Origin of the sequence: Methanosarcina sp. UBA289 (assembly GCA_002496565.1) — an archaeon.
Lineage (GTDB): Archaea > Halobacteriota > Methanosarcinia > Methanosarcinales > Methanosarcinaceae > Methanosarcina.
The window spans coordinates 310182-367852 of record DAKJ01000017.1; the positions used below are offsets into that span (position 1 = coordinate 310182).

At 40.2% G+C, this 57671-nt stretch carries 49 protein-coding genes; 21 read left to right on the top strand and 28 right to left on the bottom strand.

Translation table 11 applies throughout. The features are described from left to right. Positions 1–365: 365 nt before the first annotated feature. The 3 genes from BP549_RS07550 to eno form a co-directional block, all read right to left on the bottom strand. Positions 366–1010: a hypothetical protein gene (locus BP549_RS07550; RefSeq protein ID WP_292374875.1), complete on the bottom strand. Its 645-nt coding sequence runs from the start codon at positions 1008–1010 to the stop codon at positions 366–368. Positions 1011–1502: 492 nt separating this feature from the next. After that, positions 1503–2672 (bottom strand): ABC transporter permease, encoded by a 1170-nt coding sequence (locus BP549_RS07555; protein WP_292379523.1) that lies wholly within the window; start codon positions 2670–2672, stop codon positions 1503–1505. A 341-nt stretch (positions 2673–3013) separates the two neighbouring features. Further along, entirely contained in the window at positions 3014–4300 is a 1287-nt protein-coding gene (gene eno, locus BP549_RS07560) for a phosphopyruvate hydratase (RefSeq protein ID WP_292374896.1), read from the bottom strand. A gap of 598 nt (positions 4301–4898) precedes the next feature. Here eno and BP549_RS07565 point away from each other — a divergent pair. Next, entirely contained in the window at positions 4899–5288 is a 390-nt protein-coding gene (locus BP549_RS07565) for a transcriptional regulator (protein ID WP_292374871.1), read from the top strand. 110 nt (positions 5289–5398) lie between these two features. On the opposite strand, the gene BP549_RS07570 is transcribed toward BP549_RS07565, so the two are convergent. The 8 genes from BP549_RS07570 to BP549_RS07605 all read right to left on the bottom strand — a co-directional run bounded on the left by BP549_RS07570 (position 5399) and on the right by BP549_RS07605 (position 12762). Further along, a complete protein-coding gene (locus tag BP549_RS07570) occupies positions 5399–5854 on the bottom strand; it encodes a PPC domain-containing DNA-binding protein (protein WP_292374869.1) in 456 nt (151 codons plus the stop codon). Between the two features lie 11 nt (positions 5855–5865). Next, positions 5866–6549: an ABC transporter ATP-binding protein gene (locus tag BP549_RS07575; protein ID WP_292379524.1), complete on the bottom strand. Its 684-nt coding sequence runs from the start codon at positions 6547–6549 to the stop codon at positions 5866–5868. Between the two features lie 162 nt (positions 6550–6711). Then, positions 6712–7584 (bottom strand): DMT family transporter, encoded by an 873-nt coding sequence (locus BP549_RS07580; RefSeq protein WP_292379527.1) that lies wholly within the window; start codon positions 7582–7584, stop codon positions 6712–6714. Positions 7585–7839: 255 nt separating this feature from the next. Next, complete coding sequence (locus tag BP549_RS07585; protein ID WP_292379529.1) at positions 7840–8805, bottom strand: DMT family transporter; 966 nt, start codon at positions 8803–8805, stop codon at positions 7840–7842. 142 nt (positions 8806–8947) lie between these two features. Continuing rightward, the gene (locus tag BP549_RS07590; protein ID WP_292379531.1) at positions 8948–10639 is read right to left on the bottom strand and encodes an adenosylcobalamin-dependent ribonucleoside-diphosphate reductase; all 1692 of its coding nucleotides are present in this window, start codon (positions 10637–10639) and stop codon (positions 8948–8950) included. Between the two features lie 267 nt (positions 10640–10906). Next, a complete protein-coding gene (locus tag BP549_RS07595) occupies positions 10907–11374 on the bottom strand; it encodes a peptidylprolyl isomerase (protein WP_292374894.1) in 468 nt (155 codons plus the stop codon). A 503-nt stretch (positions 11375–11877) separates the two neighbouring features. Further along, a complete protein-coding gene (locus tag BP549_RS07600) occupies positions 11878–12111 on the bottom strand; it encodes a hypothetical protein (protein WP_292379533.1) in 234 nt (77 codons plus the stop codon). Between the two features lie 141 nt (positions 12112–12252). Then, positions 12253–12762, bottom strand: a complete 510-nt coding sequence (locus BP549_RS07605; RefSeq protein ID WP_292379535.1) for a thioredoxin family protein — start codon at positions 12760–12762, stop codon at positions 12253–12255. Between the two features lie 815 nt (positions 12763–13577). Between BP549_RS07605 and BP549_RS07610 the strand changes: the two genes are divergently transcribed. Beyond that, positions 13578–14135, top strand: a complete 558-nt coding sequence (locus BP549_RS07610; RefSeq protein ID WP_292379538.1) for a hypothetical protein — start codon at positions 13578–13580, stop codon at positions 14133–14135. Positions 14136–14466: 331 nt separating this feature from the next. On the opposite strand, the gene BP549_RS07615 is transcribed toward BP549_RS07610, so the two are convergent. Beyond that, positions 14467–15102 (bottom strand): hypothetical protein, encoded by a 636-nt coding sequence (locus BP549_RS07615; RefSeq protein ID WP_292379540.1) that lies wholly within the window; start codon positions 15100–15102, stop codon positions 14467–14469. A 54-nt stretch (positions 15103–15156) separates the two neighbouring features. Here BP549_RS07615 and BP549_RS07620 point away from each other — a divergent pair, with 54 nt between their 5' ends. Continuing rightward, on the top strand, positions 15157–15528 hold the full coding sequence (locus tag BP549_RS07620; protein WP_292379544.1) for a hypothetical protein: 372 nt from the start codon (positions 15157–15159) through the stop codon (positions 15526–15528). 147 nt (positions 15529–15675) lie between these two features. Here the strand turns inward: BP549_RS07620 and BP549_RS07625 are convergent, their stop codons facing one another. Further along, the gene (locus BP549_RS07625) at positions 15676–16353 is read right to left on the bottom strand and encodes a hypothetical protein (RefSeq protein WP_292379547.1); all 678 of its coding nucleotides are present in this window, start codon (positions 16351–16353) and stop codon (positions 15676–15678) included. Beyond that, a complete protein-coding gene (locus BP549_RS07630; RefSeq protein WP_292379550.1) occupies positions 16354–17796 on the bottom strand; it encodes an AAA family ATPase in 1443 nt (480 codons plus the stop codon). Positions 17797–18166: 370 nt separating this feature from the next. Here BP549_RS07630 and BP549_RS07635 point away from each other — a divergent pair, with 370 nt between their 5' ends. The 8 genes from BP549_RS07635 to BP549_RS07670 all read left to right on the top strand — a co-directional run bounded on the left by BP549_RS07635 (position 18167) and on the right by BP549_RS07670 (position 25594). Beyond that, positions 18167–18970 (top strand): indole-3-glycerol-phosphate synthase, encoded by an 804-nt coding sequence (locus BP549_RS07635; RefSeq protein ID WP_292379553.1) that lies wholly within the window; start codon positions 18167–18169, stop codon positions 18968–18970. Positions 18971–19177: 207 nt separating this feature from the next. Then, positions 19178–20446, top strand: a complete 1269-nt coding sequence (gene trpB, locus BP549_RS07640) for a tryptophan synthase subunit beta (protein ID WP_413788525.1) — start codon at positions 19178–19180, stop codon at positions 20444–20446. Between the two features lies 1 nt (position 20447). After that, positions 20448–21239 carry a tryptophan synthase subunit alpha gene (gene trpA / locus BP549_RS07645; protein WP_292374855.1) on the top strand — a complete coding sequence of 264 codons (792 nt, stop codon included), beginning with the start codon at positions 20448–20450 and terminating at the stop codon, positions 21237–21239. A gap of 126 nt (positions 21240–21365) precedes the next feature. Next, the gene (gene trpD, locus BP549_RS07650) at positions 21366–22466 is read left to right on the top strand and encodes an anthranilate phosphoribosyltransferase (RefSeq protein WP_292379555.1); all 1101 of its coding nucleotides are present in this window, start codon (positions 21366–21368) and stop codon (positions 22464–22466) included. Further along, positions 22463–23179: a phosphoribosylanthranilate isomerase gene (locus BP549_RS07655; RefSeq protein WP_292379558.1), complete on the top strand. Its 717-nt coding sequence runs from the start codon at positions 22463–22465 to the stop codon at positions 23177–23179. Before trpD ends, BP549_RS07655 begins: the two co-directional genes overlap by 4 nt. Continuing rightward, the gene (gene trpE, locus BP549_RS07660; RefSeq protein WP_292379560.1) at positions 23166–24809 is read left to right on the top strand and encodes an anthranilate synthase component I; all 1644 of its coding nucleotides are present in this window, start codon (positions 23166–23168) and stop codon (positions 24807–24809) included. The genes BP549_RS07655 and trpE overlap by 14 nt, the downstream gene beginning before the upstream one ends. Before the next feature lie 33 nt (positions 24810–24842). Further along, the gene (locus BP549_RS07665) at positions 24843–24995 is read left to right on the top strand and encodes a hypothetical protein (protein WP_292374850.1); all 153 of its coding nucleotides are present in this window, start codon (positions 24843–24845) and stop codon (positions 24993–24995) included. Continuing rightward, positions 24992–25594 (top strand): aminodeoxychorismate/anthranilate synthase component II, encoded by a 603-nt coding sequence (locus BP549_RS07670; RefSeq protein WP_292374849.1) that lies wholly within the window; start codon positions 24992–24994, stop codon positions 25592–25594. Before BP549_RS07665 ends, BP549_RS07670 begins: the two co-directional genes overlap by 4 nt. 44 nt (positions 25595–25638) lie before the next feature. On the opposite strand, the gene BP549_RS07675 is transcribed toward BP549_RS07670, so the two are convergent. The 7 genes from BP549_RS07675 to BP549_RS07705 form a co-directional block, all read right to left on the bottom strand. Further along, positions 25639–26391 (bottom strand): hypothetical protein, encoded by a 753-nt coding sequence (locus BP549_RS07675; RefSeq protein WP_292374848.1) that lies wholly within the window; start codon positions 26389–26391, stop codon positions 25639–25641. A gap of 615 nt (positions 26392–27006) precedes the next feature. Beyond that, entirely contained in the window at positions 27007–27612 is a 606-nt protein-coding gene (locus BP549_RS07680; protein ID WP_292374847.1) for a hypothetical protein, read from the bottom strand. 293 nt (positions 27613–27905) lie between these two features. Continuing rightward, positions 27906–28790, bottom strand: coding sequence for a hypothetical protein (locus BP549_RS07685; protein ID WP_292379563.1), 885 nt, complete (start codon positions 28788–28790; stop codon positions 27906–27908). A 311-nt stretch (positions 28791–29101) separates the two neighbouring features. Beyond that, positions 29102–30604 carry a NosD domain-containing protein gene (locus tag BP549_RS07690; RefSeq protein ID WP_292379565.1) on the bottom strand — a complete coding sequence of 501 codons (1503 nt, stop codon included), beginning with the start codon at positions 30602–30604 and terminating at the stop codon, positions 29102–29104. 781 nt (positions 30605–31385) lie between these two features. Then, the gene (locus tag BP549_RS07695) at positions 31386–32147 is read right to left on the bottom strand and encodes a hypothetical protein (RefSeq protein ID WP_292374844.1); all 762 of its coding nucleotides are present in this window, start codon (positions 32145–32147) and stop codon (positions 31386–31388) included. Positions 32148–32360: 213 nt separating this feature from the next. Next, positions 32361–33077, bottom strand: a complete 717-nt coding sequence (locus tag BP549_RS07700; RefSeq protein WP_292374843.1) for a hypothetical protein — start codon at positions 33075–33077, stop codon at positions 32361–32363. Between the two features lie 500 nt (positions 33078–33577). Beyond that, positions 33578–35032, bottom strand: coding sequence for a phytoene desaturase family protein (locus BP549_RS07705; protein ID WP_292379567.1), 1455 nt, complete (start codon positions 35030–35032; stop codon positions 33578–33580). A gap of 1041 nt (positions 35033–36073) precedes the next feature. On the opposite strand from BP549_RS07705, the gene BP549_RS07710 reads away from it, so the two are divergent. The 4 genes from BP549_RS07710 to BP549_RS07725 all read left to right on the top strand — a co-directional run bounded on the left by BP549_RS07710 (position 36074) and on the right by BP549_RS07725 (position 40762). Then, entirely contained in the window at positions 36074–36865 is a 792-nt protein-coding gene (locus BP549_RS07710; protein ID WP_292374838.1) for a DUF169 domain-containing protein, read from the top strand. 479 nt (positions 36866–37344) lie between these two features. Further along, positions 37345–39072, top strand: a complete 1728-nt coding sequence (locus BP549_RS07715; protein ID WP_292374837.1) for a HEAT repeat domain-containing protein — start codon at positions 37345–37347, stop codon at positions 39070–39072. A gap of 272 nt (positions 39073–39344) precedes the next feature. Further along, on the top strand, positions 39345–40187 hold the full coding sequence (locus tag BP549_RS07720) for a fumarate hydratase (protein ID WP_292374835.1): 843 nt from the start codon (positions 39345–39347) through the stop codon (positions 40185–40187). Then, a complete protein-coding gene (locus BP549_RS07725; protein WP_292374834.1) occupies positions 40187–40762 on the top strand; it encodes a FumA C-terminus/TtdB family hydratase beta subunit in 576 nt (191 codons plus the stop codon). The genes BP549_RS07720 and BP549_RS07725 overlap by 1 nt, the downstream gene beginning before the upstream one ends. 274 nt (positions 40763–41036) lie before the next feature. Here the strand turns inward: BP549_RS07725 and BP549_RS07730 are convergent, their stop codons facing one another. The 4 genes from BP549_RS07730 to BP549_RS07745 all read right to left on the bottom strand — a co-directional run bounded on the left by BP549_RS07730 (position 41037) and on the right by BP549_RS07745 (position 44391). After that, positions 41037–41351 carry an ArsR family transcriptional regulator gene (locus BP549_RS07730; protein WP_292374831.1) on the bottom strand — a complete coding sequence of 105 codons (315 nt, stop codon included), beginning with the start codon at positions 41349–41351 and terminating at the stop codon, positions 41037–41039. Positions 41352–41566: 215 nt separating this feature from the next. After that, positions 41567–43174: an MFS transporter gene (locus BP549_RS07735; RefSeq protein ID WP_292379570.1), complete on the bottom strand. Its 1608-nt coding sequence runs from the start codon at positions 43172–43174 to the stop codon at positions 41567–41569. A 230-nt stretch (positions 43175–43404) separates the two neighbouring features. Continuing rightward, positions 43405–43785 (bottom strand): hypothetical protein, encoded by a 381-nt coding sequence (locus BP549_RS07740; protein ID WP_292374827.1) that lies wholly within the window; start codon positions 43783–43785, stop codon positions 43405–43407. A gap of 36 nt (positions 43786–43821) precedes the next feature. Beyond that, positions 43822–44391: an HdeD family acid-resistance protein gene (locus BP549_RS07745; RefSeq protein ID WP_292374825.1), complete on the bottom strand. Its 570-nt coding sequence runs from the start codon at positions 44389–44391 to the stop codon at positions 43822–43824. 630 nt (positions 44392–45021) lie between these two features. Between BP549_RS07745 and BP549_RS07750 the strand changes: the two genes are divergently transcribed. From BP549_RS07750 to BP549_RS07760, 3 genes are all read left to right on the top strand, one after another. Continuing rightward, positions 45022–45543 (top strand): DUF367 family protein, encoded by a 522-nt coding sequence (locus BP549_RS07750; RefSeq protein ID WP_292374823.1) that lies wholly within the window; start codon positions 45022–45024, stop codon positions 45541–45543. A 154-nt stretch (positions 45544–45697) separates the two neighbouring features. Continuing rightward, positions 45698–46189: a TIGR00725 family protein gene (locus BP549_RS07755; protein ID WP_394339070.1), complete on the top strand. Its 492-nt coding sequence runs from the start codon at positions 45698–45700 to the stop codon at positions 46187–46189. A 329-nt stretch (positions 46190–46518) separates the two neighbouring features. After that, positions 46519–48810, top strand: coding sequence for a DNA topoisomerase I (locus BP549_RS07760; RefSeq protein ID WP_292379571.1), 2292 nt, complete (start codon positions 46519–46521; stop codon positions 48808–48810). A 450-nt stretch (positions 48811–49260) separates the two neighbouring features. Here the strand turns inward: BP549_RS07760 and BP549_RS07765 are convergent, their stop codons facing one another. After that, positions 49261–49647: a hypothetical protein gene (locus BP549_RS07765; RefSeq protein WP_292379573.1), complete on the bottom strand. Its 387-nt coding sequence runs from the start codon at positions 49645–49647 to the stop codon at positions 49261–49263. A 466-nt stretch (positions 49648–50113) separates the two neighbouring features. Here BP549_RS07765 and BP549_RS07770 point away from each other — a divergent pair, with 466 nt between their 5' ends. Together BP549_RS07770 and BP549_RS07775 are read left to right on the top strand one after the other, a co-directional pair. Next, a complete protein-coding gene (locus BP549_RS07770; protein ID WP_292379632.1) occupies positions 50114–51355 on the top strand; it encodes an MBL fold metallo-hydrolase in 1242 nt (413 codons plus the stop codon). A gap of 74 nt (positions 51356–51429) precedes the next feature. Beyond that, complete coding sequence (locus BP549_RS07775; RefSeq protein WP_292379634.1) at positions 51430–51975, top strand: ferredoxin domain-containing protein; 546 nt, start codon at positions 51430–51432, stop codon at positions 51973–51975. 233 nt (positions 51976–52208) lie between these two features. Here the strand turns inward: BP549_RS07775 and BP549_RS07780 are convergent, their stop codons facing one another. Beyond that, entirely contained in the window at positions 52209–53366 is a 1158-nt protein-coding gene (locus tag BP549_RS07780; RefSeq protein WP_292379576.1) for an LL-diaminopimelate aminotransferase, read from the bottom strand. Between the two features lie 525 nt (positions 53367–53891). Between BP549_RS07780 and BP549_RS07785 the strand changes: the two genes are divergently transcribed. Then, on the top strand, positions 53892–56798 hold the full coding sequence (locus BP549_RS07785) for a tetratricopeptide repeat protein (protein WP_292379578.1): 2907 nt from the start codon (positions 53892–53894) through the stop codon (positions 56796–56798). Between the two features lie 189 nt (positions 56799–56987). Here BP549_RS07785 and BP549_RS07790 read toward each other — a convergent pair whose 3' ends face one another. Beyond that, entirely contained in the window at positions 56988–57455 is a 468-nt protein-coding gene (locus BP549_RS07790; RefSeq protein ID WP_292374813.1) for a hypothetical protein, read from the bottom strand. Positions 57456–57671: the final 216 nt, after the last annotated feature.

The following is a 57671-nucleotide window of genomic DNA, read 5'->3' on the forward strand; positions in this document are numbered from 1 at the left end:
TGCAGAACTTTTGGATGCAGAACCTCTGAGTTCAGAATTTTTATATTCATAAATCTTATTAATAAATATTAAGGTAATGCAAAAAAGCAATAGCAAGCACCACAAATCCGTAAAAAAGTTCTTAAAATCATGAGAATTAAATCAATTAACCAAATTAAAGCCCTTCACTGGTATTTAAGTAGCAAGAATCTGAAATATAAAACTGGAAAGGGCAAACTCTCAAATCTTTCAATTTAATTAAGGAAAAACCGGTCGTGCAGACACGACCGGTGAGAGCCTGGGGTTCTAAAATCAATATATTTCCAGAAGGGTTCTAAGATCAATCTATTTCCAACAGGTCTGTTAAAAAAAGATTATTTCTGGTTTTACTCTTTCTTTTCCAAGCAAATGAGCTCTTCGGCGTACGGAAGTGTCTCTTTCATCCAAGCGCAGAACTCCCTCCACTCATCAAGCTTATGGTAGCGGCGCTGGAAGTAAATATTGCGGAGTTCAGCATAATTGGTTATTACCGTCCTTTTCTGCATAAATGCGCTTGGTAGATCTTGGACGAGTTCCCTGAAAACCGCTTTCCGGTATGCGTTGTCCTCTTCACTGTCTCCCTCGCGGGATTTGTAGGCTTTGATAAGGTCATTCAGGTGCCGGATCTGGTCATTTCTGTAATCTGTTAGAGTATCAAAAGAAAAGTCATGAGGAGCAAGCTCCCTGCTGGTCAGCTTGTGCATCGTTGAAGTGGAGTTTTTTTCTACGAACTTGTAAGTATCAAATTCCTTCCACCAGTAGAGAGGAGCTATTAGGTCAAAACAGACTGTAATGAACCTTAAAAATTTGCCGTGCTCGTTCCCTGCAAGAGTCAGGCGCTGGGCCAGATTCAGGTCCTTTTCCCCAAGCGTACAGTCCCCTGCCTCGTCAGGCTCACTGCTGTCCATAAGGTGCCAGGAGTTCATAGGATTTCGCATGCCGAGAATTGCATAATAGATGTTGTATGTACCGTGTAACTTCATTTCAATCATAAAAGCGCCTCTTAAACCCATTACGAAAAGCAACTTATAAATCTGTTTGTTGCAAATGGTTCATAAACCGACATGACAAATAATTTATAAATTTGTCCATGGTAGATAAATTAACTCATATAAACGAACTTATATTAAACAAAGTACCTGATTTAATCAACAAGGAAGTTGAGTCCAGGAATTTAGGGAAATAACCATCATTGTAGGAGGGGAAATTATTTAAGAGAAATAGTCGCCCTCTTAACCCATGCTCTATCCTTTCAAATACAACCTTTCTGCAAATTCCGGATATTTCTATTTGACAATGAGTAGCAACATTGCATATTATCAGTATGAGACTGTTAAATACACTCCTACTAACTTAAATAAACTCGCAACCATATTTAACAAACAGCCAGAAAGCTCTTGATAAATTCGACTTTTCTTAATTTTGAGACAAGGCTTTTGAGACAAAACTTCTGGAAAAATCTCATCAGGCGTCATCAGACACCCTCAGGTGCTTTCGATAGCTTTCACAGGGTCGAGTTTTGCAGCTTTCCGTGCAGGGTAGATACCCGAAATAATATTTATGATGAAAGCGAAGAAAGCCGCATACAAAAAATTAATGGATTCAATTTTAAGAGGCAGGGTCTGTAGCCCAAAATACATCTCTTGAGGGACCTTGATTTCGTAATTCTGAAGTGCAACAGTTACAATGTAACCAAAAACGGTGCCAAGTACAAGCCCTATTGCCCCAAGGATCACAGACTGGAAAAGAAAGACAACCATTATGCTTTTCTGAGAAGCTCCCATGGCTTTGAGGATACCGATTTCCCGAGTCCTCTGGGCAACGATGGTAATCAGAGTATTCGCTATCCCGAAACCTGCAATTCCATAGATCAATAAATAGAAGACGTTTACAAAGATCTTCTGAGTGTTCAGGAGATTTAAGATTTCTGCATTTGCTTCAAGCCAGCTGACGACATCAAGGCCAGATTCTCTTTCAATTGAACTTGCTATAACTTCGGCCTGGTACGGGTCAGTAACCCTGACTCCTATCGTACTCACAACCCCTGGTTTGTTAAAAAATCGTTGCACTGAATCAAGCCTTGCATAGGCAGTTACCTCGTCTGCACTAGTCCCGGTATGAATAAGCCCTACAACCTTAAAGGAAGTAGTTTGCGAACCTGGAAAAACCACATCCACACTATCTCCCGGTTGTACCTCTAGATTTTCTGCAAGCTTATCCCCAAGCACAATTCCATGTCTTGTATGAACAAGCGATAGGAAGCTCCCGTTTATAATATCCTCACTTACTTTCATAACTGAATTTTCAGCCTCAGGTTCAACCCCTTGAAGCGAAACTCCTTCGGCATTGTCCCGGTGTTCCAGGGCAGCCTGACCCAGATATTTGGGAGATACCGCTATAACTCCTTCTTTTTCTGCGATCCGAGCCGAATTGTACTTGTAAAGATGAATAAACTCTTCTTTTTTATCTTGAGGTGTTATGACAATATGAGGATTATTTTCAATGCTTGATTTTACGAGTTCTGTCTGAAAACCTGAAAGCATAGCCATCATTACTGTAATAACAGCTACGGCAAGGGCAACTGCCAGAATAGCAAAAAAGGTTTGCCGCCTTCTGGACAAAACCTGCCTCAAAGCGATTTTCAGTTCGTACATATAAATGAACTCCCACTGGAAAAATCTGATACGTATCTAAGTCTTCCATCCAGCTTCAGTAAGCGATCGATCCACAACTCCTGAAAGATTAAATCCCCGAGGATTTCAAAAATATCAGAAGAGATAATATTTCAACCTCATAAGACTCCTACTTCACATTTTTTCCAAATATAGTGAACGCCCTATAAGCAGTCTTATAATTATTCTTGTAAAACTAATTATAAATCAGTTTCCGATACTCTCAGGAAACACGTAAAAAACTGAGAGAATTATAGAATTTAGTAAATTGGAAAAGAAATCAAAAAAAGAAGGATAAAATGGAAAATAAAAGATAAAAGAGGTTAAAGCTGCACGTAATGTGCAACCTCGCCCAGATCTTCTTCGATTCTGAGAAGCTGGTTGTATTTTGCAGTCCGTTCTCCACGTGCCGGGGCTCCTGTCTTGATCATTTCTGCCCCAATTGCAACAGAGAGATCAGAAATTGTGGAGTCTTCGGTTTCGGCAGAACGATGGCTTACTATTACGGTATAACCATTTCTGGAAGCCATGCTTGCGGCATCAAAAGCTTCGGAGAGTGTTCCGATCTGGTTGATCTTTAAGAGAAGTGCATTTGCCGCTCCCATATCAACGCCTTTTGAAAGCCTCTCGATGTTTGTCACAAAGAGGTCGTCACCAACAATAATTGTATCCCAAAGCTCATTGGTCAGGGCTTCGAAATCCTCAAAGGCTTCCTCATAGAAAGGATCTTCAATTGACAGGATAGGATAGGAATTCACAAGTTCGACGTAGTAATCCATCAGTTCGGGAGCAGCAAGTTTCTTTCCGTCGATTGTATAGGTTTCGTCTTCGTAAAACTCGGAGGCCGCAGCATCAAGTCCAATTGTGACCTCGGTGTCGGTGTAGCCTGCTTCCTCAATAGCCTGGACGAGGGCATCAAGAGCTTCGGTTGACTCGCTCATCTTAGGGGCATATCCTCCCTCATAGCCCACGTTAGTAGAAGACCGGCCGTATTTTTTTTCCAATATTTTTCCAAGAACGTGATAGATTTCTGCTCCGATCTGGAGAGCTTCGTAGAAAGTTTCTGCACCTTTGGGCTGAATCATGAATTCCTGAATTGCAAGATCGTTACCTGCATGCTTGCCCCCATTAAGGACATTCATTGTGGGTACCGGCAGAGTAAACGCATTTGAGCCTCCGAAATAACGATAAAGAGGAATATTAAGGGAGTCTGCAGCTGCTTTTGCAACAGCCATGGATACCCCAAGAATTGCATTTGCTCCTAGGTTTGATTTGTTATCGGTCTCGTCGAGCTCGATCATCAATTCATCGATTTCCCGCTGGTTTCTAACATCAAGCCCCAGCAATTCTTTCTGGATGATGGTGTTCACATTCTTTACTGCAGTAAGAACTCCTTTTCCTCCATATCTATTAGGGTCTGCATCCCGCAGTTCAAGGGCTTCATTCGTACCAGTAGAAGCTCCTGAAGGAACACTGGCTCTGCCAAATCCCTTCGGTGTAAACACATCAACTTCAATAGTGGGATTTCCCCGTGAATCCAGGATCTCCCGAGCATGTATCTTTTGGATTTTATATTCTCCAGAATCCTGCTGTAGACCGATATACGACATCATTTCACCCTTTTTAATTTCTGATCTATCTATTACATATATTCTGTTATTTGAAGCTTAACCTTAATTTTGAAGCTTAATATTAATTTGAAGCTTAATATTAATTTGGAGCTTAACCTTAACTTAACCGTTAGATGTCCGAATTGTATTTAATTCTTTATCCGGTTAACGCGAATAATTTTAGTTAAGTTTTACGCTATTTTCTCATAAGAAACTCTATTAACAAATAAAGATTATATTCTCAATTCCCGAATCCAGAATTATTTTTGTCTCAGATATCCGTAGCTTTGTGAATCTAGGAATACCATAATTTGAAAGTTCGCAGGAGATTTTCTTATTTTTGTAATCTTTAACTCAGGCTTTCCGAATTTCAGGAATGCTAATTTCCTGCAAACACTAGCTTTAAAGGTTTTGGTCAGGATAACAAAACTGTTTTTTTCTGGAGACTTGTTAATACGAGTTTATATATTGAAACATTCCAAAAAAAGGTTTTAGTAGGGTTTGATAGCCATTTTACTCCGTAACAATACTCAATTTATTTAAAAAAACAATTTTATCTACATAAAATATATAAACCTGAAGGTATTATTCACTTTCGATGACCGACGATTCTCCAGTTAATTTAACCGAAAAAGAGTATTCAATTATTGATATGCTCCAGAGCCTGGGACTTCCGAGGACAGAAGCCACCGCAATCGTATGTCTCAAAGATTGCAGTGAGCTCAGGTCCCTTCACATTGAACTTGTATCGGGGCTTAGACAACCGGAAGTGAGTGTAGCCATGCGTCCCCTGAGGGATAGAGGCTGGGTGGACGAAAGGTCTGAAAAAAAGAATAAAGGAAAAGGTAGACCTGTAAAGTACTACCAGTTAACAGTGCCCTTCTCACAAATTGTAAAGGTTCTAGAGGAAGAATTTTTAAAAGATAACACGGAAAAAATAATTGCACTCAAAAGGCTTCGAGAACTGGAATTAGTGTCTCAAAATTGAGCTTGAGGAAAACTGCCGGACAATCTTTGCAGGATTGTATTTTTGATTTTCGCCATTATACTCAAACTTTTGAGCACTTATTATAGCCAATTACTTGTTTTACCTGGCCATCATTCCAGGTTCGAAGCCTGCTCAAAATCTACAGGGGAAAAGCCCTGTTCCTTATCTGCAATTCTTCTGGCAGAGAATCCCTCTAGTTCGAAGACGAAAACCTCAATTACCATAAAAACTTCGCTCTCACCTCTCAAACACCCTAGTTTTACATTATCTCCCCTTCCTGCACCTGCATGCAGGTGGATCTTAGGCTTTCCATCCATTAAAAAAATATCTCCTATTCCTAGAATCTCATGGGCATCATTAAAGCCGAACCATACAGGTTCCGGAGGGGTTATACTTTCTTTTGGGCCTGTAACAAGTTTTGCTTCTTTTAATGCGCCCAGCAACATGAAAACCGCAGATTCGATACGCTCCAGTTCAGCAAGTTTAATCAGTTCCAGAATCAAGTCATCTCCATGATCGATCCTGACAGTAAATACTCTGCCTATTCTTCCTTTTGCATACTCCATTTATCTAATCCTCACTGATCTGTAATTTTCCCGTCCACGAGTCTGATAATCCTATCAGCTTTCGAGGCCAGGTCCTCATTATGAGTAACCACAATAAAGGTCTGACTATACTCCCTGTTCAACCGTCTGAGCAGTTCATAAATCAAGTCACCTGTTTTAGTATCAAGGTTGCCTGTAGGCTCGTCCCCAAGCACGATTGCAGGAGAACAGCTAAGTGCCCTTGCTACTGCAACCCTCTGGCTCTGTCCTCCAGAAAGTTCCCCGGGTTTGTGATCCATCCGATCTTCAAGCCCTACCTCTTTCAGAAGGTTTTCAGCAATTTCTTGTGCTTCCTTCCTGCTTTTTCCCGCAATCAAGAGTGGCATTATTACGTTCTCCAGAGCCGTAAAATCCGGGAGCAGGTGATGGTACTGGAAAACAAAGCCGAGCATCCTGTTCCGCATCTCGGAACGTTCCTTATCCGACATTTTTGTTACGTCTTTTCCGTCTATCAGGAGCGTCCCCAAACTTGGAGTATCAAGCAGGCCTATCAGGTGCATAAGTGTACTTTTACCTGAACCCGAGGGCCCGACAATTGCCACAAATTCCCCTTTCTTAATTCTCAAATTTGCATTGTCGAGCGCACGAAACTCTATTCCGTTTTTATATATTTTTGTCAGGTTTTTAAGCTCGATAATTGGGCTTTCTTCAGTCATGCTTTTCCTGTGTTTTCAAAACAATTGTAATAAAAATAGAGGAGCTCTTAAGTAAAGAGCTTTTGGGCAGACTGCAAGATCTTATAGAAAATCTATATTTCAGAACCCTTTATCTGTTATATAGAGAGGAAGTTTCTATACCTTTTCTTTCCACTGAGATCTTTACTCGTCCCTTTTACTTATAATATAGGCTGCTGTGAGAATGAAACTGCAGCCCAGGAAAGTCGAGATATAGAGCGGGCTTTTTAGGACAGTAACATCAAAGAAGATTCCGGAAACAGGCTCAATCAGAGCAAGAATACTTCCTGTTTGTGCTCTTATTTTTGAGATCCCCCTGAAGTATATTACAGCAGCAAACGTAACAGTTACGCCGAAGAGAAGCAGGATGTCAAGGTTTTTAACGAAAACGTCAGCCGGAGTGGAGAGTGCAGAAGGCAGCATAAAAAGAAGGCTTATTCCGGTCAGCCAGAAGGTTTGGGCAATCCCTGAATAATCTTCCTTTAGGTACCGTACCGTTAGAATAGTCGCACCGAATGAAAAACCTGACAGCAAGCCGAAAATAAGGCCTTTCTGGAACTCAGGGCCTGTATGTTCAAGAATTTCCCCCGAATGGGCGATCAGTAAAACTCCTGCAGTTGCAAGTAAAAGAGGGAGAAAGCTATTACTGCTTCTGTGTTCTCCGAGAATCGACGGAGCAAACAGACTAACATACACCGGAGCCGTATACAACAGAAGGACAGCAACTGAGATCCCACTGTACCGGATGGATGAGAAGTAACATAATCCTGTTATCGCATTCAGAAGACCCAGGATCAGAAGGTATCTTTTTTTCTTTTGAGGTTTAAGCTGTCCAAGCCCTCGATTGAACAGTAGGTAAATAAAGATCATGCCGAGACCAAAGAAGAGCCTGGAGAACAAAATAGATCCGGCTGACATATCCTGAATCTTATCCAGAAAAACTCCGATAGTGCCGTAAATAATGCTGCCAGTTATAACTTCGGAATATGGCTTTAAAGAGTTTTCCTGCACAGGCATGGTCGAGAATTAAAAGTTTGCGGATATATATTTTTGGGCGTGGAAAAATGTAGGACCTGCGGGGCTTTATGAAGAATTTTGAGTGAGAAAAGAAAGGATAAAGGAAAGATAAAGAAAGAGAAGGAAAGAAGAGGGAAATAAGAAGGAAAGATAAAAAAGAGAAGGAAAGAAGAGGGAAATAAGAAGGAAAGATAAAGAAAAGAAAGAGAAAAAGGAAAAAGAAGAAAAAGGAAAGATAAGCTCAAAGGTAAAATCTTATTTACCCTGTGCCCTTAAAACCGGTTTTTTCCTGACAACGGCCCTTTTGTTAATAGCTATTTTGTCCCGGAAAACTAATTTTTTCAGTGAAACCGAATCATCGAAGCTTATTACAATTGCCGCAGCAAGGATGAAAATACAACCAGTAATCATCCCGCTGTGAATCGGGCTTCCGAGTACCGTGTAGTCAAAGAATATGCAGGAAACCGGCTCAAGGAGAGTAAGGATACTGCCCGTAATAGCGCTCACGCCTGTTACACCCCTTATATAAAACACTGCCCCGATACCTGTAATCAGTACCCCAAAGAGTATAAGGACTGGAAGGTTTGTGGTAAGCACATCCCGTGGAACGGAAAAGGCAAAGGGTGAAAGGAAGAACAGGCTGATTGCACTCTGCCAGAAGAGTTGGGTAAGCCCGTTGTATTCATCTCTTAGATAGCGAACTGAGATTATTACGCCGCTGCTAAAAAGCCCTCCTATAAGTCCGAAAAGCACTCCTTTAAGATAATTACTGCCAAATTCAAGCTGTTCGAAACCTCCTTCCGGCCTTGTTACATAGAAGACTCCTATCAGGCCAAGGAAAAGAGCAAAAATAGTTTTTCCTGTGTTCTTTTCACCCAGCAGCAGAGGGGCAAGAATAGTCAGATAAATCGGATCCGTATAAAGCAGCAGAACGGCTGAAGAAGCTCCGAGATAACGAATTGCCGAATAATAAAAAAACATTTGAAAAACATACAATAATCCTAGAAGAAGCAGGTACTTCTTCTTTCTTTTTAGAGAGAGTTGGCTTAAATTCCCGGAAATTGCAAGATAAAACAAAACGGCTGTGAGTCCGAAGAATATTCTGTAGAAAATAATTGAGCCTATGGACATGTCTTCCAGATGTTGCATGTAGATTCCGACGGTACCGTAAATGATGCAGGCTATTAGCAGTTCAAAATAATGTTTATAAGCTTCAGTCATAGATTATTTAGAGTGATTAAATGTATATATATTTTTAGTAAGATAACACTTTGTAATATTTATTATACTGTTGAAAACACAGATTTATTTAGAGGCTCCAAATTCAATTTTGAGATCACAAAAGGTTTTTAGAGTCTCAGATTCAGTTTTGAGATTTTTGTAGGCTGAGTACCACATGCTGCCTGCTTCCTGTCCTGTAGATAGTAAGCCCCTTTAGCCCCTGTTTCCAGGCATAAATCAAAGTCTGTTTGATATCTTCTTTTACTGCGGAACCAGGCATATTGATAGTTTTCGAAATTCCAGCGTGGCAATGCCGTTGAAATGCGGCCTGCATATCAATATGAGCCTTCCAGTCAATATCAAGTGCGGACCTGAAAAGCTGCTTTTCTTCTTTGCTTACAAGTTTCGGATTTTCCATATTCTGCAAGGTACCGTATTTATAGACATGTTCAAGAAGCCAGTTATAGTCAGCTTCCGGCAGTTTCGATTTGAAATGTGTTTTAAAAAATGGGTGAACAAGCATAAACTCCCTGCCTACGGTATGGGTCCGCCTGTATACCCAGCTGAAAACAGGTTCAATTCCTGCCGAACAACCGGCAAGAATGCTGATCGTACCTGTCGGAGCAACTGCGGTTAATGCAGCATTCCTCATAGGAAGTTCCCACATGGAGTCCTCATATTCCGGAAAAGCCCCTTTTTCCGAAGCAAGCTTTCTTGATTCTCGGATTGAAGCCGAAGTAACTTGCTCCATAACTTTTTCCGCAAGCTTGAAGGCTTCCTGTGAGTCATAGGGCAACCCAAGTTTCAGAAGCATATCATGAAAGCCCATTACCCCAAGCCCTAATTTACGGGTCATTTTGGTTGCAGCCTCAATCTCCGGAACAGGATATATATTTTTATCAATTCCATTGTCAAGAAAGCGGGTAGCTTTTCCGGCTACTTCCCTGAGAAGGTCCCAGTTTATTTTTCCATCCGTAACAAAAAGAGAAAGATTTATGCTGCCTAGGTTGCAGGCTTCGAAAGGAAGAAGTGGTTCTTCCCCGCAGGGGTTTGTGGCCGAGATATCACCAAGTGCAGGCGTGAAGTTATCCCTGTTTATGCGGTCATAAAAAAGAATACCAGGTTCGCCGTTTCTCCAGATCCCATCAAGAATTTCGGAAAATATGCACCCGACCGTCACGCCTGTTTGCCGGTTCCAAACCTCGCTAACCTTATTGGCTTCAACAAGTTCCATGAAAGCATCAGGAACCATAACCGAGAGATTAAAATTGCTCAACTCTCCTTCTACATGCTTTGCCCTGATGAAAGAAAGGATATCATTGTGGGAAATCTCAAGGATGCCCATATTGGCACCCCGACGTCTTCCAAACTGTTTTACGACCTCAGTTGCCTGATTAAAAAGTTTCATGACAGCTACAGGACCACTCGTTACGTCGTCACCACAGGAGCTGAGAGAACCATCAGAGCATATTTTAGAGAAATTAAAACCTGTACCTCCTCCGGTTTTCTGAATCAGAGCTGCGGTTTTAATCGAATTGAAGATTTCCTCAACTTTGTCCTCCACAGGAATTACAAAACAGGCTGCAAGCTGTCCAAATTCGGTGCCCGCATTCATGAGCGTGGGCGAGCTAGGAAGAAAAATCTTTCTTATCATGAGATCTTTGAAATCGACATACTCTTCCTCAGTTACTGCAATTGCCTTTGCAACTCTCTCGCAAACGTCCTCCCAATCTTTTTCCTTCTCACGCAGATACCTGACTTTAAGAGTCTCACTTGCCAGAAAATCCAATCCCTCTTCTGTTTCCCACACAAAAATCTCTTCTCCTGTGAACATTCAGCAGGCTTCAGTCTCCGATAAAAGAAATTATATTCTTATTAGGCGGGATTTTTTATCATTGTATCCGAAAATGTGATCAGAAATGATAATCAGAACTAGTTGTCAGAAAGAAGGATTTAGAAACTACATAGAAGAAATCATCAGATTTAAAGATTAAAAATAATAAACAAGGATAAAAATGGAAAGTAGAAAAATGAAAAGTAGAAAAATGAAAAAATAAAAGGCAGGAATTATCCTGAAGTTTATCCTGAAGTATAAGAAATTTCAGACCAGTTCAGCTTTTATGATTTTTACTTCGGTTTTCGGGCGGTCTTGGCGGTCAGTTTTCACCTTTCCTATGGAATCCACAACATCCATGCCATCCACTACTTTTCCAAAGACAGGATGCATCCTATCGAGATAATTATTGTTCACAAGGTTGATAAAGAACTGGCTTCCACCTGTATTCGGGCCTGCGTTTGCCATGGATAGAGTACCCTTGTCGTTCCGGTTATGGCTCGTGAATTCATCAGGAATCTCGTAGCCTGGTCCACCCATGCCTGTGCCTGTCGGGTCTCCGCCCTGGATCATAAATTTGTCAATAACCCTGTGGAAAATAACTCCGTCATAGAAGCCCTTCTCCACGAGTTTTGCGAAATTTCCCGCTGTAATCGGCATGTCTTCAAAAAGCTCGATTGTTATATCACCCATAGTGGTATGGAGAACCACTTTCTTTCCTTTCCATACAGCCATTGCTTTTCCTCTGCCAGTCATACAATTTTATTTTTATTTTCGCCTGTCTTTTTGTCGGCTTTTCGTGCACTTTATGCTTACCTTACATGTAAATGCTTCGCTACCCGAATTTCGCTTCGGGAGCACGAAGCCCTTTTCGCTCACTTCGTTCGCTCAAGAGGGCTGAATTATAATGAAGATATTTAGCTGAGTCAGGAGAGCAGATTTATGATTATCAAAAACTGACTTCCAACGCGATGAAAGGCTCATTTATTTGAGTTCCATTTTGGGCTACGCGTCATACCTTTTAAAAAGGCTTATCACAAACTTTCAAGAAAAGTTTGATCAAAACCCGAAAGCGAGACGGCAAAAGTCTATTTTTAGAATTAATCAATAATTTATGGACAGGACTAAAATGGATAACATTATACCGTGATGCAAAATTATGAAAAAATGAATTTTACTGCGAGAAATGGGTTTATGACTGAAATAATTACGTGAAATTTGAAAATGTATTTTTTACCTCACCACAAGCCAATCAATTTTAGAGAATACAAAAACATAATTCCTGACAGGATATTGAGTGCTACAAGTTGACCTTTCCTTTTCTTCCATCTTTTTACCATGATATGGTTTACCCAGTAAGCCATCGAAGTAGCCAGCATCCCAACCACGAAAGCAACAAAAACATCAGGGAGCCCAAAAATTTTACTGAGAATAAATCCAATACCTCCAACCACGCACACTGGACAAACCATACTATCCTCTTGCTCTTTGGTCTTTATCTGAAACTCTGGGATTTATCTTAAACTTTAATTTCCGATTTTTATATTCAGACTTTAAGATTTTCCGTTTTTTATATTAGGACTTTAAGATTAAGTCTATTAGTCACATGCTTTTCATTTGGATTTGTTTTTCTCCTGTTGAATGACGGCAAGATCCAGGACTTTTTTAAACATTTCTTCATCAGTATCATTTCGTCCAACAAACCTAGCCTGGGATATATCCGTGCTGACATTCCCATTCTCTTGCATATAGACATATGTTCCATTTTCAATGCCAACAATCACAAAGGAGTAAGGAATAATTTCTACGTCGAAATAGTATCCAAGTTCAGGACTTTTGTCTACATCTACGGACACAATAGTTGCTTTTCCTTGATATTTTGCTGCTAGTTCTTTAAGGACGGGCTTTAAAGACCGGCACTCTGGGCACCATCTAGCTCCTATTTTCACAAATACAGGAGTTTTCTGAAGGGACGTGTTTATCTGCTCCAGTTGGGTTATAACAACAACATTATTATCCGCACTTATTCCAAAGTTTGTGGAATTATTCTGGGAGTTTTCATCACATCCAGCCGTAAAGAGTACTGACACAAGCAAGATCAGTAATATAACTGATTTCTTCATGTTAGCCTTCCATTATATTCACTATTATACGATTGATTCTTGTACGATTGATTCTTAAAATCCGTTGATGTAAATTTATCAGTGACAATTACAATAATTAACTTTTAGAATCATTTTGACGTCTCTGTATATAGAAAATAATAAACCTAAATTTATTTTCATAAGAGGCATAAATGTATACAACTAGAGAATAAATAAAAATAGCCGAAGAATTTATCCTTATCATAAAAATTTATGAAAATTATATAATCTATTAAATTTTGTTGACGTTGTTTTCAGGGTATACCTAATATTGTCTCTATATTGTCTCTAGCTTTTTGTTCCTCGCTTCGGTGAGGATAGAATATACTTCATTGACATTGTTTAAGGAAATTTCTTGCCTGAGTGTTTATCTTTTATAGACTATAATTTAAAAAATGGGAATTGATGTTGTTTATTGACCCAGCGCTGAAAGCATCATTTACTGTTCTTTAATCCAATTTGAGTGCATTTATAGTCTTATATAGTCCTCGCTTTTTCTCCATTTGAAAAAGGCTTGCAATTCCTTACTTTCCTTTATTCCATAGTTTACAGTTCATTTCACTAAAAATACAGCTGCAAAACAGTAATTTCGGGCATAATTCCTCATATTTGTGCAAATCTTCCATAGAGCACATTTTTCTTAGTATTTTAGTCCTAAGAATTTTTTGGTAATTTATTCCTCTTCATGAAGGTTCTCTACCTGCTTGAATAATTTATATGAAAGATTACATTTTTATAGACAATTCAGTGTATTTTTATTGGGAAGTAGTTTTACTAAACTGCAAAAAGTAATTGTGGGGGAAATTATTACGAAGAAACTAGATATTTTTCACCTGAGGATAGCTACAAGCCTTTTGATTGTGCTTTCAACTCTTCTAATTTCATTAGCATTAACTGAGGAGGCAGATGTCAATTTAGAAGACGAAAAAGATAAAACAGATTTCGCATCAATGTATAATGAAACTGAATTAATTGATCAGGAAATAGGCCTGAACTTCCGGTTTCTTATATCCATGCTTCAAATGTTTGACCTTAACCTCATAAACGGGACCCTTAACTCTCGTGTCGAGGAATACCCATCTCTGCAGCCTACAATCGAAGGGACAGAGGCAGGCATAGCAACAGCGGATTCTATACTCGATGTATTGGAATCGAATCCTGAAAACTTGAGTGAGATGAAAGAGTCCCTGATCTCCTTAAATGAAAATATGGCACAGCTTAATGCAAGCCTCAAATATCCGGACAGCATGATCGAAGCTGCCAACTCAACCCTTGGAGAGCCTGAGAGCACCACACCTATGATTGTGGATATGTTCAAAAGCTTAAAATCAATGACAGAAACTCTTGAGTGAAAACTTCGACATTAAAATCAGAGGAAATTACTAAACTTGTGGGCCTAGTAAGCAAATTTAGATAAATATTCAGATTGATGCTGATTATTTTAAGCCGATATTCCTGTCGGCAGATTAATTTTGTTTTTGGCGATCTGCAAGAAAAACTACAATCTTGAATCTTCTTGAAAAGAAATACAGTTAAGGTTCAAAATATGGATTTTTATAGTTAAAATACCCAGAAAGGACTGTAACCATATAAAGTACATTAACTCTACAACACAAAATAGAAAAATTCAAAAGCTTTCTGAGTAAGGTAAGGAAAATTGCCTTTTCAAGCTTCAGCCGCATGTTAATCAATGAACTCTTCTAACGAATCGATAAATGACTCTAATTTTCTTCTCACCTCATCCAAATTATGCTTCCCTTCCATGCGCCATATCTCATGGTCCTCAAAATCGTACAATATTGATAGTGGTAACGTATTTTCGTCGTATTTGCTTTTTCTTTCCGGGCAATTTCCCACGCTTACAACTTCAACAAACAGCGCATTGTTAAATTTTGGTTCTGTCATCAATAGCTCATGCATGAAAAAGATTAAGTCCTGGCTGTCCTTGTTGCTGGTGGATTTTATGTTAATCCGATATACCAGTTTGTTGCCATAGTACGAAAACAACAGACGCTGCAAAACAGTATTTATTGTCTCATCAGGGTGGATTTTCGCTTCATTGAGCCTGTCATGAAGATTCTGCGTGATTCTCACATTTTCCGTAGTATGCGAGAGTTCCGGAAAACTCCTTTTCCTACCGTTAATGATGAACCAGTAACTACCGTTTTCATGTATAAGCTGGCAGGTGTCATCGTATCGAGCTAGTAATTTTGTAATTATCGTACTCTTAGACTCCCACGCACTATCACTATTTCTATCTCTACAAAAGTCGAGGGCTTCGTAGAGTTCAGCACTAACTTTAATGGTCTTTGTTTCCACGGGTGTACCTCAATCTGGAGCATACATCTGGTTAATATATAAATAACGTTCGCCATGGCACTCAAGGAAAATCCTCTTGTGTGCTGTGGCACTACTTGCAGGCTTGGTAAGAAAACAAATGGATATGATAATGATTCACCCCAGTTAAACTCCCTGATTAAACAAACCCCCAAATGTTTTTCAATCAGTGAAGTCTACACGGATATGCAATACTCATCTAAACAAAATCTTGAATTGGTAGGTGTTATTGGTGGAACTCTATATATACTCTTTAAAAAGAACGTAACTGTAAAATCCAGAGGTCCAACCACGTGGTCAAAAATGTATCATTACTTCCAGTTTAATAGAGATGAATTCATGAAGCACTACCACAAGAGAAGCAATATTGAATCTACAAATGCAGCCATTAAGAGGAGGTTCGGATAGACTTTGAAGTCTAAGAATCCAGTTGCTCAGGTGAATGAATTATTAGCTAAGATTATAGCGTATAATTTAACTGTAGTAATCCATGAGATGTATGAAAATGGGATTAATCCAGAGTTCTTAAGTATCAATACAAGTAATATGAATTAATTATTTATTTTTTTGTTTTAAACTGTGATTAAATTTTTGTCTTAAAAGCTTACCAATATCACAACTGTAAAAAGGCTCATATTCACTAACATAATGTACAGGGAACACTTCTATATTTAATTTACAATTTCTATATTCTGATGTGTTTATAAAATCATATATGGCTTGTTGATCATGATAGGAGGGCGCGCTTCCTCGCTTACAGCATACACACCCCATCCAAGTAGTATTTTTAGGATATTTAGAATTGTAATCCGATGAAACTTTATCCTTAAATTTGTTATACGTGTTCATTATTTGCAATAGAGCGTGATCAATATCATTCTCATCACTTTTTAATTCAGTTAAACACATAATTTCCTCTAAAGTATCGCCTTTACTATAATAGATAAGTAAATCACAAACTTTATTACTTTTTTGAGAAGAATCTGCCTCTAAATGACTTACTTTCTTATGACGAGTGATTTTTTTACTACATTTATTAGATTCTTGCTCAGTATTATAACAGTAATTACGGAATCCTGGTTTTAGTACACAATTTTCAGTATGGTTGTCGTCTATTTTAAAGAAAAGAACTTTTTCATCTTTTGAATCGCGCTCAAAATATACTTTTACTTTATTTTCATTGTAACAAGTGTCTCCAAGCAAACACGTTGCTATGAGCATATTAAATGGCATTTAGACATCTTCCATATTTAGTATATTGTAAAAAATTCTTTGTAGTTCGTCGGAAATATTACCGAATGTTCCCCAATTTATGAAGCCGCTATCGTTTAGTAATTTAGTTATTTCACCGTATTCAAAAAGGTATACACTGACTTTATCTTTAGATAATAATGAATTTTTATCTTTTAAGTACAATAAATCTTCAATTTCTGATATGTTTTCAGCTGTTGCTTTGTCTTCTGCTCTTATCATATTAGAAAGGTGCTCAACAATATAGGGGCTGTGAGTTGTGATAATGACTTTTAGACCTGCATTAATCATCATTCCCAAAAATTCAGCACATTGTGCCTGTGCTAAAGGATGAAGATTCATCTCGGGTTCGTCTATTACAATTAAATCCCCTCTCATTGCCACAAATCGAAGATAAAATACCAGAGGAGCTAAATCTTTCACAAATGAAGAAGCAGCTTGTAAATCAAGTATTTCTTTATCTTTGAATTTGTAAATAATATGTAGCGACCCATCCCTTTTCCTAAAAACATCAACTGAGCCATTTAAAATGTTCTTCTCTAGAATTTCTGCTAAATGAGTGTAATTTTTGATATCTGCGTTTTTTTCAGCAAGTTTCAATCGATTAATTTTAACAAGTTCATCTGAAGATTCCCATAGAATATTGAAAAGACTTCCAAAAGGAGAGAAAGGAGACGATTTGAACGTTATTTTATTTATTTTCTCATCAATATCTTCCCTTTTTTTATCCCCAACTACTTTCCCAAGTGCGCCGAAACCAATCATCTGCACTAGACCGGTTCTTTCAGAAGGCAAAAAATGTACATTTGGATAAAAAGCCCGATGTATTAACTGAAAAACTTGAAGCGCTATGAATCTCCTTATAAGTGCAACTGGAATCTCCTTTATTTTTCCTTCTGTTTCTGTTATGAAAAATAAATCAAAATCGCCTTTTTCTTTATGGCATGACAAAATCGCATTACCGTTTTTATCTACCGAAATATTATTTTCAAGTTTCCATGATTTAATTATGTCTAGAGAATTTTCAAAACGTTCTTCTATTTCAAAATTTATATTTAGGGTATCAAAATTTAGTCTCGAAGACATTAAAACTTCTGGCAAATTTGACGGGATTAACCTAATTAAATCTTTAAGATAATATTTATAATATTTTTCAAATATTTCAGTTATATTTATTTTGCTATGCCCTTCATCTAAAATCTGTTTAACAATATTGTCAATAAAACTATATTCTTCTGGCTGGTTCTCTGAGTAATAATCCATGAAATTATTATAAGCACCAATAGAAAACAAAGATCCTATTGTATATGCAGTCCACGTTTTTCCAGAATTATTCGGGCCGACAAACACAGTTAATGGTTTTAATTCAAATGTGCCCTTTTTAACTGCACCTAAATTTTCAACTGTTACTCGCATCTTATCCATACTCAAGTCACTCCTCTAATAAATAATCACCGATTTTGATAAAAATACTACTTGTAAGATTATATAATATAATTTTTGGATATATAGTGAATAAATATTTTAAATTTTGTACAACGTGGAATCTTGAAATATATTACACTGTAATTATAGTTGATCCACATTAAACTTATTTATATATTTTAGTATCGATTATTTAGATCCAAATCTCCCAATTTTATCTCTCTTTTACACTTGCACCTAAACTCTTCATTCTGCACCTAAAGTAAGTCAAAAATCCTACTTTAGGTGCAAAGCCTCCTTATCCAAAACCTATTTATACAAAGCACTTCATTAGACGTTGATGTACACAAATATACGTTAGTGGTAAATAATGAACTCTTCAATTCTTCATATCCTCAACACAACAAAAACCCGTATTCAGGCTTTAGGGCCACAGATATACCGTGAAGACCCGGGGATGAAATTTGAGAAAAGGGATTTTTTCTCAGTGGTAGAAGATGCGAAAGCCGACGGACGGATACCTGTAATTGCAGAGGTCAAGCCAGCATCGCCAGGTAGAACTTTTCGGGACATTCCGCCTACAACGGCTGCAGAGCTTGCATGGGAAATGGAAGAGGCTGGAGCAGTTGCAGTATCGGTCCTGACCGAGCCAGAAGTATTCAGAGGTTCACTTGAAAACCTGGATGCAGTTCGAAATGCAGTATGCTTGCCTGTCCTGAGAAAAGACTTCATTATTGATAGGGTACAGCTTGAAGAAGCTCAAAGTGATCTTGTGCTTCTGATTGCAGATATTCTTGGGGAAGAACTCGGAGAGTTCGTAGAACTTGCCCTTGAAAAAGGATTTGAGCCCCTAGTAGAGGTTCACAACAGAAAAGAACTCGATTTAGCTCTGGAAACGAGTGCCAGATTAATAGGAATAAATAACCGAGACTTTGAAACCCTCAAAATCAATCTCGGTACTACAGAAGAGCTGGCTCCCCTTATAAGGGAATGTGACCTCGATCACGGGACCAAGCATCTGATAATAAGCGAAAGCGGGATGAACAATCCTGGAGATGTCAGACGAGTAATCCAGGCAGGTGCAGATGCCGTGCTGATAGGCTCTGCGCTTATGGAAAGTGCTTCTGTTTTTGATAAAACGAAAGAATTCGTCCAGAGCGCTGGTTGGCGTTAATAACTGTTTTTTCAGACTTTTCGGAGCTTTCAACCTGCTGGACGGGATGAAAAATCCACTCAAAATTGACTCGAAATTCATTCAAAATTCATTCAAAATTACTCAAAACGAAATTTTGCTTCAATCACGAGACCAAAAACTGTGCTGTCAGGCACGATATCAGAATCATGTTACAGGTTAAATCAAAAAGATAAGGGAGTAATCGAATTGACAGAAACTAAAGTTTTAGAATATCTTACAAAAGACTCATGTTTAAATGAGCTCGCAGGTTCGAAAATTGGTGATACAGGCCAGGTAAAAGGAAAATACGGAAAATACGGGGGACAGTACGTACCCGAAGTGCTCATGCCGGCTTTAGAAGAACTGGAAGAAGGATACGAGCGATATAAAAACGATCCCGGATTCCTTGCCGAGCTTGACCATTATCTGCGAGATTTTGCAGGCAGAGAAACACCTCTCTATTTTGCCCCGAATCTGAGCAAAAAATACGGGTCAAAGATTTACCTTAAAAGGGAAGACCTTGTGCACGGAGGAGCCCACAAGTTAAATAATGCCATAGGGCAGGCCCTGCTTGCAAAATATATGGGGAAAACCAGGCTTATAGCCGAAACAGGTGCAGGGCAGCATGGGACTGCAACGGCTATGGCAGGGGCGAACCTTGGATTTGAAACTGTTGTATACATGGGGGCCAAGGACGTCAAAAGGCAGCAGATGAACGCCTACCGCATGGAACTCATGGGCACTGAAGTAAAACCCGTGGAAACCGGCTCAAAAACTCTTAAGGATGCTATTAATGAGGCTTTCAGGGACTGGGTCACTAACATAGGAAATACGCATTACCTTATAGGCTCGGTTGTGGGGCCTCATCCCTATCCTGTAATAGTAAGGGATTTCCAGAGCGTTATAGGGCGAGAAGTAAAGGAACAGATTTTGCAAAAAGAAGGGCGTCTACCTGACTCTATTATTGCCTGTGCAGGAGGCGGAAGTAATGCAATGGGGATTTTCCATCCATTTGTCGAGGATAAGGAAGTCAAACTGATTGCTGTCGAAGCCGGAGGAAAAGCCCTGAAATGTACGGAAAAAGCCGCTCTTCACTCGGCCTGCCTCTGTGCAGGAGAAGAAGGGATCCTGCACGGAGCAAGAACAAAGGTTCTGCAGGATAAAAATGGGCAGATCCTTGAATCCGAATCCATCTCAGCAGGACTTGACTACTCAGGAGTAGGGCCTGAATTAGCTTACCTGTCCGAAAGCGGTCGGGTTACAGCCCGGTATGCGACTGACAATGAAGCCCTTGAAGCTTTCCATGAACTGAGCAGGCTTGAAGGGATAATTCCTGCACTGGAATCTTCCCATGCCCTTGCTTACCTGAAGAAAGCATCTGAAGCCGGAGAATTGGGAGAGGTAGTGGTTGTAAACCTGTCTGGAAGAGGAGATAAGGATCTGGAAACAGTCCTGAGCCTGAGAGGAGGAATCTGAGATGGAACGGCAAAAAATCTCCGAAAGATTCTCCGAACTCAGGGAGAGAAAGGAAGGAGCCCTGATTTGCTACATAATGGCAGGAGACCCGTCCACAGAAAAAACCGGGGGAATTGTAAAGGCTCTGGTGGATGGAGGCGCAGATATCATAGAACTCGGTTTTCCCTTTTCAGACCCTGTAGCGGACGGCCCGACCATCCAGGTCGCAGGCCAGAGGGCACTTGCAGCCGGTATGGACACAGAGCGTTATTTTGAGCTTATTAAAACTCTCGATGCAGGGATTCCCCTTGTTTGCATGACCTATTACAACCCTGTGTTCAAGTATGGGGTGGAAAAATTTGTAGCACAGGCTGCTGATGCTGGAATAAGTGGATTGATAGTACCCGATATCCCGGTAGAAGAAGCAGCTGACCTGAAAAATAACTGCGAAAAACATGGGCTTGATCTGATTTTTCTCATCGCACCCACAACAACCGAGATAAGGGTCCAGAAAATTCTGGAAAGAGGCTCAGGTTTCCTTTACCTTGTCTCAAGGCTTGGGGTCACAGGAACTAGGGCGGATGTCTCGTCCTCGACCAGAGAGCTGCTTTCCAGAATAGAAACCGAGATTCCGAAGGCTGTGGGATTCGGGATATCTACAGGGAAGCAGGCCGCAGAAGTTCGAGAGGCAGGAGCGGATGCGGTCATAGTTGGCTCGGCTTTTGTCAGGATTATAGAGGAAGGAAAAGACGTAAACGAAAGGCTGGAAGCCCTTGCAAGGGAATTGAAATCCGGGATCAGAAGAGCTAGTTGAAAGAAAAAATCCGGGAAAATCAAGAACGCAAATAGTTGTGCGTAAAAAATTGCACATAAAAAGTTGCGAAAATTTTGAGATAAATCGGAAAGGGAGAAACCAGGAATTAAAGGGAGGAAGGGGAAAATGCAGAGATACATTCAAAAGCTGGAAGAGGGACGTGATCTAAGCCCCAAAGAAGCTGAAGCTGCAGTAGACAAAATCCTGAGTACTGCAAATGATGAAGAGATCGGGGCATTTCTGCTTGCTCTGAGGGCAAAAGGTGAAAAGCCCGAAGAAATTGCAGGCTTTGTAAGGGGAATGAAGAAAGCTGCAAACACAATCCAGCCCAATACTCCTTTCAGGCTTGTGGATACCTGTGGCACAGGAGGAGACGGCCTTAATACCATCAATATCTCGACCGCAGCCGCAATTGTTACTGCTGCAGCAGGCGTCCCTGTAGCCAAGCATGGAAACCGGGCTGCCACTTCAATGTCAGGGAGTTCGGATGTGCTTGAAGCCCTGGGAATTAAAATTGATCTGGAACCCGAACCTGTCAGGCAAACAATCGAAGAGATAGGAATAGGGTTCATGTCGGCTCCGGTTTTTCACCCGGCTATGAAGAGAGTTGCAGGGATAAGGAAAAAACTTGGAGTCCGTACGGTTTTCAATATTCTAGGGCCCCTGACTAACCCGGCAGGTGCAAAAGGGCAGGTGATAGGGGTCTTTGATAAAAAACTCTGCGAACCAATAGCCCATGCTCTTGCAGAACTTGGGACCGAGCATGCCCTTGTTGTACACGGAGACGGAATGGATGAGATCACAAATACGGGTGAAACCTATGTTGCGGAGTTAAAAGACGGCAAGGTTTCAACCTATATGTTGACTCCAGAAACTTTGGGCATGCTGCAGGCAAATCCAGGGGATATAAAGGGAGGCACTCCAAAAGAAAATGCAAGAGACCTGCTGTGCATTTTCAAAGGCAAGAAAGGACCAAAAAGAGACATAGTAGTCCTGAATGCGGCTGCAGCCCTTTATGTAGGCGGTATAGTGGGTTCTATCCGGCAAGCAATTCCTATTGCCGAAGATGCCATTGACAGCGGAAAGGTTATGGTAAAATTCAACCAGTTCAGGACTTATACTTCAGGATTTTACAGACAGAAAAATAAGGGCAGTCTTTCGATAAAAAGCATTGCGATGCGCTCCGGAACTTCCTTATTAAGCCCTGCCTCGGGAGAGAGGGCATGACAGTGAAAGTAAAAACAAGAACAAAAATCTGTGGAATCCGCAGCCCTGAAGAAATCGAAATAGCAGCTCTTTACGGAGCCGATGCAGTTGGGTTTATCACGGAGGTTCCTGTCGAAAGCCCTAGAAAGCTCGATTCCGAAACCGCTGCCTACCTTGTTTCCAGAGTTCCTGAAATTCTGAGTTCAGTACTTGTTATCATGCCTGAAAACGCAGATAAGGCTGTGGAACTGATTGAAAAGATAAAACCAGATATCGTGCAGATCCACTCCAATCTGCCCCTTCTCGAACTTGAAATAGTAAAGGAAAGGACAGGCATACCAATCATAAAAACTCTATCCGTACCTGCACAGGGAGAAACTTCAAGCGAGAAACCGAGAAATCAGGATTCGGTCTCAAGCCTGCTTGAAGAGGTAAGCCTTCTGGAAGAATCCGAGATTGTAGATTCTATCCTGCTTGATACGGCCAGGCCTGAAAAGCCAGGAGGCACAGGCTATGTACATGATTGGACCCTTAGCCAGCGAGTCTCAGAAGAAACGCGGCTTCCCCTGATCCTTGCAGGCGGGCTCAAACCTGAAAACGTGCGGGAAGCAATCAGGGCTGTTTCGCCTTATGCGGTGGACACGGCATCCGGGGTTGAGATCTCCGGGAAAAAAGATGCTGCAAAAATCAAAAGTTTTATTGAAGAAGTGAGGTGTGCCAATGCTTTCCTTTGACTTGGGAAAAGAGGAATTCAAAGATCTTGCTTCTGGAATAGGCCAGCCAAGCTTTATCCAGCTCCTTGCAAGAATCGATAATGTTACCTGTTCTCCCCTTGAACTTTACCGCACCCTGCGGACCTCAGGAACTTCAGGCTACTCATACCTGCTGGAATCCGTAGAAAAACAGGCAACTCGGGCGAGATACTCTTTTGTTGGAAATGACCCTGATGCCGTAATTAAAATAAGTAACAGGAAAATTTCCCTTGAACTCCTGAACCCCAATGCTTTACCTTTTTTTGAAGAAATTCGGTCGAAAATCAAGGAGGCCTGCGGACCTGAAACCGTGCAGGAGGAAAATCCGGAGATAGAAAACTCAGAACTAAAAAATATGAAGTTCACAGCTCCAGTTCCTGCTGGAAAAGATGCTTTTGATGCCCTTCGCCTAGCTTTTCCTCCTGCAAACGGGATGGGAATCCTGAATGCTCAGCGCTTTGACAGGCAGACTTTTCTGGGCGGGGCTATAGGCTATACGGCTTATGATGCTATTTATGACAGCTGGCTTGGGGTTGAAAAAGGCTTTGAGTCAGAGATTCCCGAACTACAGTACCTTCTTGTTTCGAAAACCTTTGTGTTCGACCATCTGACTGAAGAAGTATATATCGCGATCACTCCCTTTGTAATTCCGGGTTCGGATGCCGGAAAAATCTATGAAGAAGCTCTGCTGGAAGCCAAGAAGCTCTGCTCCATACTGAAGGAGGCTGTCCTTTCAGAAAATTCAATAGAAACAGTAGTATCAGGCTCATCAAGCTTCTTGGGCTCATCCTTTTCGGATTGCAGCACCGGAAAACAGGAATTTGAGGAATCGGTAGTCCAGGCAAAAGAGCACATTTTTGCGGGAAATATCTTCCAGGCAGTCCTTTCCAGAAAGCGCGAATTCAGGCTTGGGCAGTCACCTTTCGAACTTTACACACATCTCCGGGCAATTAATCCCAGCCCTTACATGTATATCTTTGAGTTTGGAGACCTGGCAATTGTCGGGGCAAGCCCTGAGACCCTGCTGACGGTCCACAAAAGAACCGTTATCATAAACCCGATTGCAGGGACCTGCCCCCGTGGGAAATCCGAAGCCGAGGATGAAGCCTTTGCTTCACATATGCTCCACGATGAAAAAGAAAGGGCTGAACATATAATGCTTGTTGACCTCGGGAGAAATGATGTACGGATGGTCACGGAAAGCGGCTCGGTAAAGGTTTCCGAATTCATGAAAGTCCTGAAGTATTCTCATGTCCAGCATATAGAAAGTACAGTTTCAGGAACCCTGAGGCCTGAGTGTGACCAGTTCGATGCTTTCAGGGCGGTATTTCCGGCAGGGACACTTTCTGGAGCTCCGAAAATTCGGGCCATGGAGATAATCTCCGAACTTGAAGCCTTTCCGAGAGGGATTTACGGCGGGGGAGTAGGATACTACAGCTGGAATGGGGACGCGGATTTTGCGATTGTGATTCGCACGGTTATTGTACAGGGTAAGAAAGCCTCAGTACAGGCCGGAGCAGGAATTGTAGCCGATTCCGATCCTGGTTATGAATTTAGGGAGACTGAACGCAAGATGGCAGCAATGCTTGCGGCTATCGGCTTAGAGATTTAAAGCTTTTTGCAAAACAATTTTGGGGTGAAATGGATGAAAAGAAGATTGTTAAGGGATATTTCACGAGAACGAGATCCAGTAGGCAGTATTCCCAGGAAAGGAGAGATTAAAAGAGGAAGGCGAAAAAAAGGAGTAAGAGAAGAAAGAACAAAAGAAAAAGTGATCTTAGGGGGTATTTTCAGATGAAAGTGGTCTTTATAAACAACAAAGATTCATTTGTATGGAATCTCGTAGATTACATATCTTATTTCGAAAAAGACACTCTGGTACTTCCCAATACGGTTTCCCTGGAAGAACTGCGGGAGATTAAGCCTGATGCTCTGGTTATTTCTCCAGGCCCGGGAAGTCCTTCAGACTCCAGAGATATAGGAAATTGCCTGGAAATTATAAGGGAACTGGGCAGGGAAATTCCCCTTCTTGGAGTCTGCCTCGGACATCAGGCAATCAATGTGGCTTTCGGCGGCTTGGTCCGAAGAAGCAAAGTCGGGCCAGTGCATGGAAAAAGTTCGAAGATCCTGCACAAGGAATCTGCACTCTTTTCAGCCTTTGACAGCCCATTTGAAGCAGGACGTTATCATTCCCTTGAAATTGGCGAGCCTGCACCCGGGATAAAAGTTACTGCCAGGGCCGAGGATGGGAGCATTATGGCTGTAGAGCATGTTCGCTACCCGATATATGGCCTGCAGTTCCATCCAGAATCCGTACTTACTCCCAATGGGCTGAAAATAATAGAAAACTTTTTGGATGTTTCCAAAAACTATAAGAAAAGACAGCCGGCTGTGTAAGCAGCCAGACGTTTTCCCGGAGAATTTATTTCTGATATCCAAGTTCATTTTTCCTTTTTGGCAGCCTCAGTTTCAGGTTCCTGCTCTTCATTATCTCCTTCTTCTTCAAAGAACTCCTCTTCTGTGAATTCCTCGTTAGGCTTGACCGCATAACCTACAGGCTGAAGGTTTTGAAGTTCTGAATATTGACTTACAGTCTGGGCAATAAGCTGAGGATATTTTTCAATCTGTTCCCTTGTAACAAACCCTGAGGCTTCTGAGTATTCTATAATTTCTTCTCTGGCTTCTTTCGCATCCTCAGTGAAATCTTCAAGCTGCTGCCTGTTTGCAATATAGGCCATTTCCTCAAGTGCCATGGTCGTCCACAGGGTTACAACCTCCATTTTCTTTTCAACAGCACCCAGACCTATTATCCTAAGAGTGTCAAGCGCGATTTTTGCAGACTCAAGCATCTGAAACTGTACTGCTCCTTTTCCGATTTCCTGTGCAGCTTTCGAAAAAGACCACATCACATTGGAGAAATTCTTATCGAGTGCAACTTCAGAAAGGGAGTTGATGTCATTAAGAACTGTGGACGCAACGTTCTCGATCTTTTTCTGAATGGCCTTATTGCCAATATTCCGGAGTGAGATAACGACTCTCTTTAAATCATTCTCTGAATTTGATTTGAGCAACTCTTCCCCAAATTCCCGAAGGTACTCAACATATTGGAGCGCATCATACTCATTCTGTTCTCTTATTGCTCGTTCTCCAGATTCTCCAAGTTCAATAGCCTTTTGTTCGTTCAGTGAGAACATATTAAAACCCCTTTCCATTAAAATCCATTAAAGATCTCGGATTTTAGGAATTTAGGTATTTATATAGGTATACTCAGATATTAGTCTTCCTATAATTTTCAAAGCATATCGAAAACTTCAAGGTTGTTATTCCAGAATGAGTTTTTAAATGTCTGGATCCGAATGAAGAATAAAAATGGAGAATAGAAAGTAGTCTAAATTTGCTTATAGATTTCAGATTTGCTTATAGATTTCAGATTTGCTTATAGATTTGAGTTATGTTTTCATTATAAAGTAAAATAGAAACTGACCCGAACAAACGACTTATTTACAAAATAGAAAGAGTTAAATACATTTTATACATAAAATATATCATATGAGTAAAAAAAACTCATTCAGGATTTCTGGCATATTTTCCTGCGTGAGTAAAATCAAACCTACAAGGTAGGGGGGAGGGTTCAACTCCTTACCTTCCTCCTACCTGAACAATTGTGTTGTGTTCTAAACATAAACTAAACATAGACGGTAGATATAATCACTTCACAATCACTTCACTTTGAAACCTCAAGCTTTTATCATGAAAGAAAAAAATTGCTTAGTAGGAATACTTTAGTAATTTATTTAAAACTTATGGTTTCAAAAAAGAGGAAAATTTTCAAATAGTTGCCGAGCACTTATTACAGCTTCGCCAAGACCTGCTTCTTTAGAGCATTTTCCAATATCCCTGACAAGAAAAGCGAATTCCTGATTGAGAATTCTCAGGTCCTTTTTTGAGCTTATGGAAAAAGTATAGATTTCCTTCAAGAAAACCTGGCTTAAAATGACTTCTTTTTCCATTCCATTTCTTGCAGCTTCTTTTCCAACTTCCTTCAGAGAAATCGCTACAAGTAAAAGAGGAATTAGCTTATCTATACTGGCGAGCCTTATTCCAAAAGCTTTAAGGGCAAGAGCAATCTCAAGCACGGTTTCATTGCCATTGTTTCTTGCCATTTCTTGTCCAATCAGTCCAAGAGAAACAGCCGAACTAAGCACACCTTCGGTCAAATTCCTATCAGCTGCTTCCAGACCCAGAGATTTTAGGCATGAAATTGCTCTGTGTAGCGTTTCCTCCGAGAATTGGGTAGCAAGTCTGATACCCAGTTCACCTAACTCATCTATTGTCTTGATGAGTTGAGTTTCTTCCCATGCCTCAGTTACCTCAAAACCAAGTTCAAGAAGAGAAGTCATTTCTGTTAAAAGCAAAAATTTGCCTCCATCTACCAGCTACTGATAAGGCTTAGGAACTCACAAGACATTATCTTTCCCATTTTGTGCTACATGATCCAAAAACCAAGCGATAAATCGAAATATAGGAAGATGAAAAATAAAAATTAAATGCCAGGTTAAAACCAGACTGTCGACAGGAACGAAGTGTTTATTATGTAGAGATTTTGCTTAAATCAGCTGGTTTACATAAACAGCTGGGTTAGATAAGTTGTTTTACATAAACAGCTGAGTTAGATAGATAAGCTTTAGATAGTCTCTCACTCCTGAATTTATAGATTAGATTGAATTTTTTCCTGAAGGGCTTTTATTTCCCTGAATTTCTCCACTTTTTCCTCGGAATCCGTATAGCCGGCATTTGCAAAATTTTCTAGAGCCAGTTCAGCTACAATTGAAGAATTGTTTAGAAGCTTTTCTTCAGCCTGAACCCGCAAGGTTTCAAGTGCCCACTGACATTGCAAAACCGCATCACTAAGTTCCTTCTTTTTAGATAGTTTTCCAATTTCTTCTATGGAAAGTGCTGTTGAACTCAGGGCTTCGTCAAAGTAGCTCTCAGCTGCAATCTTACCTATTTCCTCAAGCAAAAGCAGGGCACTTACAGTCTCAAGCTCAAGACTCTTTGCTGCAGATTTTTTCCCAATTTCTCCCAGGCAGGTTACTGCATTGAGCACAACGTCCTGCATACCTCGCCTGGCAGCAGAGGTTCCAATCTCTTTAAAGAGTAAAGAAAAGGCAATTGTCTTTTCCTGTTCCCACTCTTCTGGGGAAAAGTTCCAGATTTCCATAAGGGTTGTAGCAGCTACCTTTGAACCGGCTTCAAGTGAATGTGAAGCCGCAGCTTCTCCCAGTTTTCCTATTGCTATAAAAGCCCTGCTCAGGGCGGACTCAAGTCCTTTATCTGCTGCTACTCTTGCCAGTTTCCCTAGAGATAGGATAGAATTAATTGTGACAAGCTCCATCTCTCTCTCTGCAGCTACCTGTGCGGCGTTCTCAATTGATAGAATAACTCTCTCGGCATCTGCCTCTTCGTTCTCAGAAAGGAAGTCTGCCGCAATTCCTGTAAGGGAATCAAGGGCCTGAAAAGCTTTGCTCTCATCTCCTCTATCAACTGCAGATAAACTTACTTCAACTGCTTCTGCCTCGTTTAATATAATCATTCTTTTTGCCTCTCTTTAACACATCAACAAGCTTCAAGTCTTTCCCTGCAAATTTTTAATTGTTGACTGTATGTTTCTGTTGTCAATTTAAATTTTTGCGTAAGGAATAAGACCTGCAAAGGAAATAGAGTCTGGTTTACTCTATGAAGTTACGAGATTATTAGTGTTACTATTTTGTAACCGAGGCAGTTCATTTAAAAATATCATCCGTTTTTTTTGCGGAGAGCCGATTTTGAGGTAAAGTATAAATAATAAATATAAATACAAAATGTATAAGTTAGAAATAAAAAATATATAAGTGAGCAGCTCTCTTATCTGGACTTTCTTTTTTCTTCGTAGGCAAGAGCATGTTTCAGAACGTTTTCATACACCTCTTTATTCTCTAATCCGACAATTCTTGCTCTGACTCTATCAGTAGTAATATTTCCATCCTGCTGCATGTAAATGTACTCTCCATTTTCAATGCCCATAATTACGGTAGAGTCAGGAATATAGCCTACATCAAAATAGGTTGCAAGCTGGATGTTTTTGTTCATATTTATGGACATAATCGTAACGTTCTCTCCGTATTCGGCTGCAAGCTCTGCAAGAATAGGCTTCATAGACTGGCAGGCTCCGCACCATTCAGCTCCGAGTCTCAAAAATACCGGACCTTCCATAAGGGATAGGTTTATTTGCTCTAGTTCGGTTGTCTCGACAACAACGCCTTTTTTCAAGGTACTCGAAGGTTTCACAGGGTACATTTTATTAAATAGAACCAATAAAGTATTGCCATTAGCGCTCAAAGCATCAGAACTATTGCTTGAGGAAATCCTATTTGCCATAGGCATATAATCTATAACCCCAGAAGTCTGGTTTATGACGTACTGATTATCTAGTATACCATTTCCATCAGCATCTGCTCCTGTATAATTATTCCAGAAATTACCTGCCGAACTGCTATTCCAGACGTTATTTCCCTCGTCTATGGCATTCAGGAAGTTAATAAATTCATTTTCGTAGAACGAATTATTTGATGAATCACTTAGATACACGCCAATGCCATTAAGGTACAGGTTGTTATTGGTGAAAAGATTGGATCTTGCTGCTTGGCCACGAATTCCATGTTCGTTTTTCAAAATGAGATTATAGGCAAGCTTATTTCCCTGGGATATTCGAAGGAGCATGCCTACTTCATTTGAACTTGCAGTATTGTTAACAATGGTATTGTTAAAGGAATTATTTAGCGAAATTCCCTGCTTATTTTTCATGACCAGATTTTTTGACAGAATATTCTCCCCTGAATTGTCAAGCGTAATTCCCTCATTACTAAGACTTACAAGGTTTCCATTGAGATAGTTGTCCTGAGAATTTCTGAGAATAATACCCGGATCAGTTAGTATCACCGTATTGTTATTTAAAGAGCAGTTTCGCGCGCCTTCAAGGTAAAGCCCGGCCTTCCCATGTATGTCCTTTCCGGAAGGAACTCCTACAATATAGAAACCGTTTATTGTCACGTTTCCTGAACTGATGCTGAAGACAGCATTGTCAGGCACCTCAGCTATAATATAAGTACGGTTAATCTGGCTACCTGAAAGAGGTGGATACGAGAGAATTGTGAGTTCCTTATTTACTTTTATATTTTCCCGATATATTCCAGGGCTTACAAGGATTGTATCTCCATTCTGTGCATTATTGACAGCTTCCTGGATCAAAGTATAGTTTCCTCCCCCACTGTTATTCACGGTAATAACCGCAGCTTCGGCCAGGGTTACTGCTGTCCCGAGCATAAAAAGGAAAACTATGAGAATAACCTGAAATGTCTCCCCTGTCACGAACTAATAACCCCCTAATTACTAAAGCTATCAAATAAAAAACAAATTATGCTTTTATAGCAACCCTTAGGAATAATAATTTGAGATAATAAAATCATTTTGAAATATATGTTCTGAAAAATGAACCTTAAATTTTAAAGTTCCCTAATTTTCTTAATACTTTCAGGAGTATCCAAATTAGCAGATCTTTCAGTACTCTGTCGACACAGTCAATAACGCAATCAGTTAAAAACTGAAAAAAGAATAAAAATTCCTTCACTTACTGGATTTACAGATATTTACAGCCCTATTATCTCGAATTCTCAATCAGTATAATATATTAAGCAGTACATTTAAGCATATCAGGAAGGCATATACAACAATACAACAAGCGTAAAAAATTAGTCCGTAACCTTTCCAGTCTTTACACTATAATTTATGAAAAGAAGATAGTCTGACTTCAAATTCTGTCAGTAAGTGAAATTCTTTTTCATTCATACCGAAACTCCTTCCAAAACACCTGGAAAATCCTTTTTTCAATCCGTAACTGAGCTTCCTGAAAGGAAAAATGGCGAATTTGTTAAGACTGAGTTGCAATTATCATGAAGCAAAAGCTTTTTTAGTTAAGGCTCTTTTCGAGTCTCTTGCTGAGCGGTTCACCTTACACTATCTTTGTCAGGGATCCTCAATTTTTGTTAGGGATTCTCAATTCGGCATTTTTCCCTGAAATCCAGTGATTCCCTATGCCGTAGACTATACCGAAAAAATTTGATTAACTGACACTCCAGCCTTTCTAAAGCTTTCAATCAAGAGATTCCGCTTCGTGTATATATTCAGAGCCATTAAGAGTGTCAAGAGCAAGTTTTGTCATAAGCACATGGCTTATTAAAAATTTTTCATTTACTTCGAAAATCATCGTTCCCAGAGAATTAGCAGCTTTTATGATCAAGTTTTCGAAGTCACTAAAACCCGTATAAGACGATTCATTTTCTGAAAGGACAGGAGTATTCTGAAGGGAATCAGTTTCTATTCCCTGTTGAACAAGCAGGCTGAAGGCACCCGAAAATTCTTTGGGGAAGATAATCGCCTCTTTTCCATGAGGTTGATATAAAAGGAGTGACTTTTGAGGGAGAAAACCTCCGTTTTCCGGAACCCGGATGCTTTGCTGCCCGATAGTTTCTTTTCCTATTGACCCTATAGCCAGAGCAGCTGCCAGAGCCTCTCTCTCCGTTTTCTGAAGCGATGCAGAATTCGCAATTTCCCCAAGATATGCGACTGCGATCCTGACTGCTGACTCCATATTTTGCCCAACAGCCGCTTTCCCGATTGCACAGAGAGAGTAAAGGATGCTTAAACCGGTATCAGTCATTTTCTTTTCTCTTGCAATTTCAGCCATCTTTCCGAGCGAAAAAAGCGATAAAAATACGCCGATTTCCATTTTTTGAAAGACAGCCGCGCTACCTATGTCTCTTATGCTGATAACAGCCTTTTTTGCATCAGGTTCGAGTCTTTTATTTATATATTCGGTCCCCCGTTCCGTAAGAAAATCTATGGATCGTAACACGCCAAGCTCATCATTGTCCTTAACTGAAGTTAGCCCGAGGTCCGTTGCCCCAGTTTCGTTTAAAATAGACGTTCAGAACACCCCACTGAGTTAAAAACACCTTAAAGCCAGTAATTTTTCCTGCACTCCTTTCCCCATGAAGAAGGCAGTATTCCTATTTGAGATTGAAATGATTAATCCAATACGAATATAGCATAAATGAGAGGAAAAATTTCATAAATCTGTACTTGGAGATTTTTTCTTTCCTCTAGATATTTTATTTAGCTTATCTTCTAGTCTCTCAATTTTCAATCTTTCAAAGTGCAGGAGAGCTACTTCAGCAATTATGGATGCACTCATGAGGTAGCGGTCTTCAGCATTAAACCTAATTACCTCAAGCGAATATGCTGCCTGGTTCAAAGCCTTATCAAGCCCCTGTCTATCTGCAGTTTCTCCTATATCCTGGATAGAGCGGGCACTTATATTCACAGTTTCTTTCAGGTTTTTTTCAATAGCCCCGGTTCCTATCTCTTGCAGCAATAACTCGGCATTTACTACTGCATCCTCAAATTTCTGGCTTGCTGCGGCCTTCCCTGTTTCCCCGAGGAGCGCTACTGTGCTGTTTGCAACATCACCTAATTTTTGCCACGTAACGCTTTTTCCGATTTCTCCAAGAGCGAAAATAACTGCAATTGTTCCCTTCTTGGTTCCTCTAGAAGCTGCAGTATTTCCCATCTCACCAAGGCAAGAGGCTGCGATCTTTGCTGGAGTCTCCATTTTTTGTACTGCTGCGGTCTTTCCAATTTCCCCAAATGCGAGTGCTATACTTACAAGAGCGTTTTCCATTCGCTGCCTGCATGCCTCTCTGGCTACCTGAGAAAAAAGCAGAAGCGTATTGACAACTATAGATTCAAGTCCAGCAATAGCTGCCGCTTTTCCTATCTTTTTCATGTATTCGACCAATCTTTTTGTGTCGATTTCCTGTCCTTCTTTTGCATATTTCAGTGCAAGCTCGGAGAGATAGTTAAGGACTTCTTTAATTTCGGTTTCATTTTTTTCATTAACCAGAGTAAGTCCCAGTTCCAGAGCCTCGTTTTCATCAAGCGGTAGAATCCTTCATACCCCCAGATTCTCTCTCAAGTAAGTATGGATATGGGAGGATATGAGCTTTATCATGGGAAAAAAGCACTATTAAGAAATATTTTATCACGCACAGATTGGAAAAAACTGGAAAGTGTTAGACTGGGATGGGAAGGATCGGATTGTGAAGTGTTAAACTGAAAATATTAGATTGAAAATGTTAAACTGAAAAATATTAGACGAAATATCAATAAACGAAGTGAGTGTTGATTAATCCACCCTCATCTGAAAAAGAGAAGAAAAAAGATAAAGGATGCAATATTGAGCAAAAAGCCAAAACTTTTCTCCTGCTCTAACAAAAAAGCAGAACTTTAATGCAGGTTTCCGTCCTCATTAAGAATCTTCAAAAGCTCGATGATTGAGTATGAAGCCCGGGTAATTCCCATACTGCGTTTGTCAGTATCAGTGCCCGCCACATAGAGGTTTCGAACAGGAGTCCGAATATCTGCAAATTTCCCGTTAATTGTGACTGCAGCTTTTTCCGGGATCATTATCTGTTCGTGTTGCATTTCTATATGACTTTCGAGATTCGGATGGGCGCGGAAAATCATATCGTAGGCTTTTTTTGTCTCATGTTCCTCACGTTCATTTTCGTCGATCACGAAGGAAAAGCCTATAAGTTGTTTGTCTTTGGGGGCAAGCGAAGGGTCATAATTACTTATAGGAGTTGCCCAGTAGGCGAAATCCTTGAACCAAATCTCTGAGCCTGTGTACTTGAACTCGGGAAGCTCTTTCTCCATTCCAAGCCAGATGGTCAGGCTTTTACTGTGGGCTATACCTCCCAGATTTGCAGTATATTCTTGGGGAAGGTCTTTTACCAGCCTGGGAAGTTCGGTTGCGAAACCTGTGTAGACAACAAGGTTAGAGGAATAGATTTCATCAGCTTCCACGCCTGAAGCCTTTCCGTCCTGTACAAGTATAGAATTAACTTCACATTCTGTTTTGATCTCAACGGTTTCCGGAAGGGAGTAAAGGATGGCGTTGAGCAGAGCTTTTAAGCCCTTTCTGGGATAGCCCTGAGAATAATTTACATCATTTGTTGCAAGCCTTTCAAGGGAGGTAAAGGGCTGGGTGACCTTGGTCATCCTACTCTGAAGGGAGGCATGGAGATGATATGGAAGGATCGAAGCAAGAATAGACTCCGTAGATGGGGATTTTTTCAGATCCATTCTTCCGATCATCGCATCAAACTGCTCTTGAGTAATACTGTCCCTGACAAAACTGCTTCCTGACAGGACACGCTGAGCAGAGGTTTCTTTCATTGACCTGCCAGAAAGGAAAGCTGATATTGTATCCACAAAATCATAGGTATCCTTTGAAAGGCCTTTCGGCAAGAAATTATACACTGACTGACTGGACAGGTCTATTCCGAATGAGGAAAGGGTAAAAGCCTTTGTAAGGGTCTGGGAAAGCAGAACCCTGTCTTTTCTTGGAAGCACATCAAAAGTCACAAAATCTTTCAGGTTGGAAGGAACTCTTGTAAAGTAATTTTCGGTCCTAATATAATAATGTCCATAGTCCTCAAATACAGGAAGGTAATCAAAATAATTATCCATCAGTCTTTTCAGTGGGCCTTCAATAAGATGGGTTATCGCGTGCGCTCCTGTATCCACCTGGTAACCATCTACCATGTAGCTGTTGCAGTTCCCACCTAAATGTTGACTTTTTTCAAGAACAAGGACTGTTTTCCCATGCTTTGAGAGCGTCAGCGCTGCCAGAAGCCCGCTTATGCCCGCCCCGACAACAATTACATCGTATTTTTTCATACCCTAAACTACCTCAACTTTTTCCAGTGAATTAAGTTCTTATTTAATGCAGTTGTGCACCTTAGTTCTCTCAACTCACAACAGAATCCCACATTAGTGGAAGGGTTAAATAAATATGTTGAAAATATAAAGAATTATTTTAAGTCAGAGATATCTTTGAAATCATATTATATAATTTATGGTTTACCTACTTTATATTCAATCTATTCAATCCCTGTCTTACACCTGTAGAGTACAATAGAGAAAAATAGTATTTATAATTAGTAGTAGTTATATAATAAAGATCTCAATAACATGTCTTATTATTGTTCAGTGATCTACGTAATATGATTTAAAGGCTTTTTAAGATGATATCGCAAAAGCAGAGAAAAGTCGCTATTTTCTTTTGTACATTCCAGGATAATTCTCAGTCTGTAAATTTACTATCTCCTCGAAGATTTTGTTCGTATTTATTTTTCGATCTCATATAAAAATAGAGAAAGTTATCCATATGTTAATAAGTTAAAAAGGTAGTAAAGTTTAAAAATTAGATACAAATTGAAAATTAAATTTTAAAGCCTACATAGAAAGTATAAATACAATTCTTGAAGTTTAGTCCTCAATGTTTACTCGTCTAAACTTGAGGTAAATCAGCAATATTCCAATAAAACCACCTAAAATAAGATACTTTATAATTGTTTTTAATCGTACCACATCAGTCATCCCCCAATTTTATATATAGTTAATATGTTGTACACATATTACAAGTTTTCGTTACAAATTTGCCTTGGAAAAATTAATTGATCAGTCAGGTACTTCATAATTGCGTGAAATTTCATAATTGCGTGAAATGAGCAGGGACCTTGTTCAAGCGACAAAAAGAAAGAGACAATGCTCAGACAGGAAGCCAGAAATGAAGCCTGAAAAAAAAGATTCAAGTATGTCATTCTTGCCACAAAGAACAGTAGAAGTATGACTGCGACTACTGGATTGAAAAAACTGGTTAGAAGAACAATAGTTTTTTTCAGAGAGGTTGTCAGTTAGTTTAATGGAGGATTAATTATGATAAGGATTGAAGAGTTGGGGGAAAAGCTTACAGAAGCCGGCAGGTTGCAATTACGTTCTTTATGTGTTTACGGTATGGATAAAATCCCTGAAGGAGCAGTTCCGTCGTACACGATAGACCGCTGTATAGCAAAGGCTGTATATATTTCTGCTTTCTTTAAAGAGACGCCTCCACTATATATTGAAGCAGGTCACGAACAGTGCTGCACTGGCGGAATGGTCTGGATGGGACTTGCGGAACCACACCCTAAACTAAAATACTTCTTGACTGTAGGCACTCCAGACTTCCGTGGAGGTGCTGCCGAGCATTTAAAGGCAACTCCTGAGCTATTCGATGAACAGAGAGAACGAGCAGGAAAAATCACTCCATACGGCAAATACACAGTCATCGCTCCCTGTACTCAAAACCTTGTACCTGAAGCTGTCAGAGCGTTCATCGTCTTCGCAGGCAGCGAGCAGATCCGAAATCTCTGCGGGCTGGCACAGTTCAATAGTTCTGATCCTTTTTTTAAAACCTTGATACCGGGAGGACCGATATGTGCTACTATGATCGCTTTTCCTGCTGGTATGGCAGAAAACGCGCCGAAAGACTCCGCCTATGTTGGGCCTGTTGATCCTACAGGAAACCCCTGGCTGCCCCCCGAATTGATGATAATGGGCATTCCTTTGAGGCTGGCGCAACAGATGGGAGCCGACATGGAAGAGTCCTTTATCTGCAAGCGGAGCAAAACAGCATACCCTGAGCACCGTACAGTGATAAAACCGTATATAAAGGATACAGAGAAGTGAGAACTTTCAGGCACGAGTTTGAAACTGAGGCATGGACTTCGAATAGCAAAGAATGAATTTTTCAATTTAAGAGCCAGGTATTTGAAAAGCTGGCAAAACAAATATTAATATCAGCTTCAGCCAGCTAACTGTCCGGTAATTTTTACGGTAATTTTTTGTTTTCAGAAAAAAGGGAATTTTGCCTGGAAATTCTACCTTTTACTGGCTTCAAAGGCTTCATATAAAAACTTTACTGAGATAGAAAAGTTCACAAAATCAATAATTTTGAGTTATAGATATTGTTTAGAAAACTTGCTAAGTTATAAAAGTCCTAAGCCAGTCCAAGACCAAGACTTAGAGGAAAGCTCACCAGATAACCCAAAGGATAGACCTGGACTCATGCCTGGATTGAAGCAAAATGGTTTATGATCTTTATTCTCGAAAACCAAAAAGGAAAATTTTTAAACACCAACTTGATATGATTTTACGGTGTTTGGCAGTTGGTAGACCAGGAGAAAATTCACAATCAATGCATGAGCAATGATCCAGAAGAGCGTAAACATGCGTTAGAGGAATTAAATAATTTCTTCTCATCCATGCCAGATAAACAACAGGCATGGGACGATATACTGAGATTAACAAATGATATAGACATGCTTGTGAGGAATTATGCTGCCTCTGCTCTTGATTATGTGTTTTCTCATGTGCTGGATAAACAACAAGCATGGAATGATTTACATAGACTGGCTAGTGATGAAGACAGTGATGTGAGATTTAGGGCTGCCCAAGCTCTTGGTTCTGCTTTTTCTCACGTGCCAGATAAACAACAGGCATGGAATGATTTACATAGACTGACTAATGATGAAGAAAGATATATGAGATTTAGTGCTACCTTTGCTTTTTATTCTATTTTTTCTCACGTGCCTGACAAACGACAGGCATGGAATGATTTACATAGACTGACTAATGATGAAGACAAGCTTGTGAGAGCTGTAGCTACCTTTGCTCTTGGTTCTGCGTTTTCTTATGTGCCAGACAAACGACAGGCATGGAATGATTTACATAGACTGAACAATGATGAGGATTATTATGTGAGAACAACCTCAAACTATTCTCTTGGAAGAGTTTCAATATTCATGGCTTCCCAGGCAGAAACAGAGGAAAATTACAAAAAGGAATTAGAAAAGGCAATTGAATATTTCGAAATCGCAGCAAAGGAATCATCTAGCTCTAATCCGTCTCAATTTTGCCTTCCGTTCTATCGCTCATTCTATTTAATAATTTTCAAAAAACAGAAAGCTAGAGAAGAAGTGAACAAATATCTGGAAGAAGCTAAAGCTGCAATTGAAGGTTCAGAGAGCAAAAAACAGCTTTTAGAAGCTGTTGAAAACCTTGCAGAAGCATTAAAAGAAGTCCAGAATATGGGAAATTTAGATTTCTCTGGGATGAAGGATGAGCTTAATTTCTATAGGAAATACTGTGATCGTGCCACAGAACTAATAAAATGTTCTGACGAAAAAGCACCGTTTGCGACAGAAGTTCTGAGAAAAGGACTACCTATTCTGGACAGAAATATAAAAAGAACCCTAGAAGAGATTCAAGAAAAAGCAAAAAGTACATACAAGCAATCTCAAGGAACCGTCACAGAAGAAATTGCATACTCAATTTGCAGGGAAGTTCAAAAATGGGAAATGGGTAGTCCAGAAGAAATGACACAAAAGGTAGAGGATATTGCATATGTCTTAAAAAGGAAAATTGGATATGTTCCCGAAAATGAGTATGTTTTGAATAAAATTGAAGCAATGAGATACGAAAGAAATCTGGTAAAACAATATGAAGCCCTACTTTTTGTGATTGAGCAAATTCCTACTATCACAGTGGTTCCTGAAGATGCTGTTATAGAAAATATCAACAAAGTAGGTCAAGAATTAGGAACAAAATTGGATGGTCTTTCTCAAGGAATGAACGAGATCAGGATTAGCTTAAGCCCTGGAATAACACAAGAAATTGAAATTTCTTCAGGGATTGAGATTTTGGGAACAGGTGCAGCGCTAATAACAACAATTCCTTTACAAGAAATTTCTTACGCTGAACTTAAAGAAGACTTGCAAAGGATAAAAGGAGAACATATTAGCAAATTGTCTGAACTTCCAAAAAGATTAGCTAACAGAATTAAAGGTTATTTATTACTGAAAGACAGAGAAGATATCACTAAGCAGTTAACTTGAAGTGGGCTATCTTTATTGATCAGTCAACGATACATTTATTGCCTATTTTACTTGCTTCATACCTGAATGTAAAAACGACTTTAGTCTAACTCATTTATACCAGACAACTGAACGGTTTCTGAATGTGGGGCGCTCGATATTTAAACATTAAAAACAAAAAAGCGCTTCGGAATTTATCTCATGAAACGCTCACTGTATATCCTGTACAGAATATATATTCATGCCTGCTCTTTGTTCTAAAGAATTCATTTCTCCTATACAATGGTGATCTTTTGTCTACAAAAATTAGCCGTGAAAGTTTTATCCGGTCTATCGCAGACCTTTTAAGAAAAGCGGAAATCGAGCTTCCTGACGATGTAGCAAATGCCCTCCGGAAAGCTGAAACCGCAGAAGAAAATCAGGTTGCAAAATCTCAGCTTCAGGCAATCCTGAAGAACCTTGAAATTGCAAAAAAGCATGGAGTTCCCATGTGTCAGGATACAGGCATTATGATCTTTTTTGCTGAAATAGGAACTGAGTTTCAGTCCGGCTTTGACCTGGAGGCAGCGATCAGGGAGGCCGTAACCATTGCAACAGCCGAAATTCCTCTCCGGCCAAATGCCGTTGATCCTCTGACCCGAAAGAATAGTGGAAACAATACAGGGGTTGGAATTCCGGATATTCACTGGAAATTTGTTCCCGGAAATCAGTTAAAAATAACCGCTGCCCCTAAAGGTGCAGGTTCGGAAAATATGAGTTATCTGCGTATGTTTAACCCGACAGAAATCGGAAACATAAAAAACTTCGTGCTCGAGACTGTAGTAAATGCCGGGGGAATGCCCTGTCCTCCTCTGACCATAGGAGTAGGGATTGGAGGTTCTTTTGATGCGGCAGCCAGGCTTGCAAAAGAAGCCTTGCTTGAGCCCCTTGATGCCCCAATGGAAGGATTGGAAAAAGAAATCTTTGAGGCTGTAAACACTCTCGGAATAGGCTGTATGGGCCTTGGCGGCAGTACAACTGCCCTTGCAGTGCACGTAAAAACCGCTCACTGTCATACGGCTTCCCTTCCGGTTGCAATAAATATTCAGTGCTGGGCGAATAGGCATGCTTCGGTTGTGTTCAGGGGGGATGAATAATGGAGTATCACCTGAAAACACCGCTGAAATTAGAAGATATCGAGAAACTTAATGCAGGAGACATTGTCTATATCTCAGGAGAAATCCTGACAGCCAGGGACGAAGCTCATGCAAGAATTCTCGAGATGGAAGAAAAAGGAGAAAAACTTCCCTTTTCTCTGGAAGGCGCTGTGATTTATCACTGCGGCCCCCTAATGAAGCAAACCGAAAACGGCTGGAAAGTAGTATCAGCAGGTCCTACGACCAGCGGCAGGATGTCAAAAATGACACCTTCTCTCCTGAAAGCAAATGATGTTCGGGCAATTATAGGAAAAGGCGGGATGAAAAGCATAGCCGATGCCCTGAAGAACAGGTGCGTTTATCTGGCTTATACAGGTGGATGTGCAGCCCTTGCCGCAGAATTAATCAAGGAAGTAAAAACTGTCCACTGGCTTGACCTTGGAATGCCTGAAGCAGTCTGGGTGCTCAGAGTGGAAGATTTCGGGCCGCTTATTGTAGGAATTGACACGAAAGGAACGGATATTTTTGCAGAGGTAAGGGAAAAAGCTCAAAAACAGCTTGAGAAGCAAGAATAAACTGAAAAATAGCTTGAAAATAGGAATAAACTCAAGAGTGCCCCAAAGGTGGCTTGAAAGAGAGGAATAAGCTCAAAAGCAAAAGCAACTTGAAAAGCAAGAGCAAAGCCAGTATTTTTCGTTAGCTGGTAGCAGGGAGAAAAGGCAACAGAAAATTTGTACTCTGGGCCTTGATCTTCAATATTTAAGTAGTCTGCCAGATTTCTAGCTTCAAGGAAAAAAGATTTTGTGAAGCTGTCACTTTTACAAGTATCTAATCTTCTAATACCGGCCCTTAATTGTAGTCTTCCTCAAGCTGCCTGAAAGCCTTTACAAGAGATTCCATTTTTCGGACGATAATTATCCCTAGCAGGGAAAGTTCATATATCCTATCCTGTTGAATCACGAGCCCGTTTTCCTTTAGCTTTTTAAGCTGTGGCAGGATCGCGACCGAGTTCGTGTCAAGCTCATTATTGATCTCTTCAATGGTCCTAGGCTTTTCTTTGAGGAGGAGAAGCAGCTCAGTCCTTTTTTCGGAAGACAAAAGAATTGTGATCAGGGTAGATCTCATCATTCCTACTGCAAAAACTGTAAATATATACTTTTTCATTCTCAAGATTATAATTTTATGACAAATTAGCTCAAGAGCTTTGATTGATAGAAAGATCTTGTTTTTAAAATAAAATTGTCACAAAAACAGACAAACAGGTTTCTACCCTCAATAAAATGAATGAAAAAGAGAAAAAACATTTTTATCCTAAGATATGTTTAGAAATAACTCTTCTAGGTCTGAAGATTTTTAAATTTTTCAAATTATAGGCTGTTTTACTGCTCGGTTTGTGGAGGAACCAGAATCCCAGGCGGCAGGAAGATTGAGGCGATTATGCCAAATCCCGCAAAAATCACCAGCCCCCACAGCGAAACTTTTATTCCCTGAATGCGGGCGACCTCATTGACCCTCGAGATTTCATGAGAAAGTTCAGGAGAGGCATCTTTCAGGATAGCTGTCAGTTGTTGATTGGTCAAAAAGCGGGAATTTTCCTCTACTGAGGATATCACAGAGGGTTTGAGATCCTCCGGAATAACAGTACTGTCGTTTATGAGGGTAGTAGCTCCTCCTACAAAGCCTACAATGACGATGGAACCCATCAAAGCAGTCCCGATAGCCATACCCAGGTTCTGGGAAGTGCTCATAAAGGCAGCTGTCTCGCTTGTCCTTTCATGAACTACCTGGGAGAGGACGAGATTCATTATCTGGGATGACATAACTCCTACGCCTATACCTATTAAGGCAAAACCTGTTAGCAGGGCAAACCCTCTGACCTCCACATTAATGGTTGCAATAGCCAGTAAAAGCCCTGCAATAAGTACAAGCAACCCAACCTGGATGATACGCTTTGGGGCTATGCGGGCAGATAATCGAGATGCTGTAAGCGAAGCAATTAAAAGCGGTATGGAGAGGGGGAGGTAGAGAAAGCCTGTCTGCATAGCGTCGAAGCCCAGGGCGATCTGGAGGAAAAGGGCCATGCTGAACAGGAAACCTCCTATAAGAGTGGTCTGAGCCATCTGGACAAAGATGCCTGAAGTAATCCTTCGGTCCTTTAGCACATCGAGTCTTACGAGCGGCATCCTCCCCAGAATAATGACGTGATGTTCCCACAGGGCAAAGCACAGCAGTATAATGATTCCTGCTAAAATAAACACCGGGGTAGGGGAAAGGCCGAACGGGGAAATTTCAATCCCTCCAATTGAGAAAATATGACGTGCCTCCCACCAGCCGTAGTCCCCTGCTAGTAATATCCCAAAAACAATAAACCCCATCCCCAGCGCAGAGATTATCGAGCCGACTATATCCAGCTTGGGTTTCTCTTCAGTCTCAAGGGGTGCATCCAGAATATATCGGCTTAACAACAGGACAATGAGTACTATCACTACCTCACCCCCAAAAGCAAGCCTCCATGTGTACTTAGTTGTCAGCCAGCCTCCTATAATGGGACCGAGGGCAATTGCGCTTGCAACAATTCCACCTAATATGCCATAAGCAAGGGCACGGTCCTTCCCACTGTAGTTTGAGGTCACGAGCGTCTGGATAGCAGGCATGACAAGGGTTGCCCCAATCCCTTCAAGGATCGACCAGCCTATAAACAATACATCCATTGTCGGGCTGATCGCAGTCAGGAAAGAACCAGTACCGTAGACGATCAGTCCTGTCCTGAATGCCCTTTTTCTGCCAATAATATCGCCGATTTTTCCTCCGGTGATCATAAATGATGCCATTACAAGAGCATAGAGTGTGATGGCACCCTGGACAGTAGCAACGTTAGTGTGAAAATCTTTAATGAGTGTTGAAATCGAAACATTCATTATCGTCGTATCAATAACAAGCACAAACATTGCAAGCACGAGTGCAGTAATTACAATTTTCTTTTCCACAGTAACCACTTCGGAAGTTAGATTGTAAGAGTAGCCTGGTTACATCCGGGTAAGATACTCTTTCATACGACGCTATCCGAAAATCGACTGGTAGCTTTACTGTTGCTGCTCTCTAGTTAAGATATTCCTTCGTGCCAGAAAGGACTTCAAAAAAAGTAACCAAAATAAATCTGAATTCCTTTTTAGCTGTTGGGAAAATCATGAATTACTATCAGCTAAATAGGCATGTTTTAATCTGTCCCAAATGCCTCCTTCACACCAGGTAGCATGATATAGACAAGAATAAGGACATTCAGAAGAACTGAAAAATTAACGTCGTACCATGAACCTCCTGTAACCAGTACTACAAAATCAATGCACAGGTTGAATATCGTAATAACAGCCAGAAATATCCATGCTTGCTTGTCCACCTGCCAGAGCATCTGAGCCAGCCACACCCATATGTAGGCGAGCAGGCCATACAGTAGTGCAGACCAGAGACTGAAAATACGGCCCTCAACTACCCCTAAAAAAGGCAAAAAACCGAGAAACCGAAGCATTACAATAGCGTTTAAAAACGCCAGAACAATAGCTACAAAAGCCAGTATAGTGACACCAATAGGTCTTTCCATACTAAAATCCTCTCCTTATCCTCCGATAATCCGGTATCAGGTTCTCATTTTAAATCCTCCGATAACTGCTCCTATTCCCCCGATGATAAAGAAAAAACCAAATACCCACGGCAAAGACAAAGTACCTATCAGAGAATCGCTTAGAAGAAGTAGGCCTAGAATTATGGTAAGAATACCGATAATTCCCGTACCCCATCCTCCTCCTTTAACAGCCAGGGCAATTTTTACAGCTCCATTGATAATTGCCCATACCCCTATGAAAATAACAAATAATGTAAGAACTATGATAGGACTGTAGATTGGGTACATCAGTATAAATATTCCGGCAATAACGCTCAAGACACCCGAAAGCAGTTTCCATATCCTATTCCCAGAGAATATTAGTGCCCCTACAACAGAAAGAACTCCTTCTGCTAGCCAGAAAATACCCAGAAACTGTATGAGAATAATTGTAGTTATTGCAGGTCTGTATATAAGGAATAAACCTACAAGAATGGCAATAATACCTTCCAGAAGGACTACCCACCAGGGTACCTGCAGTGTTTCATACCCAATTTCATTATCAGAATCAATTGACTGTTCCAGAACATCAACTGGTTGTTCCATTATAGTCCATCTCCCGAAACTTTTAGTTCTTCAACTCTAGCTTCCTGCGGCCAGAATATCAGATCTTAGCAATGTTAAAGAGATGTCATTATCTCAATATTGGATTGCATCTTTCTGGATGATTTATTTACACTCAGGAGTGCCAGAGTCAAAGAGAATGTAGCCTTCCCCCCACAAAGAAGAGTAATCTCTTATTCCGAGTCAATTAATCGACGAGGTTTATTATAATAAATATAGTATGCTTCTTCATCAATTAACCCGACAAAATGTTGATGTCATAGAGTATTAACTGAATGATTTATTCCATTACGAAATTACTTGTGTGATAAAGGCCAAGGTAAACTGTTTATTTACTACTTTAACATCATGTGAAGATAGGATTCAGTTAAGATATCAATCCCAATACTAATTCCTCTTCACAATTGGCTAAAGATGAAGCAGTAGTATTAATAATAATATATTAATTATTATATATAAAACAACTTTTATTAATATTAAAAAACGATATAGTAAAAAATAAACTATTGAGATTGATACACAAAGAAACAGATAAAAGAGAAAACAGGTAACAGGGAAACAGGTAAATAAGGAAACTGTTTAAATAGAACCGCATATTTCAGAGGATCAGTGATGAATCCGACAAATCAACGGGATATTCCCCTTTATATCTATCATGCCGGACAGTGTGACCCAAAAAAGTGCACCGGAAGGAAATTGGCTCGTTTTGATCTTGCCCGTCTTTACGACAAGATATCAAGGTTGCCCAGATCAGCAATCCTTCTGGATCCAACTGCAGATAAAGCCCTTTCTCCTGCCGATGATTCCCGAAAAGGGATTATTGTACTCGACTGTTCCTGGGAAGAAGTGGAAAGGGTTTTTCCCGAACTTGCGAAGTTGAATCTCGAGCATAGGGCCCTTCCCTATCTGCTTGCAGGCAATCCTGTGAATTTCGGAAGACCCTTCAAGCTAAACTCAGCCGAAGCCTTTGCGGCAGCTCTCTACATTTTGGGGCATAAAGAACAGGCTGAAAAAGTCCTCTCCAAGTTTAATTGGGGGCACAGTTTTCTCGAACTCAATAAGGAGCCGCTTGAAGAGTATTCAACCGCGAAGAATAGTACTGAGATCGTGGAAATTCAGAGCCATTATTTCTAACTAATTGCTAACTATCTATTATTGCTAACTGTCCAACTATCTATTATTCCTAACTACCATTATTTTAATTATTTTTGAAAGCCAGCAAATTCGGACTTACTCGAAGAAAGAAACTTGTATTAAAGATCTGAAATGAAGAAAAGGTGTTTATGTAATGAAAGCACCGATGAAAACAGATTCCAGAAAACAGATAGGAGTTATAGGCGCAGGAGCTTGCAGTAGCGAGATCAGAGCTCTTGCAGAAGTTGTGGGAAGAGAAGTAGCAAAAAGAGGAGCGATTCTGCTCTGCGGAGGTCTGGGCGGAGTTATGGAGGCAGCAGCGTACGGAGCAAAGCAGGAAGGAGGAATAACCCTGGGAATTTTGCCCGGAACCCTGAGAGAGGAAGCAAATATCTGGATAGATATCGCGGTTGTCAGCGGAATGGGACACGCCAGAAACGCTCTGATAGCACAGTCCTCGGATGCGTTGATTGCAGTTAGTGGAGAATACGGAACGCTTTCGGAGATAGCACTCAGCCTGAAGATGGGAAAACCTGTGGTTGTGCTCGAGCCAGGCTGGAAAATCGAAGGCGTTTACAGAGCAAAAAGTCCGGAAGAAGCCGTAGAACTTGCTTTTAGGCTGACTGAAGGTAATGGAAAGCCCTGAAAAAGTCAGGGAAAAAACCTAAAAGGCTTAATATATTGAAAGGAATCAACTGAAAAAGCATCCAAGAGAGACTTAGGTGAATATAGAAACAGCAGATAAAGAAGAGTCTTAAGTGCGGATGAATATCCCAGAAGGGCAAATAAAGAACTCCGAGCCTAATTATAGTTACGGATGACAGTGTATATTGGGATTTGATCCAAAAATTTATATCGAAAAAGGAAACTTCAAGAATTAGGATTTAGAGGCAGGCTTTGTCTCAGACTGGCAGAAATTTTGGGGTAAGCCAGTATTTCTCCCAAGAATATCAAAAAATTATACCGGAGTTTTAAATGCACCTTATTGTAACGGAAAAAAATATAGCAGCAAGGAGGATAGCTGCGATTCTGGCTCCAAAAAACCCGAAGAAGGATAGAGTCAGCGGAGTGGACGTATACCGGTATGAGGTTGTGTCCGACGGGAAAACACAGGAGACTGTAGTTATAGGACTCTCAGGCCATATCGTGGGGATCGATTTTCCCAAGGAGTACAATAACTGGCAGAAAGTGGAAGCTAAAGCCCTTATTGACGCCGATATCATAACAACTCCTATCAACAGAAAAATTGTAACTGCCCTCCGAAGCCTAGGGAAAGAGGCAAGCAGGGTCACGATTGCCACGGACTACGATCGGGAAGGAGAATTAATAGGAGTTGAGGCCCTCAATATTATAAAACAGGTGAGTTCGGATGCTCCTTTTAACCGGGTCCGCTACAGCGCAATAACCCCAAAAGCAATAGAAGCCGCCTTTTCAAACCCTACAGATATCGATTTTAATCTTGCAGATGCAGGCCACTCCAGGCAGGTTATTGACCTCGTCTGGGGCGCAGCTCTTACCCGTTATATTTCTCTTGCTGCAGGCAGGCTTGGGAAAATGTTTCTTTCCGTAGGTAGGGTACAGTCGCCAACCCTTTCTCTTATTGTTGACAGGGAAAAAGAAAGGAATATTTTTGTCCCGACTCCTTACTGGGAAATCCACGTTGAGCTCCAAAATGCAGAAGGAGAAACCTTCTCAGCTCAGCACTCAACTCGTCGTTTCTTGGATAAAAAAGAGGCTACAAAAGCATTCAAAAAATTGGGGAAGCAGGCCGAATTAAAAGAAATAGAAAAAGGGAAAAAGACCGACCAGCCCCCAACACCATTTAATACCACAGGTTTCATAAGTGCAGCAAACTCAATCGGGCTCAGTCCCGCAAACGCGATGCGTATAGCCGAATCTCTTTATACGAATGGTTATATTTCATACCCAAGGACGGACAATACGGTTTATCCTGATACCCTTGATCTGAGAGCCCAAGTTGAGATTTTCAAAGAAGGTCCCTTTAGAGAATACGCAGACGCCCTGCTTGAGAAAGCCGAACTTATTCCTACGCGAGGAAAAAAGGAAACCACAGACCACCCACCTATTTATCCTGCCTCTCTTGCCAAAGAATCCGACTTAAAAGAGGAAGAGTGGAAGGTCTACGAACTTGTAGTCAGGCGCTTTTTTGCGACCTTTGCCGGACCAAGCGAGTGGGAAACCATGCGCTTGAGACTTGACATTAACGGAGAAGAGTTCAGGGCAAATGGGGCAAGGCTTATAGAGCCGGGCTGGAGATGGTACTATCCTTATAATGCGCCTGAAGACAGGTTGTTCCCCGAACTCCATGAAGGCGATTTCCTGAAGGTTACAAACAAAGATATGCCGGATAAAGAAACTCAGCCTCCGGGCCGCTATGGGCAGGGAAGGCTTATTAATATTATGGAAGAGCTCGGGCTTGGAACAAAGGCAACGAGGCACGAGATTATTAGCAAGCTTTATTCCAGGGCTTATATTCACGGGAATCCCGTACAGCCTACGAACACCTCTTTTGCAGTAATGGATACTCTTGAGAAGTATTCTCCTACTATTACAAAACCGGACATGACAAAGCTGCTTGAAGAAAACATGGACCGGATTGCCGAGGGCAAGATCAAAGAAGTTGCTGTCCTTGAAGAGTCGCGGGAGATGCTGAAACAGGTCTTTTCGGAACTCGATAAAAACCGGGACAAAATTGTGGAATCCCTCCAGGCAGGCCTTAGGGAAGACAAAATAATAGGCACCTGTCCAGAATGCGGAAACGAGCTTATGATTCGGCGTTCAAAAAGAGGAAGCCGCTTTATAGGCTGCAATAATTATCCGAACTGTACCTTTTCGCTTCCCCTGCCAAGAAGCGGACAGATTGTGGTTATTGACAAGCTCTGTGAAGCCCACGGCCTTCACCATATTCGCTTAATCAATTCGGGAAAACGACCCTGGGATCTTGGCTGCCCTCAGTGCAATTTCATTGAATGGCAGAAAACCCAGCAAGAAGAGCAGGCTCAACAGCCTAAAAAGGAAAGACCCAAATCAATAAAGGATCTCGAAGGCGTGGGAAAAGCCACAGCAGGAAAGCTGGAAGAAGCCGGAATTACAAGCGTAGAAGCCCTGGCAGAAGCCGATCCTGTAGAACTTGCAAAAACAATAAAGATGAGCGTAAAAAAGGTTAAAAACTGGCAGATTTCATGCAACGGCGCAGTTGAGGATAACGGTACAGTTGAGAGCAAAGGCACAGTTGAGGATGTATGAGAATAGTCCTCTCTGACATCTTATTTTTTATCTTTGTTTATTTTTTGCTTTGATCTATATACAACCTTATTGCCACATCTGGCCGTTCATGCCACGCTCGCCTTCGTCGAGCGGCCTTTACCAGAGAAGGGAGAAAAAGAAGAAGCAGCTTTGTAGAGGAGTAACCTTTAGACAATCTGGCTGAGGACTTTATAGATCCCGTGAAATTAAAAACGGTCTGTGGGATCGAGATAACGATTATAATTCCAGATGGAACGTTTTACATAGCATTCGGTTACCTTTTAGCTGTGATACATGTACTGCTGTTGTTTTTTCTTAGCTAATTGCGGGCGGCTAAAGCCCTTCTTACATTCTCTTTGTAAATTATCTGTGTTTCAGATCAGTCTTCCATAACCTTAGTGACCACGTGCTCAAGTTTCAAATTAAAGTAAAGAGGTGAGCTCTCGAAATTCACTCCACAGTTATTGTTACATTATTGGATTTTATCCTGCCAATCCAATAAGGTTTCTGAATATCTTCATCTGGAGACGTGGTATCATATACGGCATTAAGAGTATATTCTCCCTTTGTCAAGTTCCAGCATGTTGAATCAACCGTGCTATATAGAGACTCACCTGGGCTCAATTCAGTAAGGTCTTCGTCTGTTAGTGGAATTCTTGAGTTTACCCATAAATAAGGCATCATAGACCCATCGGAATTAAAGAAAAGTATATTATAACTTGTCTGTTCAGACATTTTCCAGACATTGATGGGATTTTCTCCTACATTTGTCAATGTTAAATTAATCTGGAACACTTCACTTTCCTGTATCCGAGTTTTTTCCGGCGTTACTGTCAAGTTTAATTCTCTTAGTTGTGAGTGTCCCAATATATCCCAATAATCATATCTAATGGAAGTCATGAATAATATTAACAGAATTGAAATTATTATTACAACAATTATGAGATATTTTCCTTTCATAACTTATTCTCTCTTCTTTTGCTTCTACGAAAACACATATAATTGGTAAAATTCGTTAAACTCCAGTAAACTCTGTAGAATTTATCCACTTTATAACTATTGAATTATTATTTAAACGTCTTGTGCCTAAAATCGGTAATAGTTAGAGATCAACTAACTTTATACGCCTATTTACAGACCTGAAATGAGTGAAAATCAGTTTAGAGACTTTGAAATACTAAATCAAGGGCAATTTATTGTAGATTATTTATCCTGTGCTCACAGAAGTATTTAACAAATATTATCGCAAATATTATATCAGATATTATAGAAAAATTTTAATAGATTTTAAAGAGGTTTTATTCTGGAGCTTACCTTTAAAGGCGGGTGCAGAGAAGTCGGACGTTCGGGTTTACTCGTAAATGGGGAGGTTCTGCTCGATTACGGTATAAAAACCGGGGACATCTCGGAATACCCTCTCAATAGCATGGAACCGAAGGTCGTGCTTGTTTCACATGGGCATCTTGACCACTGCGGGGCTGTCCCCAACCTGATGTACCAGAATCCTGAGGTTTTCATGACCCCGCCGACTGCAGAATTTACCTTCCTGCTGGGAAAAGATACCCTGAAGCTTGCAGAAAGCACAATATCAGGCGTATCCCCTTTTGATCCCGATGATCTCCAGAAGCTTGGCAGACGAACAAAAAAAGTAGATTATGGAGAGACTTTCAAAACCAATGGGTACAGGGTTTGCTTTTATGATGCAGGTCATATTCCCGGAGCGTCAGGAATCTTCCTGGAATCCGAGTCAGGAGAGAGCCTATTTTATACCGGGGACTTCAACCTTAAGGAAACAAGGCTTGTACCCGGAGCGACTAAGTTTCCCGAAGCCGATACTCTAATTCTTGAGAGCACATATTTCGGGGAAGACCATATTCCCCGAAAGGAAACCGAAGAAAGATTTATCGAGTCGGTCCTGGATACACTGGATAGGGGGGGCACTGCTCTTATCCCTGCCTTTGCGATAGGCAGAACTCAGGAAATCCTTATGCTGCTTGATGCCCACGGAATTCAGGCTTATGTGGATGGCATGGGCAGGGACGTATATAAAATTCTTAAAAAATATCCTGAATATCTCAAAGCCCCCGAGCTTCTTGATCGAGCTTTCGGACGTGCTATTTCCGTAAAAGACAAACAGCGGGATTCGGTCCTTAAAAAACCCTCGGTCATTGTCACTACAGCCGGAATGCTGAATGGAGGTCCGGTACTTTATTACCTGAGCCGGCTTTATAAAGACCCTAACTCAAAAGTCCTGCTTACAGGCTATCAGGCTGAAGGCACAAATGGCAGGCTGGCTCTTGAGCATAGATTTGTCGAGACTAGAGAAGATATCCTTACTCTCAAGCCCAAGGTAGAGCAGTACGACTTTTCCGCCCATAGCGGCGATAGCGAGCTAAAAAAAGTTGTTAAGGATTTCTGTAGGAAAGGTACTGAAAGAGTCTTTGTAATGCATGGGGACAAAACCGAAAGCTTTGCGCAGTGGATTTCGGAAGAAATCGGTGTGGATGCGTATGCGCCCGCAAACGGAGAATTATTTGCCTTTTAATGAAGGAAAGAAAAATAGGTAGCCTTTTTAGAACCTGCGAAATGCTTAAGCCCAGACAATTCCAATTAACTGGTATGATCCTTAATCCTGAATCCGAAGTTCTTGAAACACTTGCAAAAAGCATACTTCTGGCTGCTCGGACTGCTCCAAAAGCCAAAGGTGTAGACGATATAGTAACTGCCCTTGTCGAAAAAGAAGATATTGAGATTCTTGCCTCAACTATGGAAAAGCTGGCAGATGAAAAGGGCGCAGGCTTCGTATTTCTGAAAAGGGATGCTGCAAACCTAAGAAATGCCGGGGCTACTGTCCTCATCGGTGTTAAAACCAGCGGGGCTGCAAGCCTTGACTGTGGTGCCTGCGGTTTTGAAACCTGTTCTGAGATGCTGAACCAGCAAAAAGTAGAGGTAGATTTCAGGGGTCCAAATTGCATGCTCAAATATGTAGACCTGGGAATAGCTATAGGTGCAGCCGTTGCAAAAGCTAAGGATTTCTGCATTGACAACAGGGTAATGTACTCAATTGGCGCAGCCGCAAGGGTTTCAGGCTTGCTGGACGCGGATGTAGTTTTTGGAATTCCGCTGAGCGTAACCGGGAAAAATATCTTTTTTGATAGAAAATGAGGTTCATTAACGATATTTAAAGACTTTAGAAGGCATTTAAAGACTTTAGATGACTCTTGTGACCCTTAAGAAATAGCGGACAGTTGCTATAAAAAGAGAAAATTTTCTGGTCTCGTATCCATATATATCTGACCATATTTTTGAATAAATGAAAGCTTTTTTTCTAATATGTGTGAATGTTTAGAGAGGTTCGTAGCTTCTCTAAAGCCTAGAGCTTCTCTAAACGAAGTTATTTAGAATTGCAGTTTCTTCATCCTTTCAACAGCTTCTTTAATTCTCTCTACCGGCTTTGTGAGGGCAAACCTGATGTAGCCTTCGCCGGCTTCTCCGAACCCGACACCTGGAGTTGCAACGATTCCGGCTTCTTCTAGCAGGATTTTTGCAAAACTCATTGAGGTGAAGCCCTCAGGTACCGGAGCCCAGATATAGAAGGTAGCTTTTGGCGGTTTTACTTTGAGGCCCATAGCAGTAAGCCCTTCGATGAGGGCATCCCGCCTTTCTTCATAAATCTTATTTGTTTCTTCGACACAGGTCTGCGAAGAGCAGAGGGCTGCAATACCTGCAATCTGGATGGCATCAAAGACGCCTGAATCCACATTGGATTTGACCTTGCCGAGCCCCTTTATAAGGTCTTTGTTTCCGACTGCAAACCCAAGCCTCCAGCCTGTCATGTTATAGGTCTTGGAATGCGAATAGAGTTCTATGCCAATATCCATTGCCCCGTCTGCAGCAAGGAAAGAGGGAGCTTCATATCCGTTGTAAGTCATCTGGCAATAAGCGTTGTCATGCACTGCAATGATGTTGTGCTTTTTGCAGAACTCAACGATCTTTTCGAAGAACTGCATGTCGGCAGTTGCAGCAGTCGGATTGTTCGGGTAATTAAAGAAGAACAACTTTGCTTTTTTCAGGACATCCTCAGGAATTGAGTTCAGATCCGGCAGGAAATCATTTTCTGCAGTCAGCGGCAGCGGATACGGCTCTCCGCCTGCAAACATTGTTCCTATTTTGTAAACCGGATACCCGGGATCAGTGTAGAGCACGACATCCCCAGGGTTGATAAAAGCGAGTGGAATATGCGCAACCGCTTCCTTTGATCCTATAAGGGAGAGGACTTCAGTCGCAGGGTCAAGCTCAATCCCTTTATATTTCTTACACCATTCCGCCGCCGCTTTCCTGAAATCCAGCATACCGGCATAAGAAGGATACTGATGCGTTTTTGGGTCGCAGACTGCCTCTCGCATTGCCTCGACAATGTGAGGATGTGTAGGCAGGTCGGGATCTCCCACGCCAAGGTCGATCACATCGACTCCTCTAGCAATTAGTTCGTCTCTTGCTTCATCTATTGCTGCAAAAAGGTATGGGGGTAATGCATTGATTCGATCAGAATACATTGATAACGTCACCTGAAGATGATTGGCATGCGTAAGTTCTCATAGTTACGGTATTTGGAATATTAAAAGGTATGGGATCAGATATTAAGGGAAAAACTCAAAGGTATTCAAAATATATCAATCATTATTTTTATTTATACAATTCTCTGTTTGTTCAAAACGTTCTTTGTATTTATCAAATTATCAATTTTTATAGCTATTCTATATTTATCAAATACTTATTTTAAATTTTATATTTATAATTAAGCCAATGCTAAAACCAATTTCACTTCCAAATCGATAAATTTCAGACTATTTTCCAAAAATTATAAAGAACTTGCCTAATAATCTAGAATAATAAATATTTGATAAGCTATTTTGAGTATTAGGATGGCTCATTTAATAAGATAAATATGATCAAACAGTTAGAGTTACTTTGTTAATAATTATCAAGCAAAAAGATAGATAAATATGTGTGAGATCAAATCTGTTTATTTAAACTTACCAATAATCAGGCAAGAATAATCTTATTAACATAACCTATTAATGGGGAAAATAGGGGACCAGTTGATTCCTATGAATAATTTCTTAGAGCTGCAAGCTTCTTCATACGGCTTATTTACGTTTATTATAATGATTATTATCACGTCATTATTTGTTTATTTAGTTAAGTCTTACTATGGAAACAGTAAAGATAAAACTGAAAAATCGAAAGATTTTAAATATAAAAATATTATTATTTTTGCTATTATATTAACGATTTTTTTTGTTACTGTGTATTTTGTACACGAGAGCCCAATTGCCTGGACTGTAAGAGGAGATGTATTAGCTAATTCAGGGAATTATAAAGAAGCAATAAATGCTTACGATAAAGCAATTGAACTTGATCCTCAAAATCCAGATGTCTGGAATAATAAAGGAGTTGCTCTTTCCAATTTAAGTAATTATGAAGGAGCAATAAAAGCCTATAATAAAGCACTTGAACTTGATCCTCAAAACTCGCTTTTCTGGTATAATAAAGGGAAAACTCTATACGATTTAGGCAAGCAAGAAGAATCAATAAAAGCCTACAAGGAATCGATAGAGGCTAGTGAAAATGCAATTAAGATTAATCCTCGAAACTCGCTTGCTTGGTATAATAAAGGGTCAGCTCTTCAAGAGCTAGGTGATTACCAGAAAGCGATAACAGCCTACAATAAGGCAATTGAGGTCTATCCGGAGTACAAAGAAGCCTGGTACAAGAAAGGATTAGCCTTTTACAACTCAGGTAATTATGAAGAAGCAGTAAAAGCCTGTAATAAAACAATTGAGCTTGACCCTCAAGACCCACGTGTCTGGGCTAATAAAGGAAATGCTTTGTCTAAATTAAGTAATTACGAGGAAGCAATTACAGCATACAATAAAGCAATTGAGCTTGATCCTCAAAACTCAGTTGCCTGGAATGGTTTAGGATTCGCCGTAGCCAGTTTAGGTAACTACGAAGAATCAATCAAGTTCTACAACAAAGCAATAGAAATTGATCCTCAGAATTCAGAGGCTTTGAGTAATAAAGGATTTGCTCTTTACAATTTAGGTAACCGCGAGGAAGCGATAAAAGCTTTAGATAAAGCAATAGAAGTAAACCCTCAAGGTGCAGTTGCTTGGTATAATAAAGGATCGGTTCTTAAGAATTTAGGTAATTACAAGGAGGCAGTTAAAGCGCTTGACAGAGCAACTGAATTAGACCCTAAGAGAACATCTGCTTGGAATAATAAAGGAAATGCTCTGTCTAGTTTAGGGAACTATGCTGAGGCAATAAAAGCATATAATAAAGCAATTGAAATCGATCCTCAAAACCCAGAAGCTTGGAATAATAAGGGAATTGCTCTGTCTGGCTTAGGAAGTTACGAAGAATCAATCAAAGCCTTTGATAAGGCAATAGAGATTAACCCTTCAAGTTCAGTTACTTGGGCCAATAAGGGATTAGTTCTGTCTATATTAGGGAATTACGAAGAAGCAGTAAAAGCTTTTGATAAATCCATAGAAATTGACCCTCAGAATTCAATTGCTTGGGTTAATAAAGGAAACGCTCTCTACAATTTAGGTGATTATGAAGGAGTAATAAAAGCCTGTGATAAGGCAATTGAACTTAATCCTAATAACTTAAATGCTTGGACCAATAAAGGTAAAGCCCTGTCTAGTTTAGGTGATTATGAAGAAGCAATAAAAGCCTACGACAAGGCACTTGAGATTGATCCTCAAGATCCACTCGCTTGGAATAATCGAGAAATTGCTTTTGGTCATTTAAACAATTACGAGGAAGCATTACAAGCTCACAATAGAGAGATAATAAGTGATTCCGAAGATCCAGAAGTCTCATGGAACAATAAAGGGTTAGCTCTTTACTATTCAGGTAATTACGAAGAAGCAGTAAAAGCCTATGATAAGGCAATTGAAGTTGATCCAGAATATGCGGATGCCTGGCTCAATAAAGGAAATTCTCTTTCTAGTTTAGAGAATTACGAGGAAGCAATAAAAGCATATGACATAGCAATTGAACTTAACCCTCAAAACTCACTTGCTTGGAATAATAAAGGGTTAGCTCTCAACAATTCGGGTTATTATGTGGAAGCAATAAATGCATACGATAAGGCTATTGAGATTAACCCCCAAGATTCAATTGCCTGGACTAATAAAGGAAATGCTCTATCTGGTTTAGTTAACTACGAAGAAGCAGTGAAGGCCTTTGATAAAGCAACTGAGCTTTATCCACAAAACTCACATGCTTGGAACAACAAAGGCTTGGCTCTTTATAGTTTAGGCTATTATGAGGAAGCATTAAATGCCTTTGATAGAGTAATTGAAATCGACCCTCAAAATGCAGTTGCTTGGACTAATAAAGGACATATTCTCGATATTCTAGGCAACTACAAAGAAGCAATTAAAACATATGATAGAATGATTGAACTTGATCCTCAAAATTCACTTGCTTGGAATAACAAAGCAGCTGATCTTGGTTATTTAGGTAACCATGAGGAAGCAATAAAAGCTTTTGATAAAGCACTTGAACTTGATCCTCAAAATTCACTCGCTTGGTATAACAAAGGATTATCTCTCCATAGTTTAGGCTACTATGAAGAAGCAATAAAAGCCTATGATAAGGCAATTGAAGTTAATCCAGAGTATACAGATGCTTGGAACAATAGAGGATCAGCGTTTTTCTGGATAGGTAACTACGAAGAAGCGATGAAAAACTACAATAAAACAATTGAACTTAACCCTAAGTACTCACTTGCTTGGTATAATCGTGCATGCGTATATTCTCTTATCGGCGACAAAGAGCAGTCAATATCTGATTTGAGGTACGCTATTGAAATTAATCCTGCATATAAAGAAATGGTGAAAGTAGATCGTAAATTTGAACATTTGTGGGATAGTGAAGAATTTAAAAAATTATTGAATACTACTGAGTAACTTTGTGAATCAACTAGTATTGAGATTATATCTCAATACTCATTGATACTAAAACAAGTGTCTGAGAGACTGTCTTAAAATTAAATAATATTTGTAACCAGATTATTTGCTAGTGCCAGAACTCAATTGATTATTGGGAATTTGAAAAATTTGAGACCCAATTTTGATTTCTGGATTTGATTTCTGGAATTAGCTAAAATGTTTAAAGGATTCTTCTATATTTCTATCTATTTCTTGTTGTATAACTTCGGTCTTATTTTCCATACTTCCGGTTATAATTCCTTCTATAGTTCCATTTAAGGTCGTATTATCCATTTTTCCAGTTACGTTTCCGATGATAGCTCCGATTATAGTCATATTATTCGTATTTCCGGCCACTCCGGTCATATTTCCGGTCATGTTACAAATAAAAGTACCAGTCATATTTCCTGTCGTGTTCCCAGTCATGTTACAAATAAAGGTTCCAGTTATATTTCCGGTAACATTCTCAGTCATGTCTCCTGTATGATTTAATAAATGCAGGAGACGATACTGGGAACCCACCAAGCCTGCGCCACCGCCGTCTGCTAGGTCTCTGTCAGAATTTAATGCTTGTACGGACCCAAGAAAGAAAACTAAGCATAATGCTAGTAGAGAGACGATTAATTTTATTTTCATTCTTTACCCCCGTTTGCGAATTAGATCATTGGGATCTATTCATATATAATTTAAATAAAATTTATTTAATAGAGATGCATATATAATATGCAATCGGATTATAAATAATTAGTCTCTTCTAACTAAAGTTACATTTTTTCCATTTTTTTCAGGCCTTTCGAGAACATATATTGGTATATATTGGTATATATTATCATATCTGTAATAAAATAATAT

Coding starts and splice junctions, on each gene's coding strand:
- BP549_RS07570 (WP_292374869.1), bottom strand. CDS start 5,854: ATGGAGTATGCAAAAGGAAGAATAGGCAGAGTATTTACTGTCAGGATC.
- BP549_RS07550 (WP_292374875.1), bottom strand. CDS start 1,010: ATGATTGAAATGAAGTTACACGGTACATACAACATCTATTATGCAATT.
- BP549_RS07780 (WP_292379576.1), bottom strand. CDS start 53,366: ATGTATTCTGATCGAATCAATGCATTACCCCCATACCTTTTTGCAGCA.
- BP549_RS07785 (WP_292379578.1), top strand. CDS start 53,892: ATGGGGAAAATAGGGGACCAGTTGATTCCTATGAATAATTTCTTAGAG.
- BP549_RS07625 (WP_292379547.1), bottom strand. CDS start 16,353: ATGCCATTTAATATGCTCATAGCAACGTGTTTGCTTGGAGACACTTGT.
- trpE (WP_292379560.1), top strand. CDS start 23,166: ATGCTTTCCTTTGACTTGGGAAAAGAGGAATTCAAAGATCTTGCTTCT.
- BP549_RS07600 (WP_292379533.1), bottom strand. CDS start 12,111: ATGGTTTGTCCAGTGTGCGTGGTTGGAGGTATTGGATTTATTCTCAGT.
- BP549_RS07565 (WP_292374871.1), top strand. CDS start 4,899: ATGACCGACGATTCTCCAGTTAATTTAACCGAAAAAGAGTATTCAATT.
- BP549_RS07555 (WP_292379523.1), bottom strand. CDS start 2,672: ATGTACGAACTGAAAATCGCTTTGAGGCAGGTTTTGTCCAGAAGGCGG.
- BP549_RS07705 (WP_292379567.1), bottom strand. CDS start 35,032: ATGAAAAAATACGATGTAATTGTTGTCGGGGCGGGCATAAGCGGGCTT.
- BP549_RS07620 (WP_292379544.1), top strand. CDS start 15,157: ATGGCACTCAAGGAAAATCCTCTTGTGTGCTGTGGCACTACTTGCAGG.
- BP549_RS07590 (WP_292379531.1), bottom strand. CDS start 10,639: ATGTTCACAGGAGAAGAGATTTTTGTGTGGGAAACAGAAGAGGGATTG.
- BP549_RS07575 (WP_292379524.1), bottom strand. CDS start 6,549: ATGACTGAAGAAAGCCCAATTATCGAGCTTAAAAACCTGACAAAAATA.
- BP549_RS07750 (WP_292374823.1), top strand. CDS start 45,022: ATGAATCCGACAAATCAACGGGATATTCCCCTTTATATCTATCATGCC.
- eno (WP_292374896.1), bottom strand. CDS start 4,300: ATGTCGTATATCGGTCTACAGCAGGATTCTGGAGAATATAAAATCCAA.
- BP549_RS07685 (WP_292379563.1), bottom strand. CDS start 28,790: ATGATTATATTAAACGAGGCAGAAGCAGTTGAAGTAAGTTTATCTGCA.
- BP549_RS07725 (WP_292374834.1), top strand. CDS start 40,187: ATGGAGTATCACCTGAAAACACCGCTGAAATTAGAAGATATCGAGAAA.
- BP549_RS07790 (WP_292374813.1), bottom strand. CDS start 57,455: ATGAAAATAAAATTAATCGTCTCTCTACTAGCATTATGCTTAGTTTTC.
- BP549_RS07675 (WP_292374848.1), bottom strand. CDS start 26,391: ATGTTCTCACTGAACGAACAAAAGGCTATTGAACTTGGAGAATCTGGA.
- BP549_RS07775 (WP_292379634.1), top strand. CDS start 51,430: ATGATCCTTAATCCTGAATCCGAAGTTCTTGAAACACTTGCAAAAAGC.
- BP549_RS07605 (WP_292379535.1), bottom strand. CDS start 12,762: ATGAAGAAATCAGTTATATTACTGATCTTGCTTGTGTCAGTACTCTTT.
- trpD (WP_292379555.1), top strand. CDS start 21,366: ATGCAGAGATACATTCAAAAGCTGGAAGAGGGACGTGATCTAAGCCCC.
- BP549_RS07595 (WP_292374894.1), bottom strand. CDS start 11,374: ATGGCTGTATGGAAAGGAAAGAAAGTGGTTCTCCATACCACTATGGGT.
- BP549_RS07585 (WP_292379529.1), bottom strand. CDS start 8,805: ATGACTGAAGCTTATAAACATTATTTTGAACTGCTAATAGCCTGCATC.
- BP549_RS07730 (WP_292374831.1), bottom strand. CDS start 41,351: ATGAAAAAGTATATATTTACAGTTTTTGCAGTAGGAATGATGAGATCT.
- BP549_RS07755 (WP_394339070.1), top strand. CDS start 45,698: ATGAAAGCACCGATGAAAACAGATTCCAGAAAACAGATAGGAGTTATA.
- BP549_RS07665 (WP_292374850.1), top strand. CDS start 24,843: ATGAAAAGAAGATTGTTAAGGGATATTTCACGAGAACGAGATCCAGTA.
- BP549_RS07655 (WP_292379558.1), top strand. CDS start 22,463: ATGACAGTGAAAGTAAAAACAAGAACAAAAATCTGTGGAATCCGCAGC.
- trpA (WP_292374855.1), top strand. CDS start 20,448: ATGGAACGGCAAAAAATCTCCGAAAGATTCTCCGAACTCAGGGAGAGA.
- BP549_RS07630 (WP_292379550.1), bottom strand. CDS start 17,796: ATGGATAAGATGCGAGTAACAGTTGAAAATTTAGGTGCAGTTAAAAAG.
- BP549_RS07700 (WP_292374843.1), bottom strand. CDS start 33,077: ATGAAAAAGATAGGAAAAGCGGCAGCTATTGCTGGACTTGAATCTATA.
- BP549_RS07670 (WP_292374849.1), top strand. CDS start 24,992: ATGAAAGTGGTCTTTATAAACAACAAAGATTCATTTGTATGGAATCTC.
- BP549_RS07760 (WP_292379571.1), top strand. CDS start 46,519: ATGCACCTTATTGTAACGGAAAAAAATATAGCAGCAAGGAGGATAGCT.
- BP549_RS07580 (WP_292379527.1), bottom strand. CDS start 7,584: ATGCCTGTGCAGGAAAACTCTTTAAAGCCATATTCCGAAGTTATAACT.
- BP549_RS07745 (WP_292374825.1), bottom strand. CDS start 44,391: ATGGAACAACCAGTTGATGTTCTGGAACAGTCAATTGATTCTGATAAT.
- BP549_RS07740 (WP_292374827.1), bottom strand. CDS start 43,785: ATGGAAAGACCTATTGGTGTCACTATACTGGCTTTTGTAGCTATTGTT.
- BP549_RS07635 (WP_292379553.1), top strand. CDS start 18,167: ATGAACTCTTCAATTCTTCATATCCTCAACACAACAAAAACCCGTATT.
- BP549_RS07710 (WP_292374838.1), top strand. CDS start 36,074: ATGATAAGGATTGAAGAGTTGGGGGAAAAGCTTACAGAAGCCGGCAGG.